The organism is Nocardiopsis sp. iso_237, assembly GCF_056173345.1.
The window spans coordinates 1,253,375-1,311,045 of sequence record NZ_CM149669.1 but is presented as its reverse complement, the minus strand read 5'-3'; the positions used below and the strand labels follow the sequence as shown (position 1 = coordinate 1,311,045).

The 57,671-nt window shown below is 71.4% G+C and carries 51 protein-coding genes (2 of these 51 running past the window's edge); 25 read left to right on the top strand and 26 right to left on the bottom strand.

Features of this window, described 5'->3' with window-relative positions; genetic code table 11:
* A protein-coding gene (locus AC0VYM_RS06075; protein ID WP_475459905.1) for a PucR family transcriptional regulator crosses the window boundary here: on the bottom strand, positions 1-848 show its 5' portion. 592 nt of this gene lie to the left of the window's left edge; only the first 848 of its 1,440 coding nucleotides appear in the window; its start codon is at positions 846-848; its stop codon lies off the left edge, out of view.
* A 137-nt stretch (positions 849-985) separates the two neighbouring features.
* Here AC0VYM_RS06075 and gabT point away from each other — a divergent pair, with 137 nt between their 5' ends.
* Positions 986-2,320: a 4-aminobutyrate--2-oxoglutarate transaminase gene (gene gabT, locus AC0VYM_RS06070; protein ID WP_475459902.1), complete on the top strand. Its 1,335-nt coding sequence runs from the start codon at positions 986-988 to the stop codon at positions 2,318-2,320.
* Positions 2,321-2,425: 105 nt separating this feature from the next.
* On the opposite strand, the gene AC0VYM_RS06065 is transcribed toward gabT, so the two are convergent.
* Entirely contained in the window at positions 2,426-2,914 is a 489-nt protein-coding gene (locus AC0VYM_RS06065) for an Lrp/AsnC family transcriptional regulator (protein WP_475459900.1), read from the bottom strand.
* A 106-nt stretch (positions 2,915-3,020) separates the two neighbouring features.
* Positions 3,021-4,625, bottom strand: coding sequence for a PucR family transcriptional regulator (locus AC0VYM_RS06060; protein WP_475459898.1), 1,605 nt, complete (start codon positions 4,623-4,625; stop codon positions 3,021-3,023).
* 184 nt (positions 4,626-4,809) lie between these two features.
* Between AC0VYM_RS06060 and AC0VYM_RS06055 the strand changes: the two genes are divergently transcribed.
* Both AC0VYM_RS06055 and AC0VYM_RS06050 read left to right on the top strand, forming a co-directional pair.
* The gene (locus AC0VYM_RS06055) at positions 4,810-6,096 is read left to right on the top strand and encodes an aspartate aminotransferase family protein (protein WP_475459896.1); all 1,287 of its coding nucleotides are present in this window, start codon (positions 4,810-4,812) and stop codon (positions 6,094-6,096) included.
* Positions 6,097-6,122: 26 nt separating this feature from the next.
* Complete coding sequence (locus AC0VYM_RS06050; protein WP_475459893.1) at positions 6,123-7,631, top strand: CoA-acylating methylmalonate-semialdehyde dehydrogenase; 1,509 nt, start codon at positions 6,123-6,125, stop codon at positions 7,629-7,631.
* Between the two features lie 252 nt (positions 7,632-7,883).
* Here AC0VYM_RS06050 and AC0VYM_RS06045 read toward each other — a convergent pair whose 3' ends face one another.
* From AC0VYM_RS06045 to AC0VYM_RS06035, 3 genes are all read right to left on the bottom strand, one after another.
* Positions 7,884-8,126, bottom strand: a complete 243-nt coding sequence (locus AC0VYM_RS06045; protein WP_475462953.1) for a hypothetical protein — start codon at positions 8,124-8,126, stop codon at positions 7,884-7,886.
* Between the two features lie 240 nt (positions 8,127-8,366).
* Positions 8,367-9,179 (bottom strand): carbon-nitrogen hydrolase family protein, encoded by an 813-nt coding sequence (locus AC0VYM_RS06040; RefSeq protein WP_475459890.1) that lies wholly within the window; start codon positions 9,177-9,179, stop codon positions 8,367-8,369.
* A gap of 313 nt (positions 9,180-9,492) precedes the next feature.
* Positions 9,493-9,879 carry a DUF4333 domain-containing protein gene (locus tag AC0VYM_RS06035; protein ID WP_475459887.1) on the bottom strand — a complete coding sequence of 129 codons (387 nt, stop codon included), beginning with the start codon at positions 9,877-9,879 and terminating at the stop codon, positions 9,493-9,495.
* A gap of 141 nt (positions 9,880-10,020) precedes the next feature.
* Here AC0VYM_RS06035 and AC0VYM_RS06030 point away from each other — a divergent pair, with 141 nt between their 5' ends.
* The 3 genes from AC0VYM_RS06030 to AC0VYM_RS06020 all read left to right on the top strand — a co-directional run bounded on the left by AC0VYM_RS06030 (position 10,021) and on the right by AC0VYM_RS06020 (position 12,923).
* Positions 10,021-10,839 carry an alpha/beta hydrolase gene (locus AC0VYM_RS06030; protein ID WP_475459886.1) on the top strand — a complete coding sequence of 273 codons (819 nt, stop codon included), beginning with the start codon at positions 10,021-10,023 and terminating at the stop codon, positions 10,837-10,839.
* A 92-nt stretch (positions 10,840-10,931) separates the two neighbouring features.
* Complete coding sequence (locus AC0VYM_RS06025) at positions 10,932-12,305, top strand: amidohydrolase family protein (protein WP_475459883.1); 1,374 nt, start codon at positions 10,932-10,934, stop codon at positions 12,303-12,305.
* A 3-nt stretch (positions 12,306-12,308) separates the two neighbouring features.
* Positions 12,309-12,923 (top strand): TetR/AcrR family transcriptional regulator, encoded by a 615-nt coding sequence (locus AC0VYM_RS06020; protein WP_475459880.1) that lies wholly within the window; start codon positions 12,309-12,311, stop codon positions 12,921-12,923.
* Between the two features lie 14 nt (positions 12,924-12,937).
* Here AC0VYM_RS06020 and AC0VYM_RS06015 read toward each other — a convergent pair whose 3' ends face one another.
* Together AC0VYM_RS06015 and rlmN are read right to left on the bottom strand one after the other, a co-directional pair.
* Positions 12,938-13,408, bottom strand: coding sequence for a hypothetical protein (locus AC0VYM_RS06015; protein WP_475459878.1), 471 nt, complete (start codon positions 13,406-13,408; stop codon positions 12,938-12,940).
* 6 nt (positions 13,409-13,414) lie between these two features.
* Positions 13,415-14,512, bottom strand: a complete 1,098-nt coding sequence (gene rlmN, locus AC0VYM_RS06010) for a dual-specificity RNA methyltransferase RlmN (protein ID WP_475459876.1) — start codon at positions 14,510-14,512, stop codon at positions 13,415-13,417.
* A gap of 213 nt (positions 14,513-14,725) precedes the next feature.
* On the opposite strand from rlmN, the gene AC0VYM_RS06005 reads away from it, so the two are divergent.
* Positions 14,726-15,814, top strand: coding sequence for a suppressor of fused domain protein (locus AC0VYM_RS06005; RefSeq protein ID WP_475459873.1), 1,089 nt, complete (start codon positions 14,726-14,728; stop codon positions 15,812-15,814).
* A 105-nt stretch (positions 15,815-15,919) separates the two neighbouring features.
* Positions 15,920-17,143, top strand: a complete 1,224-nt coding sequence (locus tag AC0VYM_RS06000) for an MFS transporter (RefSeq protein ID WP_475459871.1) — start codon at positions 15,920-15,922, stop codon at positions 17,141-17,143.
* Here AC0VYM_RS06000 and AC0VYM_RS05995 read toward each other — a convergent pair.
* Positions 17,129-17,524: a BlaI/MecI/CopY family transcriptional regulator gene (locus AC0VYM_RS05995; RefSeq protein ID WP_475459868.1), complete on the bottom strand. Its 396-nt coding sequence runs from the start codon at positions 17,522-17,524 to the stop codon at positions 17,129-17,131. The two genes, AC0VYM_RS06000 and AC0VYM_RS05995, sit on opposite strands and share 15 nt — an antisense overlap.
* A gap of 540 nt (positions 17,525-18,064) precedes the next feature.
* Between AC0VYM_RS05995 and AC0VYM_RS05990 the strand changes: the two genes are divergently transcribed.
* The 5 genes from AC0VYM_RS05990 (at position 18,065) to AC0VYM_RS05970 (ending at position 24,136) form a co-directional block, all read left to right on the top strand.
* Positions 18,065-21,694, top strand: coding sequence for a multifunctional oxoglutarate decarboxylase/oxoglutarate dehydrogenase thiamine pyrophosphate-binding subunit/dihydrolipoyllysine-residue succinyltransferase subunit (locus AC0VYM_RS05990; protein ID WP_475459866.1), 3,630 nt, complete (start codon positions 18,065-18,067; stop codon positions 21,692-21,694).
* Between the two features lie 10 nt (positions 21,695-21,704).
* Positions 21,705-21,884 (top strand): DUF6104 family protein, encoded by a 180-nt coding sequence (locus AC0VYM_RS05985; RefSeq protein WP_378743195.1) that lies wholly within the window; start codon positions 21,705-21,707, stop codon positions 21,882-21,884.
* Positions 21,885-22,076: 192 nt separating this feature from the next.
* Positions 22,077-22,934: a DUF4097 family beta strand repeat-containing protein gene (locus AC0VYM_RS05980; RefSeq protein ID WP_475459864.1), complete on the top strand. Its 858-nt coding sequence runs from the start codon at positions 22,077-22,079 to the stop codon at positions 22,932-22,934.
* Complete coding sequence (locus tag AC0VYM_RS05975) at positions 22,931-23,863, top strand: PadR family transcriptional regulator (RefSeq protein ID WP_475459862.1); 933 nt, start codon at positions 22,931-22,933, stop codon at positions 23,861-23,863. The genes AC0VYM_RS05980 and AC0VYM_RS05975 overlap by 4 nt, the downstream gene beginning before the upstream one ends.
* Before the next feature lie 93 nt (positions 23,864-23,956).
* Positions 23,957-24,136, top strand: coding sequence for a hypothetical protein (locus tag AC0VYM_RS05970; RefSeq protein ID WP_475459859.1), 180 nt, complete (start codon positions 23,957-23,959; stop codon positions 24,134-24,136).
* Between the two features lie 13 nt (positions 24,137-24,149).
* On the opposite strand, the gene AC0VYM_RS05965 is transcribed toward AC0VYM_RS05970, so the two are convergent.
* Both AC0VYM_RS05965 and AC0VYM_RS05960 read right to left on the bottom strand, forming a co-directional pair.
* Positions 24,150-24,305, bottom strand: a complete 156-nt coding sequence (locus AC0VYM_RS05965) for a hypothetical protein (RefSeq protein ID WP_475459857.1) — start codon at positions 24,303-24,305, stop codon at positions 24,150-24,152.
* A gap of 119 nt (positions 24,306-24,424) precedes the next feature.
* Entirely contained in the window at positions 24,425-25,618 is a 1,194-nt protein-coding gene (locus AC0VYM_RS05960) for an NAD(P)-dependent malic enzyme (RefSeq protein WP_475459855.1), read from the bottom strand.
* Between the two features lie 377 nt (positions 25,619-25,995).
* On the opposite strand from AC0VYM_RS05960, the gene AC0VYM_RS05955 reads away from it, so the two are divergent.
* The 6 genes from AC0VYM_RS05955 to AC0VYM_RS05930 all read left to right on the top strand — a co-directional run bounded on the left by AC0VYM_RS05955 (position 25,996) and on the right by AC0VYM_RS05930 (position 31,011).
* Positions 25,996-26,910 (top strand): ABC transporter substrate-binding protein, encoded by a 915-nt coding sequence (locus AC0VYM_RS05955; RefSeq protein ID WP_475459853.1) that lies wholly within the window; start codon positions 25,996-25,998, stop codon positions 26,908-26,910.
* Between the two features lie 30 nt (positions 26,911-26,940).
* Positions 26,941-27,900: an amino acid ABC transporter permease gene (locus AC0VYM_RS05950; RefSeq protein ID WP_475459851.1), complete on the top strand. Its 960-nt coding sequence runs from the start codon at positions 26,941-26,943 to the stop codon at positions 27,898-27,900.
* Positions 27,900-28,730: an amino acid ABC transporter ATP-binding protein gene (locus AC0VYM_RS05945; RefSeq protein ID WP_475459848.1), complete on the top strand. Its 831-nt coding sequence runs from the start codon at positions 27,900-27,902 to the stop codon at positions 28,728-28,730. Before AC0VYM_RS05950 ends, AC0VYM_RS05945 begins: the two co-directional genes overlap by 1 nt.
* Positions 28,731-28,952: 222 nt before the next feature.
* The gene (locus tag AC0VYM_RS05940; protein ID WP_475459846.1) at positions 28,953-29,543 is read left to right on the top strand and encodes a class I SAM-dependent methyltransferase; all 591 of its coding nucleotides are present in this window, start codon (positions 28,953-28,955) and stop codon (positions 29,541-29,543) included.
* A gap of 242 nt (positions 29,544-29,785) precedes the next feature.
* Complete coding sequence (locus tag AC0VYM_RS05935) at positions 29,786-30,211, top strand: ATP-binding protein (RefSeq protein WP_026128903.1); 426 nt, start codon at positions 29,786-29,788, stop codon at positions 30,209-30,211.
* Between the two features lie 41 nt (positions 30,212-30,252).
* Complete coding sequence (locus tag AC0VYM_RS05930; RefSeq protein WP_475462952.1) at positions 30,253-31,011, top strand: RNA polymerase sigma factor SigF; 759 nt, start codon at positions 30,253-30,255, stop codon at positions 31,009-31,011.
* A 30-nt stretch (positions 31,012-31,041) separates the two neighbouring features.
* Here the strand turns inward: AC0VYM_RS05930 and AC0VYM_RS05925 are convergent, their stop codons facing one another.
* Positions 31,042-31,437 (bottom strand): hypothetical protein, encoded by a 396-nt coding sequence (locus tag AC0VYM_RS05925; protein ID WP_475459844.1) that lies wholly within the window; start codon positions 31,435-31,437, stop codon positions 31,042-31,044.
* Between the two features lie 343 nt (positions 31,438-31,780).
* On the opposite strand from AC0VYM_RS05925, the gene AC0VYM_RS05920 reads away from it, so the two are divergent.
* Positions 31,781-32,713 (top strand): diacylglycerol/lipid kinase family protein, encoded by a 933-nt coding sequence (locus AC0VYM_RS05920; RefSeq protein WP_475459842.1) that lies wholly within the window; start codon positions 31,781-31,783, stop codon positions 32,711-32,713.
* A 287-nt stretch (positions 32,714-33,000) separates the two neighbouring features.
* Positions 33,001-33,255, top strand: a complete 255-nt coding sequence (locus tag AC0VYM_RS05915) for a WhiB family transcriptional regulator (RefSeq protein ID WP_475459840.1) — start codon at positions 33,001-33,003, stop codon at positions 33,253-33,255.
* 102 nt (positions 33,256-33,357) lie between these two features.
* Here the strand turns inward: AC0VYM_RS05915 and AC0VYM_RS05910 are convergent, their stop codons facing one another.
* Complete coding sequence (locus AC0VYM_RS05910; protein ID WP_475459837.1) at positions 33,358-34,902, bottom strand: sensor histidine kinase; 1,545 nt, start codon at positions 34,900-34,902, stop codon at positions 33,358-33,360.
* A gap of 133 nt (positions 34,903-35,035) precedes the next feature.
* On the opposite strand from AC0VYM_RS05910, the gene AC0VYM_RS05905 reads away from it, so the two are divergent.
* Positions 35,036-35,776, top strand: a complete 741-nt coding sequence (locus tag AC0VYM_RS05905; RefSeq protein WP_378743223.1) for a GntR family transcriptional regulator — start codon at positions 35,036-35,038, stop codon at positions 35,774-35,776.
* Between the two features lie 79 nt (positions 35,777-35,855).
* Here AC0VYM_RS05905 and AC0VYM_RS05900 read toward each other — a convergent pair whose 3' ends face one another.
* From AC0VYM_RS05900 to AC0VYM_RS05885, 4 genes are all read right to left on the bottom strand, one after another.
* Positions 35,856-37,187, bottom strand: coding sequence for an HD-GYP domain-containing protein (locus AC0VYM_RS05900; RefSeq protein WP_475459835.1), 1,332 nt, complete (start codon positions 37,185-37,187; stop codon positions 35,856-35,858).
* Positions 37,187-38,533, bottom strand: coding sequence for an HD-GYP domain-containing protein (locus AC0VYM_RS05895; RefSeq protein ID WP_475459832.1), 1,347 nt, complete (start codon positions 38,531-38,533; stop codon positions 37,187-37,189). Before AC0VYM_RS05895 ends, AC0VYM_RS05900 begins: the two co-directional genes overlap by 1 nt.
* Before the next feature lie 824 nt (positions 38,534-39,357).
* Entirely contained in the window at positions 39,358-39,669 is a 312-nt protein-coding gene (gene rsrA, locus AC0VYM_RS05890; protein WP_475459830.1) for a mycothiol system anti-sigma-R factor, read from the bottom strand.
* Positions 39,666-40,337: a sigma-70 family RNA polymerase sigma factor gene (locus AC0VYM_RS05885; protein WP_378743229.1), complete on the bottom strand. Its 672-nt coding sequence runs from the start codon at positions 40,335-40,337 to the stop codon at positions 39,666-39,668. Before AC0VYM_RS05885 ends, rsrA begins: the two co-directional genes overlap by 4 nt.
* Before the next feature lie 347 nt (positions 40,338-40,684).
* Here AC0VYM_RS05885 and AC0VYM_RS05880 point away from each other — a divergent pair, with 347 nt between their 5' ends.
* Positions 40,685-41,506 (top strand): class I SAM-dependent methyltransferase, encoded by an 822-nt coding sequence (locus AC0VYM_RS05880; RefSeq protein ID WP_475459827.1) that lies wholly within the window; start codon positions 40,685-40,687, stop codon positions 41,504-41,506.
* Between the two features lie 62 nt (positions 41,507-41,568).
* Here AC0VYM_RS05880 and thiC read toward each other — a convergent pair whose 3' ends face one another.
* The 8 genes from thiC to AC0VYM_RS05840 all read right to left on the bottom strand — a co-directional run bounded on the left by thiC (position 41,569) and on the right by AC0VYM_RS05840 (position 55,268).
* A complete protein-coding gene (gene thiC, locus AC0VYM_RS05875) occupies positions 41,569-43,236 on the bottom strand; it encodes a phosphomethylpyrimidine synthase ThiC (protein ID WP_475459824.1) in 1,668 nt (555 codons plus the stop codon).
* Between the two features lie 231 nt (positions 43,237-43,467).
* Positions 43,468-44,322: an SOS response-associated peptidase gene (locus AC0VYM_RS05870; protein WP_475459822.1), complete on the bottom strand. Its 855-nt coding sequence runs from the start codon at positions 44,320-44,322 to the stop codon at positions 43,468-43,470.
* Positions 44,323-44,365: 43 nt separating this feature from the next.
* Positions 44,366-45,355, bottom strand: coding sequence for a cell envelope lipid trafficking protein PgfA (pgfA, locus tag AC0VYM_RS05865; protein ID WP_475459820.1), 990 nt, complete (start codon positions 45,353-45,355; stop codon positions 44,366-44,368).
* Positions 45,352-49,800, bottom strand: a complete 4,449-nt coding sequence (locus AC0VYM_RS05860; protein WP_475459818.1) for an alpha-(1->3)-arabinofuranosyltransferase domain-containing protein — start codon at positions 49,798-49,800, stop codon at positions 45,352-45,354. The genes pgfA and AC0VYM_RS05860 overlap by 4 nt, the downstream gene beginning before the upstream one ends.
* Complete coding sequence (locus tag AC0VYM_RS05855) at positions 49,797-51,146, bottom strand: glycosyltransferase family 4 protein (RefSeq protein WP_475459816.1); 1,350 nt, start codon at positions 51,144-51,146, stop codon at positions 49,797-49,799. Before AC0VYM_RS05855 ends, AC0VYM_RS05860 begins: the two co-directional genes overlap by 4 nt.
* 227 nt (positions 51,147-51,373) lie before the next feature.
* Positions 51,374-51,514 carry a hypothetical protein gene (locus AC0VYM_RS05850; protein ID WP_017542507.1) on the bottom strand — a complete coding sequence of 47 codons (141 nt, stop codon included), beginning with the start codon at positions 51,512-51,514 and terminating at the stop codon, positions 51,374-51,376.
* Positions 51,511-53,412, bottom strand: a complete 1,902-nt coding sequence (locus AC0VYM_RS05845) for an MmpA family trehalose lipid delivery protein (protein WP_475459813.1) — start codon at positions 53,410-53,412, stop codon at positions 51,511-51,513. Before AC0VYM_RS05845 ends, AC0VYM_RS05850 begins: the two co-directional genes overlap by 4 nt.
* Positions 53,412-55,268, bottom strand: coding sequence for an SGNH/GDSL hydrolase family protein (locus AC0VYM_RS05840; RefSeq protein WP_475459811.1), 1,857 nt, complete (start codon positions 55,266-55,268; stop codon positions 53,412-53,414). The genes AC0VYM_RS05845 and AC0VYM_RS05840 overlap by 1 nt, the downstream gene beginning before the upstream one ends.
* A 183-nt stretch (positions 55,269-55,451) precedes the next feature.
* On the opposite strand from AC0VYM_RS05840, the gene AC0VYM_RS05835 reads away from it, so the two are divergent.
* On the top strand, positions 55,452-56,378 hold the full coding sequence (locus tag AC0VYM_RS05835) for a hypothetical protein (protein WP_475459808.1): 927 nt from the start codon (positions 55,452-55,454) through the stop codon (positions 56,376-56,378).
* A 24-nt stretch (positions 56,379-56,402) separates the two neighbouring features.
* Here the strand turns inward: AC0VYM_RS05835 and AC0VYM_RS05830 are convergent, their stop codons facing one another.
* Positions 56,403-56,918, bottom strand: a complete 516-nt coding sequence (locus AC0VYM_RS05830) for an NADPH-dependent FMN reductase (RefSeq protein WP_475459807.1) — start codon at positions 56,916-56,918, stop codon at positions 56,403-56,405.
* A gap of 626 nt (positions 56,919-57,544) precedes the next feature.
* Between AC0VYM_RS05830 and nagA the strand changes: the two genes are divergently transcribed.
* Positions 57,545-57,671, top strand: the 5' portion of a protein-coding gene (gene nagA, locus AC0VYM_RS05825; RefSeq protein ID WP_475459804.1) for an N-acetylglucosamine-6-phosphate deacetylase. The gene runs 1,022 nt beyond the window's last position; 127 of the gene's 1,149 nt are visible here — the first part of the coding sequence; its start codon is at positions 57,545-57,547; its stop codon lies off the right edge, out of view.

Here is a 57,671-nt window from a genome sequence, read left to right as displayed (position 1 = left end):
TGGACGGGGTCGAGGGCGCCGTCGAGCAGGGCCGTAAGCACGCCCGCCCCGGTCCCCGCGCCGGGCGAGGGGCGTTCGAGTTCGAGGGAGAGCAGGGACACCGCCGCGTTGACCAGGGTGCGGTCGTCGGAACCGGACACGCGGACCCCGCCGACGGCCAGGAAACCCCGTGCCCGGCCGCCCGTGGCCAGGGGCTGCACGGAGACGCGGTCACCCTCCGAGGCCACCGAGACGCTGGCCCGGGGTCCCGCGCCGCGCAGCCGGGCGAGCTCGTCGGCCAGGCCGGGGGCGCGCGCGGCGGCCGACGCGGGGGCCGCGTGCCGGACCGCGCCGTCCGGGGAGAGCAGCAGCACCCAGCCGCCGAGTTCGCGGGCGAGCCGTTCGACCACGGCGGGGGCACCGGTCAGCGCGGCCCGGGTGAGCGCGCGCTGGGCGGCGAAGGCGCGGTTCAGCCCCTCGTACTCCTCCTGGGCGAGCAGCCGGGAGACCTCCTTGCCGACCGCCATGAACGGGGTCAGGCGGTGGACCTCCAGGAGCGCCACCCCGAACTCCTCGGCGGCGGCGACCAGTTCGTCGGGGGTGTGCTCGAAGTTCACGGCGGCGCCGAAGCCGATCCCCGCGATGTCGCGTTCGGCCAGGCGGCGCACGTAGTCGCGCAGGTCGGGGAGCCGGTCCACCCACCGCACCCCGGTGGTGAGCACCAGTTCTCCCCCGGCGAGATAGGGAGTGGGGTCGGCCAGCTCGCTGACCGCGACCCACTCCACCTGGCGGTGCGTGCGGTCCTGACCGGTGAGCAGGCGCAGGCGCAGGCTCGGCGTGCGCAGCAGCGCTCCCAGTGTCGGCGGCATCCGGTCTCCCCCGTCGCTCCCTGACGCAATGGCACAGGACTCCCCACCGATTATCCACTGTGTCCATGGGTGTCCGGTTCGGCGCGATCTAGTGTCTTGCTCGTCCGCACCGTCGCACCGCACAAGGAGGCAGCCGCATGGCACAGACCGAGGTCGTCCAGTCCCGCCGGATCGTCACCGAGATCCCCGGCCCCAGGTCCCGCGAGATCCAGAAGCGCCGGTCGGCCGCCGTCGCCCAGGGCGTCGGCAGCGTGCTGCCGGTGTACGTGGAGCGCGCGGGCGGCGGCATCGTCGAGGACGTCGACGGCAACGCGCTGATCGACTTCGGCTCGGGGATCGCGGTGACCAACGTCGGGAACGCCGACGCGCGCGTGGTCGGGCGCGCCGCCGAGCAGCTCGGCCGCTTCACCCACACCTGTTTCATGGTCAACCCGTACGAGGCCTACGTGGAGGTGTGCGAGGCGCTCAACCGGGTCACCCCGGGCGACCACGAGAAGCGGTCCATCCTGCTGAACTCGGGCGCGGAGGCCGTGGAGAACGCCGTCAAGATCGCCCGCAGCGCCACCGGACGGCAGGCCGTCGTGGTGTTCGACCACGCCTACCACGGCCGCACCAACCTCACCATGGGTCTGACCGCGAAGAACATGCCCTACAAGCACAGCTTCGGGCCGTTCGCGGGAGAGATCCACCGCATGCCGATGGCCTACGCCTACCGTTGGCCGACCGGCCCGGAGAACTGCGGCCCCGAGGCGGCGGCCGCCGCGATCGACCAGATCGTCAAGCAGGTCGGTGCCGAGAACGTGGCCGCGATGGTCATCGAGCCCATCCAGGGCGAGGGCGGCTTCATCGAGCCCGCCCCCGGGTTCCTGCCCGCGCTGGTCGAGTTCTGCCGCGCCAACGGGATCGTCTTCGTCGCGGACGAGGTGCAGACCGGTTTCGCGCGCACCGGCGACATGTTCGCCTGCGACCACGAGGGGATCGTCCCGGACCTGATCGCCACGGCGAAGGGCATCGCGGGCGGCCTGCCGCTGGCGGCGGTGACCGGCCGGGCCGAGCTCATGGACGCCGTGCACGGCGGCGGTCTGGGTGGCACCTACGGCGGCAACCCGGCGGCCTGCGCCGCCGCGCTGGCCTCACTGGAGGTCATCGAGACCGAGGACCTCACCGGCCGTGCCCGCGAGATCGGTGCGCTCATGCTGGACCGCCTGCGTTCCTTCGCCGACCGCTTCGACGTCGTGGGCGACGTGCGCGGCCGGGGCGCGATGGTCGCCATCGAGCTGGTCAAGGACGGGAAGGAGCCCCACCCCGAGGCCGTGGCCCAGGTGCTCGGGCACTGCCACTCCCGGGGCCTGGTCCTGCTCAGCGCGGGCACCTACGGCAACGTGATCCGGATGCTGCCGCCGCTGGTCATCGGGGACGACCTGCTCCGCGAGGGCCTGGACATCCTGGAGGAGGCCCTCGCCGGGCTGTGACGACCGCCTCGGCCACGGGTCGGAAGGCCGACCGGGTACCCCTTCCGTGAGGAGGGGGTACCCGAACACGGGCCGAGGCGAAGCGTCAGGCCCGAAGGGGCACAGCTACCGGGTCCCCCACGCGTAGCTCTGTTTGCGGAGCTTGAGGTAGAGGAAGGTCTCGGTGCTCTCCACGGTCTCCACGGCGCGGATCGCGGCGAGGATGTCCAGCAGGCGGGCGTCGTCCTCCGCGACGACCTCCACCATGAGGTCGAAGGAGCCCGCCGTGATCACCACGTACTCGACTCCGGCCAGGTCGGAGACCGCGTCGGCGGCGGCGTTGAGGTCGCCGCTGGTGCGGACGCCGATCATCGCCTGACGCTCGAAGCCCAGGGTCATGGGGTCGGTGACGCCCACCACCTGGACCACCCCGGACTCCAGGAGGCGCTGCACACGCTGGCGGACGGCGGCCTCGGAGAGGCCCACCCTCTTGCCGATGGCGGCGTAGGAGAGGCGTCCGTCCTGTTGGAGGACCTCGATGATGCGCTTGGCCGTCTCGTCCAGCACCACCCCGTTGACCCGTCGCGCGGGTCCGGGGTCGGGGAGCTCGGTCACTGGCGCCTCCACGCTTGAAAATCAGGAATCCCTTGTCAGGCCCGGGATTCACAACGGAATCCAACGTACTGCACCCGGTGTGACGAGCCGGTCGACCCGAGGTCTCCTACTGCTGGTCCCGGAGCGAGTCCAGGGACAGCAGGGCCACGTGGAGGGACAGGCAGGTCTCCACCGACTCCAGGTCGGCGTCGAGCACGTTGCCGATCCGGCGCAGCCGTTCGTAGAAGGCGGGCCGGGACAGGTGTGCCCGGCTCGCGGCCAGCGCCTTGTTCCGCCCCGCGCCGAGGTAGTGGCGGAGCATGTCGGCCAGGTCTCCGCCGTGCCGGGCGTCGTGGTCCAGGAGCGGCCCGAGCTCGCGCTCCACGTAGGTCTGGAGGCGCTCGTCGTCGCGGAACAGGTGGAGCAGCCCGCGCAGGTGCAGGTCGGGCAGGCGGTAGAAGGGCCGCCGGTCGCTCTGCTTGATCGCCACGTCGCCCACCTGTCGGGCTTCGAGGAAGGAGCGGCGCACCTCGCGGACGTCGTCGGCGGTCGACCCCACGGCGAGCACCGCCGCGTCCCCCACCGCGCCCCGGACCCGGTCCGCGAGCAGGTGCAGTGTGGCGTCCAGGCGCCTGCGGTCGGGCAGCGCCAGCAGGATGCCCACACGTAGGTCGTCGAGGGAGCCCACCAGGGCGGGGAGCCGGAGTTCGCGGCAGGCGCGGGCGGCGCCCTCCGCGGTGTCGGACAGACGGGCCTGGGCGGCCAGGCCGGTCCCGCTCTCACGCAGGCGCAGGACCAGGCCCACCATCTCGCGGTTGTGCAGGGGCACCCCCACGGCGCGCGCCCGGACCAGCGCCTCCTCCGGGTCCGAGTAGGCGCGGTCGATGATGCCCGTGATGATCGTGCGGTGGGTCTGGCGCTCCAGGCTCTCCTGGTGGCGCTCCAGCAGGCGGCCCAGGGCCAGGGTGATGGCCGCGCGTTCGATGAGCATGGTCTGCCGGGCGGTGGGGGCGGCCCCGGTGATGAGGATCAGGCGCCCCCAGTCCTGTCCCCGGGCGCCGACCGTGGTGACCAGCCAGCCGGAGGCGGGCGCGTGGACGGTCCGTGTCCCGGTGCGGACCGCGCGCGAACGGCTCTCCCAGGCGGTCAGCAGGGTGCCGGGGTCCTCGCCGTTGAGGTCGCAGGCCAGGACCTGGTGGGTGAGGTTCTCCAGGACCACCGGGCAGCCGGAGAGCTGGGCCACCTCGTGCAGGATCTGCCCGACGTCGGCGCCCTCCACGGACAGCTGGGTGAAGACCGAGTGGAGCTTCTCGGACTCCCGGAGCTCCTCCAGCTGCTCGTTGACCACCCGGATGTGCACGGCCTCGGTGATCTCGACGAAGCGGGCCTCGCGGTCGAGCAGGATGACCGGGACGCGGGCGTCACGGGCGGCGTCGAGGAAGGCCTTGGGGAGTTCGGCGTGGTACTTGCGGCCGAGCTCGACGGCGATCCCGCTGACCCCGGCGTCCGCGATGTCCTCGATGTACCGGCGCAGGGCGTCGGGGTCGTCGGGCATGGCGATGCCGGTGCTGAGCACCAGCTCACCGCCGCGCAGCAGGTGGGCCAGGTCGGTGACCTCGGCGATGTGGACCCAGCGCACGGCCACGTCCAGGTACTCGGACCCGGCCACCACTCGGGGCCTGGCCTTCTGGAGAGCGGGCAGCTGGAGGACCTCGGCAAGGGTGGGAAGCACAGGCGACAGTCTAGGACGCTCTGTCAGATTCGAGGGCGTTTCGCTTTACACCGTGCTGAGCCGCCCCCACCCGTGAGCACCGGAGGGACGACCCGACGGATGCTTTACATGTTGTAAAGCCGACCAGCATGTTGTCAACATGGTGATTCTGGCCAAGCCCCCCGGCGCTGGGGAGACTGGGGGCATGTCGGAACTCCTTGCGCGCCACCGCGCGGTCATGCCCTCCTGGTTGCCCCTGTACTACGAGTCCCCGCTGGAGATCGTGAGCGGAAAGGGCGCCCGTGTCACGGACGCCGAAGGCCGCACCTACCTCGACTTCTTCACCGGCATCGTGACCAACATGCTCGGCTACGACGTCGCGGAGGTCCGCGAGGCCGTGGAACGCCAGCTCGCCAAGGGCGTCGTCCACACCTCCACCCTCTACCTCATCCGCTCCCAGGTGGAGCTGGCGGAGCGGATCGCCGGGCTCTCCGGCATCCCCGACGCCAAGGTCTTCTTCACCAACTCCGGCACCGAGGCCAACGAGACCGCCCTGCTGCTGGCCACGCACGCGCGCGGCAGCGACGAGGTCCTGGCCATGCGCGGCAGCTACCACGGGCGCTCCTTCGGCACCGTCGCGGTCACCGGGAACCGCGCCTGGAAGAACTCCTCGCTCTCCCCCCTCAACGTGCACTACCTGCACGGCACCGACCACGCCTCCCCCGCGTTCCGGAGCCTCGACGAGCAGGAGTACATCGACGTCTGCGTGGCCGACCTGCGCGAGGTCCTGGACACCGCCGCACCCAACGTGGCGTGCCTGATCGCGGAGCCGGTCCAGGGCGTGGGCGGGTTCGCGATGCCCCCGGACGGCCTGTACGCGGCCTACAAGGAGGTCCTCGACGAGCACGGCATCCTCTTCGTCTCCGACGAGGTGCAGACCGGGTGGGGCCGGACCGGGACCAGCTTCTTCGGGATCGGCAACCACGGGGTCACCCCGGACGCCATGACCTTCGCCAAGGGGCTCGGCAACGGCTTCGCGGTGGGCGGCGTGGTGGCGCGCGGCGACCTCATGGACGGCCTGACGGCGCTGGGCGTGGCCACCTTCGGCGGCAACCCGGTGTCCATGGCGGCGGCCGGGGCCACCCTCGACTACGTGCTGGAGAACGACCTCCAGGGCAACGCGCTCCGCCAGGGGGCCACCGTCGTCGAGGGCCTGCGCGCGCTGCGCGAGCTCGACTGCGTGCGGGACGTGCGCGGCAAGGGCCTGATGTTCGCGATCGAGATGGCCGACCCCGCCACCGGTGCTCCGTCCTCCCCGCTGGCCGGGAAGGTGCTGGAGGCCGCCCGTGAGCGCGGGCTGCTGGTGGGCAAGGGCGGCGTGCACGGCAACGTGCTGCGCATGGCGCCGCCGCTGACCCTGTCGACCGAGGAGGCCGCCGAGGGCCGCGACATCCTGCTGGACGCCGTCCGCGCCGTCGCGGACCAGGCCTGAAGCCCGCCCCACCAGGAAGAGGAAGCATGAGCAAGCACGTCACCCACTGGATCGGCGGCGGCGCCCACGAGGGGCCCGCCGCGCGGACCGGCGACATCTACAACCCGGCGTCCGGCGCGGTCACCGGAACGGTGGCCCTGGCCGGGGCCGAGGAGGTCGCCATCGCCGTGGCGGCGGCGAAGGCGGCCTTCCCCGGATGGCGGGACACCTCGCTGTCCAGGCGGGTCCAGGTCCTGTTCCGGTTCCGGGAGCTGCTGCGCGCCAACAGCGACCGGCTGGCGGCTGCCGTCAGCTCCGAGCACGGCAAGGTCTTCTCCGACGCCCAGGGGGAGGTGGCCCGGGGACTGGAGGTCGTGGACTTCGCCTGCGGCATCCCCCACCTGCTCAAGGGCGGGTACTCCGAGAACGTGTCCACCGGGGTGGACGCCTACTCGATCCTCCAGCCGCTGGGCGTGGTCAGCGGCATCACGCCGTTCAACTTCCCGGCGATGGTCCCGATGTGGATGTTCCCGGTGGCGATCGCCTGCGGCAACACGTTCGTGCTCAAGCCGAGCGAGAAGGACCCGTCCGCGTCCCTGATCCTGGCCGAGCTGTGGGCCGAGGCCGGACTGCCCGACGGCGTCTTCAACGTGGTGCACGGGGACAAGGTCGCCGTGGACGCGATCCTGGAGCACCCCGACGTGGCGGCGGTGAGCTTCGTGGGCTCCACCCCGATCGCCCGGTACGTGTACCGCAACGCCGCCGAGCACGGCAAGCGCGTCCAGGCCCTGGGCGGCGCCAAGAACCACATGGTGGTGCTGCCCGACGCGGACCTCGACCTGGCGGCGGACTCGGCGGTCTCGGCGGGCTTCGGTTCGGCGGGCGAGCGCTGCATGGCCATCTCGGCGGTGGCCGTGGTGGACTCGGTCGCGGACGACCTGCTGGAGCGTATCCGGGAGCGCGTCTCCCGGCTGCGGGTCGGCCCCGGGGACGACGACCGCAGTGAGATGGGTCCGCTGGTCACCCGGGAGCACCGCGACAAGGTGGCCTCCTACCTGGAGTCGGGGGTCCGTGAGGGGGCGACCCTGGCGGTCGACGGCCGGGTCCACCCGGTGCTGGGCGGGGAGGCGGACGGCTTCTGGCTGGGCCCCTCGGTCCTCGACCACGTCGACCCCGGGATGTCCTGCTACCGCGAGGAGATCTTCGGCCCGGTGCTGAGCGTGGTCCGCGTGCGCGACTACGACGAGGCGGTGCGGCTGGTCAACGGCAACCCGTACGGCAACGGGACGGCGATCTTCACCAACGACGGCGGGGCCGCGCGGCGGTTCCAGAACGAGATCGAGGTGGGGATGGTGGGCATCAACGTGCCCATCCCGGTGCCCATGGCGTACTACTCCTTCGGCGGCTGGAAGCAGTCCCTCTTCGGCGACTCGCACGCGCACGGCACCGAGGGAGTCCACTTCTACACCCGGACGAAGGCGGTCACGGCCCGGTGGACCGACCCGGGACAGCGCCCCGAGGGCGGCGTCGACCTGGGGTTCCCGACCAACGGCTAGCACGGGACCCGTCGAAATAGTGGACGGATGTCTCTCACTGACGGGCTACGGCGGGCCACACGGAGTATCGTGGTTCACCGGCGCCCTTCACCGGGCGCGACCGCGCGCCGAGCGCGCCACGAGAGACCATCCTGGATAGACGCGCTCAATTCCCCTCCTCCCCATGGAAGCGGGTGCGTCAACGGAAGCGCTCCGGGTCCTCAAGACTCCCCCTGGACCCGGAGCGCGACCGTGTTCACCGGCCTCCATCGCCTAGCGTGCCGCGATCAGCGACCCGCCCGCGGAGACCGGCTGGTGACCGATGATCCCCGCGCACTCGTCGCATCCGTACACGTGGCTGCCGTCCGGCAGTTCGCCCAGGACCCGGCGGGGCCGGGGCCACTTGACGTGGCAGACGACGCAGGCATCCCCCATGCACTGCGCTCCGCTGAGCCAGCTCGGGTCGTAGACGTGGATCTCGGATGCGGCGTCGGGCCTCGTGTCCCGTTCGCACATCGTGCTCATTCCGCGCAATGTCCTTGCTCCCCCCGTGGTTTAGGACAGTCTGGCGGGCCGATAGTTACCGGCTCTTAATTGAATCAGAAGCTCTCGGCACCTGGAAGGGTCCGGACCGATCTAAATCACTCCGTGCAGGGAGATCATAACCCTAAGTGACGAACCCTGGGAAGACCCCAGTTCATTGAGGATCTTTCCTACGAAGAACCGGATATGTCCCGTCCCGTGCGGGGCTGGGACTCAGTCCTGGTCGTGCGGAACCACCGAGAATCGGCGCAGGGACAGCGCCGGGTTCGTGACACGGACCGCTTCCACACGCGCGGCCGAAACCTCCGCCGAGGCCACCTCGAAGGTCTGCTCCCCCAGGGATGCCAGCGCGGTCCCCATCGGGTCGACCACCACGCTGTTGCCCGCGCCGGTCGGCGCGGACTGCCCGGAGGCGGCCACGTACACCGTGTTCTCGATGGCGCGGGCCCGGGCGAGGGTGCGCCAGTGGTCCTCCTTCAGCGGCCCCGGAACCCACTGCGCCGCCAGCAGCACCACGTCCGCCCCGGCGTCGGCGATCCGCCGGGTCACCTCCGGGAAGCGCAGGTCGTAACAGGTCTGGAGGCCGAAGACCACGTCGTCGACGGTGAAGGTCTCCGGGTCGTCGATCGGCCCGGGGGCGACCACGTCCGACTCGCTCGCGCCGAAGGCGTCGTAGAGGTGGACCTTGCGGTAGAGCGCGACCCGCTTCCCCTCGGGCGAGAGAGCGACGAGCGTGTTCGTGAAGTGGGTGGCACCCTCTCCCCCGGACTCGTTCACTCCCAGCACCAGGTACACGCCCTCCCGACGGGCGGTGTCGGCGGCGTCGTCCAGGAACGGCCCGTCCAGGGGTTCGGCGGCCTCCACGAACCGGTGGTCGGTGCGCGGAGCGGTGAACATCGTGTACTCGGGGAACAGGACCACGCGCGCGCCCCGGGCGGCGGCGCGAGCGGTCAGCTCCGCGACCGACCGCTGGTTCTCGGCCTTGTCCTGCCCCGGCGCGAACTGGGCGACCGCGACCTGCACCATCGAACTTCCCCCCTCGTGACCTGGGACCCGAACCCGCGAACGGCCCCCGAACGTGCCCCGAGTGTACGCCCGGGCCCCACAGGCCCCCTTGCCCCGTGACGAGCACGTGCACGGCGTGTGCCTTCGCGCTCCCGCCCCGTCCGCCGCCGGTCGGGTTCGACACCGCGGCGTTCCCCTCCACCTCGGGGCGGTGCCGCCCGCCGGGGGCTGGGGCCGCTGGGGTTCCGCGACCTCGCGAGCGTCTGAGCCCCGGCCCGGAGGCCGCCCGGTGCGCCGCTCGGCGTCTCGGGCGGCCCTCCCGGGCCCTGTGGTGCTACTCGTCGACCAGGACGTCCCAGTTGACGTCACCGCCGTCGACCGAGGTCACGGTGAGGGTCACACCGAGCGTCTGTCCCCCGTGGGTGAGTTCGCAACGCATCTCCGCGCCCTCCTCGGCCGGGAGGTCCCCGGGGCAACTGAAGTCGTCCGGCGCCTGGCCGACCTGCTCCGCCAGACGATCGCTCGACTGGCGCTCGACCTCCGCGACGTCCACGGCGGCGGCGGTGTCGCCCCCGGTGCTCTCCTCGCCGTTCGCGGCGTCCGAGGCGTCGCCGCCCAGAGGCTCGGTGTCCCCGATGCTCCACTCGAAGGAACATCCGGTGGCCAGGAGCAACGCTCCCAGCGCCGTTCCGACGACGATCCCACTGCGTCCGGCCCGCATGGCGGCCTCCCTGCTGTTCGGTGATCAGGCACAGGAACAGACGCCGACCACCGCGCTCCGGTTCCACGGCGGACCGTCCGGTATCAGCCACGGTGAACGGGTACTCCACGCGACAGGGCACCAACCCCGGGAGGAACCTTGGTGAGACCGGTCCTGATCGTGACGGCCGTGACGGCACTGGTGCTGGTGGTGCTATTGGGATTTCTGTGGGCCATGCAGCGATCCGTGATCTACCTCCCCTCCCACGACGAACCCCCCGCCGCCGGGTCCGTGATCGAGGGGGCCGAGGACGTCCGGCTGCGCACCGGGGACGGGCTCGACCTGGGCGGCTGGTTCGTACCCCCGACCGCCGGGGACCGGGAGGCGGCCGTACTGGTGACCAACGGCAACGCGGGCGACCGACGGTCCCGTGCACCGCTGGCACGCGCGTTGGCCGCCGAGGGGTTCTCCGTGCTGCTCTTCGACTACCGGGGGTACGGGGGCAACCCGGGCTCCCCCAGCGAGAAGGGGCTCGCCGCCGACGCGCGTGCCGCCGCCGACCACCTCTCCCAGCGCGGCTTCGACGCGGACCGCACCGTATACTTCGGGGAGAGCCTGGGCGCGGCCGTGGCCGCCGACCTGGCCGAACAGCGCCCACCGGCGGCGCTCCTCCTGCGCTCGCCCTTCAGCTCCCTGGCCGACCTGGGCCGTCACCACTACCCGTTGGTACCGGTGCGGGCGCTGTTGCGGGACGAGTTCCCGGTCGCGGAACGGGTCGCGGGGGTCGAACGGCCCACCACCGTGGTCGTCGGTGACGCCGACGCCGTCGTGCCGCCCGAACAGAGCCACGAGGTGGCCGAGGCCAGCGCGGACCTGTTCGAGGAGGTCGTCCTGCCGGGAGCGGGCCACAACGACCCGAGGACGATCCACGGTCCCGAGGTCGTCTCGGCCGTCACCCGCCTCGCCGACCACGCCCTCTGAGCGGATCCGGCCCCGCCCTCTCTTCGGTCCCGCACGATCGCTAGCATAAACAGATCAGTCGGTCTATTAATGTACGAGACTCGGGACGGTCGATGGGCGAAGAAGCGGACGGAACGGCGGAGCGGGGTTCGACCGGCGGCGGGAGGAGCACGAGGCGAAGGGTCCTGCGCGGACTGCTGGTCCTGGGCGGCCTGGGCCTCCTCGCCGGGACCGGGGGTGTGGGCCACTACCTCGCCACCATGTACCGCCCCCGGGCGGAACCACAGCGAGGTCACCTCGCGCTGACCGGGGCCACGGTCCTCACCGGAGTAGAACTGGAACCGCGTGAGAGCACGACGGTACTGGTCTCCGACGGCGTCATCGCCGGGATCGCGGACGACGGCGACCTCGAGCTCCCGGCGGGCACCGAGATCGTGGACCTCGGCGGGCACACGTTGTTGCCCGGCCTGATCGACCTCCACGTGCACCTCGGCTTTCCGCAGCAGGATCCCGGGGAGGAGCTGGGGACGGCCGACATGCCGGGGGTGGTCTACGAGATGGCGCGCTACGCCCCGTCCGCCCGGCGCGCCCTGATCGACCACGGTGTGACGACGGTGCGCGGGCTGGGTGACGACCACGTCTGGATCACGGAGATGCGCCGGATGCTCCGCAGGGGCGAACTGGAGGGCCCTCGGCTCTTCACCTCGGGTCCCCTGTTCACCACCCCGGGCGGCCACCCGGTGGTGACCTTCGGTGTGGAGCCGGACTCCGGCACGGTCCGCCTCCCGGCCACCCCGGAGGAGGCCCGGAGCGCCGTACGCGAGCTCGCCTCCGGCGCGGACCCCGTGGACCTCATCAAGGTCGTGCAGGAGAGCGGGGAACCCGGGCGCCGGGAGTTGGACCCGATCCCCTTCGAGATCCTCGAAGCCGTCGTCACCGAGGCCCACGAACACGGCCTGCCCGTGACCGCGCACTGGGGCGCCGAAGCCGACCTGGCCGACGCCCTGGCCGCCGGGGTGGACGGGCTCGAACACCTGGAGGCCCGCGGTGTCCTCGACGGCTGGCCCGAGGAGCTGCTGGCCGAGCTGGTCGAGCGCGACATCCCCGTCACGCCGACCCTGGCCGTGACCGAGGTGGGCGGTGACCACGAGGTGCACCGTCGGCTCAGGGAGCGCGCGGGCGAGCTGCACGCCGCGGGCGGCCGGATCGTGGCCGGAAGCGACGCGGCCGTGCCCGGTGTCGGCTTCGGTGACGGTCTGCACCGTGAACTGGAACTGCTGTCGGAGAGCGGTATGGGCCCGCACGCGGCGCTCAGGGCAGCGACCAGCGAGGCCGCGCGGGTGCTGCGCACCGACGAGGTCGGCGCCGTCGAGGTGGGCCGCGCGGCCGACCTGCTCGCTGTGGCCGGTGACCCGCTGGCCGACATCTCGGCGATCCGCGACGTGGCCGCGGTCTACCGTGACGGCCGCCGAGTGGTAGGGAGATAGGTCATGCGCAAGGTCGATCCCGCCCAGTACCGGGCCAAACGCCGTCACATCATGCACGCCGCCGCTCCGCTGTTCGCCACCCAGGGCCTGGACGGTACCTCCACCGCCCAGATCCGTGCGGCCGCCGGGATCAGCTCGGGCACGCTGTTCCACTACTTCCCCAGCAAACGCGCGATCCTGATCGCCCTCCTGACCGACGAGGGAGGCGACGACGCCGAACGGATCGCCGTCGCTCGCGACCACGAGGACCCCGGATCCGCTCTCCTCGACCTGGTGGAACACCTCGCGGCTCCGGCGGCGAACCCCGTGGCCGCCGGGCTGGTGTTGGAGGCGCTGCGCCAGGCCCCGCGCGTTCCCGAGCTGGCCGAGGCGCTGGAGGCCGACAACAGCGCCGAGTTCGACGCCCTGACCCGCCTGGTGTCCCGGGCGACCCGGGAGGGCGGGGCCGATCCCGCCCTGGACGCGGAGGCCACCGCGGGCTGGATCCAGACGCTGGTCGGCGCGCTGTTCCTGCGCGCGGCCACCGAGACCGGGTTCGACGCTGACACGCACCTGCGTGACCTGCGGCTGATGCTGGCCCGGTTGGTGGGTCTCACCGATCCCCGAGCCGGGGGCTGAGGTCCCGCCGGGGTTCAGGGCAGGAAGGACATTGCCCAGGCCGGGGCCAGGACCAGGATCAGGAAGCGCGCGAAGCGGGTGGCGAAGGTGACCGCGCAGAACAGCACGACGTTCATGCGCAGCACCCCGGCGAGGACCGAGACCACCATGAACGGCGGGACGCTGGCGAAGGAGCTCAGGGCGAGCAGGCCCGCCCCCCAGACGGGGCGTTCCTCCGCCCGGGCCCGCCAGCGGGACACCCGCTCCGTCCACCGGCCGGGGGTGGCGGCGCGGCGCCGCAGCCACGGCGTGGAAATCGTCCCGTACCCCACGTAGTAGTACGGGATCTTGCCGAGGGTCTGGCCCAGCGCGGCGGCCAGGGCCATCGGCACGAGGGCGCCGTCGTCCACGAGGGCGACGGCGCCCAGCAGGTACAGCTCGATGTTGATGAGCGGGACCAGCCCGGCCGCGGTGGCCACCGCGAAGGCCAGGGCGGTCTCGACCACGTCGGTCTACTTCTCGGCGGCGGCGAGCTGCCCGCAGGCCCCGTCGATCTCCTGGCCGCGGGTGTCGCGGACGGTCACCGAGACTCCGTGGGACTGGAGGCGCCGGACGAACTCGCGCTCGTCCTCGGGGCGCGAGGCGGTCCACTTCGACCCCGGGGTGGGGTTGAGCGGGATGAGGTTGACGTGCACCAGGTGGCCCTTGAGGAGCTTGCCGAGGAGGTCGGCCCGCCAGGCCTGGTCGTTGATGTCCTTGATCAGCGCGTACTCGATGGACACGCGGCGGCCGGTGGTCCCGGCGTAGCGCCAGGCGGCGTCGAGGACCTCGTCGACCTTCCAGCGGGTGTTGATCGGCACCAGCTCGTCGCGGAGCTCGTCGTCGGGGGCGTGCAGGGAGATCGCCAGGCGGACCTGCATCCTCTCGTCGATGAGCTTGTTGATCGCCGGGACCAGGCCCACCGTCGAGACGGTGACGCCGCGCTGGGAGATGCCCATCCCGTTGGGGACCGGGTCGGTGATCTGGCGGACGGTCTGGAGCACCCGCTTGTAGTTGGCCATGGGCTCGCCCATGCCCATGAACACGATGTTGCTGATCCGTCCCGGGCCGCCCGCGACCTCGCCGCGCGCCAGGTCGCGGGCGCTCGCCACGACCTGGTCGACGATCTCGCCGGTGGACAGGTTACGGGTGAGACCCGCCTGGCCGGTGGCGCAGAAGGGGCAGTTCATGCCGCACCCGGCCTGGGAGGAGATGCACAGGGTGACGCGGTCCGGGTAGCGCATGAGCACCGACTCGAACATCACCCCGTCGAAGGCCTTCCACAGGGTCTTGCGGGTCATCCCGTTGTCACAGGTGATGTGCCGGACGGGGGTGAGCAGGGTGGGCAGCAGCGCCTCACCGAGCCGTTCCCGGGAGGACTCGGGGAGGTCGGTCATCTTCGCGGTGTCCGACTCCAGCCCGCCGTAGTAGTGCTTGGCGATCTGCTTGGCCCGGAAGGGCTTCTCGCCCAGCTCCCTGACGACCTCCAGCCGCTCTTCGGGGCTGAGGTCGGCCAGGTGCCGGGGCGGCTTGGCGCGGCGGGGTGCGACGAATGTGAGCTCGGCGGGCATAAGGATCCGTAAGGAGTGGAGTCGGTGGTCTGCGCCCGGTGCGGGAGGGAGGTGGCGGCACGGGTCGTTATACGACCTATACGCGACTGCGGTGCTGCTCCGACTGTCAGGGCACTACCGTCGATTCTACTTAGCTCGTGGACAGGCCGGGCGGCTCCGCCCGCTTCCGGCGGACACGACGACATGACAGCCCGTCGGCGCGTGGGAGGGCCGGTGACCGAGATCGACGTCCTGCTGGACGAGATCAGTCCCTACCAGAGCCGCCGCGTCGTCGTCGAGTGCGACTCCCACACCACGGCCGCGTACCTGCTCGACGCCCGTGAGCGGATCCGGGTACCGGTGTGGCTGGCCAACCACGAGGCGGCCCCCCGCGAGAGCGCGTCGGGCGGCCTCCACCGGGGTCAGGCGCCGCTCATGCCGGAGGCCCACACCAAGCACCCGCAGGGGCGTCCGCGCTTCGACCCGGCCACGCTGCGCGCGGTGTGGTTCGAGGAGGGCGACGGGGTGGCCCTGGTGGACGAGGAGGGTCTGCTCGCGGTGATCCCGGGCTGGGCGGAGGCCGACAGCGGCCTGCCCGGCTACGCGCGCGAGGCGATCGGGCGCAGCGCCTACGCCTGGGAACTGGACTCGGTGCGCGACCAGCTGTGGCCGCGCGTGGTGCACGCCGAGGCCTACTGGGACTGGCGGCGCGCCTCCGGGGCGTGGCGCAGCGTGCAGCGGACCGTCCTGAGCCACCTGAACCGCAGGGTGGGCGAGCCCGGCCACTACTGGGACGTGTCCGACGGGCACCCGCCGCTGCTGCGGGTCTCGGAGCGGCCGCCCTCGCACGACCGGCCCTTCACGGTGCTCTCCACGGTGGGGATGTGCGGGCAGCGGATGCCCACCCTGGACCGGTACATGGCCGACACCTCGAACCACGCCCGGGTGGAGCTGGCCCTGGCCACGACCCTGCCCGCGCACCACGCGGCCCGGATCTTCCGGTGGATCGGGGCCTTCCCCTGGCGTGCGGTCACGTGGTTCGGGACCGGGCACACCATCAAGTGGCTGGACAACCCCGAGGACCGCTCCATGCGCGGCGGCGCGGGCGCGGTCCTGCTCCTGGAGGACCCGACCCCGTTGGTGACCGATCCCACCCGGGTCCCGCCGGACACCTCCGGGCTGTCCTTCCAGGGCGACCCCGTGCGGTGGCTGTGGATCGTGCCGATCACCCGCCCCGAACACCTCTTCGCGAAGGAGCACGACAGCGCCACCCTGGTGGAGAAGCTGGCGGCCGAGGGCCGGAGCTGGGTCCTCGGCCGCTGAGCGGTCGGCCGTCGGAAAACCGGTTGACCCGCGTCCGGCCTTCGGGGAGGGTGCCCCGGTCGACACGGTGACCGGAGGGTGGGCTCTGATGGAGCGGGGGCACGGATGACCGCGCCGAGGGGATCGGGGCCCGGAGTCACGGCACCGCTGGCCCACGCGCCCTTCCGCGTCCTGGTGACCGGCCGGGTGCTGATGCTCTTCGGCAACGGCATGGCGCACGTGGCCCTGGCCTTCGCCGTCCTCGACGTGACCGGCTCCCTGGCCCAGGTGGGGCTCGTGGTGGGCGCCCGGTCCGTGGCCAACGTGGCACTCCTGCTGTTCGGCGGGGTCCTCGCGGACCGGCTGCCGCGCACCCTGGTGATCCAGGGCGCCTGCCTCCTGGCGGCGCTCTCCCAGGCGGTCCTGGCGCTGTCCCTGCTCAGCGGTGCGGCCACCCTCTGGCTGATGGTCGCGCTGGGCGTGCTCAACGGGGCCGCTGCCGCCGCCAACCTGCCCGCGATCGCGGCGCTGACCCCGCAGACCGTCCCGGCGTCGCTGCTGCGCCAGGCCAACGCGGTGGCCGGCGTCGCCAAGCAGCTGGGCATGTTCGCCGGGATGTCGGCGGGCGGGGTCCTGGTGGGCCTGGTCGGTCCGGGTTGGGCGATCGGTGTGGACGCGCTGCTGTTCGCCACCGCCGGGGTGGTCTTCCTGTTCCTGCGGGTGCCGTCCACGTCGGCGCGGAGCCGCGGGGTGCTGCGCGACCTGCTGGACGGGTGGAGCGAGTTCGTGGCGCGGCCGTGGGTGTGGATCATCGTGCTGCAGTTCATGGTGGTCAACGCCGGGTGGTCGTCGGTCACGGCGGTGTTGGGGCCGGGGATCGCGGACGACACGTTCGGACGGACCACGTGGGGCCTGCTCATGGCGGCCAACAGTCTGGGGCTGCTGGTCGGCGGGGTGCTCGCGGCGCGCTGGCAGCCGCGGCGGGCGCTGTTCTACGGCACGGCGCTGGTCACGCTCCAGACGCTGCCGTTCCTCGTCCTGGCCGGGCCCTCTCCGCTGGTCCCGCTGCTGTTCGCCGCGATGTTCGCGGGCGGGGTGGCGGTGGAGCAGTTCACCGTGGCCTGGGAGGTGTCGTTGCAGGAGAACGTCCCGCCCGAGCGGCTCTCCCGCGTGTACTCCTACGACGCCCTGGGGTCGTTCGTGGCGATGCCCGTGGGGCAGATCGCCATCGGGCCGGTGGCGGAGGCCATCGGCCCGGAACGGTCCCTGCTGATCGTGGCGGGGCTGACGCTGGCGGCGACGTTCGCGGCGGTCGCCACCCCGAGCGTGCGTTCCCTACGCCGTCGGTGAGGCGCGGGTGCGGCCCGGTCCGCGCCGGTCGCGCACCTGCCGGAAGACGTGGTGCAGCCGGGCCATCTCCTCGTCACTGAAGCGCTCCACGAAGCGCAGCAGGGTCGCACCGGGGTCGGGCCCGGTCTCCAGGACCTCCCCCATCACGCGGGCCGTGTACTCGGCGTGGGTCTCCCGGGCCCAGTAGACCCAGGCCCGGCCGTCCTTCTCACGGTCCACCAGCCCCTTGTGGAAGAGGATGTTGGCGACCGTCATGACGGTCGTGTAGGCGACCTCGCGGTCGTAGACCATGTGTTCCCGGACCCCGCGCACGGAGAGCGGGCCCTCCGAGCTCCACAGGGCTCCCATGATGGCCGCCTCCAGTTCTCCGAGTCCCTTCACGGTCCTCCCCACCCGACATGTCGCGTTCGTAGGCCGATCGTAGGCACGGGCGGCTCCGCCATGGGGGAGAACGGGGAAGAGCGCGCAGATCCGAACACCCCCGCCGCCGGTCACCGGCGTTTCACCGTCGGACGCGGTCCGGTGGCCGTCGGTTGCTGTCCGGTGGCCCTGCTCACGGCCACCGGCGGGAAACGTGGTGCGCACCACAGGGCGCCTGGCCGGAGACGGTCACAGGAATGCGCACCGAAAACCCCGACAAACAGGAGCAAACGCTCCATGTTGACCACGCAACGCAAAGTGACCGGCACGTAGCGACAAGGTTCGTGTGAAAGATTGTTAGGTATCTCCCAGTTTCAACTACACCGATGTTCCCGTCAGGGAGGTCGGTACAAGTAGCCTTGTACCCGACGAGTGCTGGCCAGGACAGATTCTTCCCTGCGAAGGGGAGCGACTCCGTGCTTCTTCGAGCCCGCCTTGCCAGCAGCCACCCGTCTTTCCTAATCATTCACAAGCGAGCTGCGGAAGTGGGCGATCTCCGCCGTGTCGTCTGAGGCGTCTCAACCCCTGACAGATTTCGGCCCGAACGAGTGGCTGGTCGAGGAGCTTTACCAGAAGTACCTCACCGACCCGAATTCGGTTGACAAGGCTTGGTGGAACTTCTTCGCGGACTACAAGCCCGCGGACTCGGCCAACGGGAAGGGTGGGGGCACTGCGACCGCAAAGGCGCAGACCGAGAAGGCCCCCTCCGCACCCGCGCCGAAGAAGAAGGCCACTGCGGCCCCTGCACCCAAGAACACCAACGATGCTCTCCAGGTCAACGAGGAGCGGCTGCGTGGCGCACCCGCCCGCACCGCGACCAACATGGAGTCGAGCCTGACCCTGCCCACCGCGACGAGCGTGCGCGCGGTGCCGGTCAAGCTGCTGTTCGACAACCGCATCGTCATCAACAACCATCTCCGGCGCGGCCGCGGTGGGAAGGTCTCCTTCACCCACCTCATCGGCTACGCCATGGTCAAGGCCCTCAAGGCCCTGCCCGAGATGAACCACTCCTACACGGAGATCGACGGCAAGCCCGGCGTCGCCAAGCCCGAACACGTGAACTTCGGCCTGGCGATCGACCTGCAGAAGCCCGACGGCTCCCGTCAGCTGGTCGTGCCCTCCATCAAGAAGTCCGACGAGATGGACTTCAACGAGTTCTGGAGCGGCTACGAGGACCTGGTCCGCAAGGCCCGCAACAACAAGCTGGGCGTTCCGGACTTCCAGGGCACCACGATCAGCCTGACCAACCCGGGCGGCATCGGCACCGTGCACTCCGTGCCGCGCCTGATGCCCGGGCAGGGCACCATCCTCGGTGTCGGGGCCATGGAGTACCCGGCCGAGTTCCAGGGCGCCTCCCAGGACACCCTGAGCGAGCTCGGCATCAGCAAGGTCATGACGCTCACCTCGACGTATGACCACCGGATCATCCAGGGCGCCCAGTCGGGCGAGTTCCTGCGGCGCATCCACCAGCTGCTGCTGGGCGAGGACGGTTTCTACGACGAGATCTTCAACTCGCTGCGGATCCCGTACGAGCCGGTCCGCTGGGTCCAGGACATCCACGTCAACAAGGCGACCCAGCTCGACAAGACCACCCGGGTCCAGGAGCTGATCCACGCCTACCGCGTGCGCGGCCACCTCATGGCCGACACCAACCCGCTCGACCACGAGCAGCGCAAGCACCCGGACCTGGACGTGCTGGAGCACGGCCTGACCCTCTGGGACCTGGACCGCGAGTTCCCCACCGGGGGCTTCGGCGGCAAGCAGGTCATGAAGCTGCGCGACGTGCTGGGCGTGCTGCGCGACACCTACTGCCGCACGGTGGGTATCGAGTACATGCACATCCAGAGCCCGGAGGAGCGGGAGTGGATCCAGTCGCACATCGAGCGCGAGCACGAGAAGCTCGACCGTGACGAGCAGCTGCACATCCTGCACCGGCTCAACAGCGCCGAGGCGTTCGAGACCTTCCTCCAGACCAAGTACGTCGGTCAGAAGCGCTTCTCCCTGGAGGGCGGCGAGTCGCTGATCCCGCTGCTGGACGGCGTGATCTCCAAGGCCGCCAAGGCCGAGCTGGACGAGGCCGTCATCGGCATGGCCCACCGCGGCCGTCTGAACGTCCTCGCCAACATCTGCGGCAAGTCCTACGGGCAGATCTTCGGTGAGTTCGAGGGCAACCTCGACCCGCGCAGCGCGCACGGCTCCGGTGACGTGAAGTACCACCTGGGCACCGCGGGCACCTTCCAGACCCGCGAGGGCGAGTCGATCCAGATCTCGCTGGCCGCCAACCCGTCCCACCTGGAGACGGTCAACCCGGTCGCCGAGGGCATCGTCCGCGCCAAGCAGGACGTGCTGGACAAGGGCCCGCACGGCTTCACCGTGCTGCCGATCCTCATCCACGGTGACGCGGCCTTCGCCGGTCAGGGCGTGGTGGCCGAGACGCTGAACCTGTCCCAGCTGCGGGGTTACCGCACCGGTGGCACGGTCCACGTCATCGTCAACAACCAGGTCGGCTTCACCACCTCGCCGACCGACAGCCGCTCCAGCGTGTACGCCACCGACGTCGCGCGGATGGTCCAGGCGCCGATCTTCCACGTCAACGGGGACGACCCCGAGGCCGTGGTCCGGGTCGCGCACCTGGCCTTCGCCTACCGTCAGGCGTTCAACAAGGACGTCGTCATCGACCTCGTCTGCTACCGCCGCCGCGGTCACAACGAGACCGACAACCCCGCGTTCACGCAGCCGCTGATGTACGACGTCATCGACGCCAAGCGCTCCACCCGCAAGCTGTTCACCGAGTCCCTCATCGGGCGCGGCGACATCACGGTGGAGGAGGCCGAGCAGGCCCTGCGCGACTACCAGTCCGAGCTGGAGCGGGCCTTCACCGAGACCCGCGAGGTCGAGAAGAAGCCGATCGAGCCGGGCGCCGTGGTCAAGCCCGAGGTGTTCACCGAGGCGCGTCTGGACCACTCCAAGGTCGAGACCGCCATCAGCACCGAGACGGTCAAGCGGGTCATCGACACCCAGGTGTCGATGCCCGAGGGCTTCACGCCGCACCCGCGGCTGGCGCCCCAGCTGACCCGTCGCGCCACGATGGTCGAGACCGACACCATCGACTGGGCCACCGGTGAGCTGCTGGCCTTCGGCTCGCTGCTGCTGGACGACCACCCGGTCCGCCTGATCGGCCAGGACAGCCGTCGCGGCACCTTCGGTCAGCGCCACGCCTCGCTCATGAACCGCGACACCGGCGAGACCTACACGCCGCTGAAGCAGTTCGACAACGGCACCACGAAGTTCCTCGTGCACGACTCGCTGCTCAGCGAGTACGCGGCGCTGGGCTTCGAGTACGGCTACTCCCTGACCCGGCCGGACGCGCTGGTCATGTGGGAGGCGCAGTTCGGTGACTTCGTCAACGGCGCGCAGACCGTCATCGACGAGTACATCAGCGCGGGCGAGCAGAAGTGGGGCCAGCGCTCCAGCGTCACCATGCTGCTGCCGCACGGCTACGAGGGCCAGGGCCCGGACCACTCCTCGGCCCGCATCGAGCGGTTCCTGCAGCAGTGCGCGCAGGAGAACATGACCGTCGCGATGCCGAGCACCCCGGCGAGCTACTTCCACCTGCTGCGCTGGCAGGCGAAGTCGCCGTTCGAGCGTCCGCTCGTGGTGTTCACGCCCAAGTCGCTGCTGCGCCTGAAGGCCGCGACCTCGGCCGCCGACGACTTCACGTCGGGCCACTTCCAGCCGCTGATCGGGGACGACTCGATCTCGGCGGACAAGGTCCGTCGCGTGGTCATCTGCTCGGGCAAGATCTACTACGACCTGGACGCGGCCCGCCGCAAGAGCGGTGACAAGCACACCGCCATCATCCGGGCGGAGCGGCTCTACCCGCTGCCGATCGAGGAGATCCGCGAGCAGCTCAAGGCCTACCCGAACGCGGGCGAGGTCCTGTGGGTCCAGGAGGAGCCCGCGAACATGGGTCCGTGGCCCTTCGTCGCGCTGGTCTTCTCCGAGCAGCTCGACCGCCCGTTCACCCGGATCTCGCGTCCGGCCTCCTCCGCGCCCGCGGCCGGTTCGGCCAAGCGCCACGAGGCCGAGCAGCGTGCCCTGGTGGACACGGTGTTCCCGCCCGCGGAATAGGACCGGTTCCATGTACTACACCGATCGCGGGATCGAGGAGTTGGAGAACCGCCGCGGCGAGGAGGAGGTCAGCTTCGCCTGGCTCGCCGAGCAGCTGCGGGTGTTCACCGACGTCAACCCCGAGTTCGAGACCCCCGTCGAACGACTGGCCACCTGGTTGGCCCGGTTGGACGACGAGGACGAGGAGTAGTCACGCGGAGCCGCCGTGAGCGGCGTCATCCGGCCGAGGGGCCCGGGTCTTCACCGACCCGGGCCCCTCGGCCGTTCCCGTACCCGACCCCGAGCCGTCCCTGACACGACCCTGAAATCCGCGACATATCTTGAGTTCGGCCGACTCGCGACATATCGTGAAGTCATCGAGAGCGAGCGGAAGGGATCCACGATGGCACGTTGGTCCATCGACAGTCCGACGACCCACACCCTGGACGGCATCGTCGCCCTCAAGGTGCGGATCGTCAGCGGACAGGTCAACATCATCCCGACGGACGACCCGGTCACCTTCGAGATCTCCGAGATCGAGGGCGAGCCCCTGGAGGTCACCCAGGAGGCGGGCATCCTCACCATCCACTACCAGGACCTCACCGGTCAGGGGCTGCTGGACCGGCTCAAGCCCATCCAGCTGGGCCGCTACCGCAACATCGCCTCCCGGCGCGCCACGGTCGACCTCCGGGTCCCCCGTGACTGCCCGGTCGAGGTCACCACGGCCGGGGCCCCGGTGGTCGTGGCCGGACTGACCTCCCGCACCCGCGTGCGCACCGCCACGGGCGAGGTCACCCTGGACAACGTCTCCGGGGAGACCGAGGTCAACACGGCCTCCGCGAACGCCTCCGTGCGCGCGCCCGGCGGCACCCTCTCCTTCAACAGCGCCAGCGGACAGCTCGCCGTGGCCGGCGGCCGCCTGGCCGAGCTGCGCGCCAAGACCGCCTCGGGCCACGTGCTCGTGGACACGGACCTGGCGGCCTCCGCCCGGGTCCGGGTGACCACGGTCTCCGGCGAGGTGGCCCTGCGGGTGCCCTCGGAGAGCTCGGCCTCGGTGGAGCTGCGCGCCGTCACCGGCAAGGTGGACTCGGACTTCGGTCTGGACCGGCGCAGCGCCCCGGCCCGCACCGCCCTGACCGGCAAGATCGGCGTGGGCGTCGACCCCGCCTCCATCAGTGTCAACACCGTGTCCGGGCGGACCGCGCTGCTGCGGCGCGCGCCCGAGGCCCCGGCCGCGATCCCCGAGGGGGCCTCCGAATGAGCACCGTCTTCGGCCACGGCAGACTCCGGCTCTACCTGCTCAAGCTGCTGGACGAGAGCCCGCGCCACGGCTACGAGATCATCAGCCTGCTCCGGGACCGCTTCCTGGGCGTGTACTCGCCCTCGCCCGGCACCATCTACCCCCGGCTCGCGAGGCTGGAGGAGGAGGGGCTGGTCACGCACACCGAGGAGGGCGGCCGCAAGGTCTACAGCCTCACCGACAAGGGCCGCGAGGAGCTGCGGGCGCGCGAGAGCGACCTGGACGACCTGGAGAAGGAGATCACCGACTCGGTCCGCGACATCGCCCGCGCCGTGAAGCAGGACGTCCGCGAGACCATCAGCTCGCTGCGCGACGAACTCAAGTTCGCCTCGGGTGAGGGACGCCGTGAGGGGTCCGGTGCCGGGGACCCCGAGGGGTCCGGGGACCGGGACCGCGACTGCGGCGACAACGGTATGTGGGCCCGCGAGTGGGAGCGGTTCGCCCAGGGGTTCGGCGCCTTCGGCGCGGCCTGGGGCGGTCGCGGCGACTCCGAGGGCTCGGACCGCGCGGAGCGCTCGGAGCGCTCCGACTCCGGCGACGGTCCGGGACCCGGTGGGGAGGACCGCTCCGAGTTCGAGCACGCCCTGCGCGACTTCTCGGTGAAGGTCCGCGACATGGTGCGCGGCGCTGGCCAGGTGGGCGAGTCCGCCAGCAACGACCTGCGCCGCATCCTCGACGACACCGTCGAGGTGATCCGCCGCGACATGGGCCGCTGGGGGCCGCCCGACCGCGAGGAGGGCCCCGCGTCCTCCGATGACTCCGGGACCGCTGAGCGCCCCGAGCCCCGGGCCGAACCCGAACCGGAGGCCCCGGACGCCCGACCGATGCCGCCGTCCGGCGGGGACCCCTGGTCCACCGCCACCGGCGAGGACGACCAGAAGAAGGACTGACCGAGGACCGGCCCGGGCACGGGGCCCGGAGGACCGCGCGGGGGCGTGGTCCTCCGGGCCCCTCCGTGCACGCGGTCGGCGGAGGAGGGGACCGTGTGGGTTCCGTACACGATCGAGCAGGACGAGGACGGGGTCTGGTGCGCGCGCGCCGTGCTCCGCGCGGGGGTCACCGCCCACGGCGAGGGGGACACCCCGGACGCCGCGCTCGCTGACCTGCGCGCGGCCTTCAGCCTGCTCACCGAGGAGTTCGGCTCCCCCGCCGAGCTGCTGTGAGGACCCCTGGCGCTCACACGAGGGCCAGGGCCACCAGCAGGACGAGCCCGGCCAGGGCGGGCGGGACCGTGAGCAGCCACGCCAGGACAGGGAGCAGGGTCACCAACACCGAGGCGGCCGTGTACACCCGCTCCCCCGCCGCGTTGTCGGGGCAGGCGCGACCCTCCACGGTGGCCCCGAGAGGGATCCTCAGAGATGGCGACACGACCGTCGAGAAACTTCGGGGACTCGTGTGAACGACAGGGGCCCGGAGACCGTGCTCGGTCTCCGGGCCCCGTCGTGTGGTGCCTAGCGGCGGGCGACGCCGTCCTCGCGGGCTTGGGCGGCGACGGCGGCGGAGACCGCCGGGACCACCCGGTCGTCGAACGGGCTGGGGATCACGTAGTCGGCGCTCAGGTCGTCACCGACCAGCCCGGCCAGCGCCTTGGCGGCGGCCAGCTTCATGTTCTCGGTGATGTCGGTGGCCTGGACGTCGAAGGCGCCTCGGAAGACGCCCGGGAAGGCCAGCACGTTGTTGATCTGGTTCGGGAAGTCGCTGCGCCCGGTGGCGACGACGCTCGCGTACTTGCGGGCGACGTCCGGGTGCACCTCCGGGTTGGGGTTGGCCATCGCGAAGATGACGGCGTTCTCGGCCATCGTGGCCACGACCGACTCGGGGACCTCGCCGGCGGACAGGCCCACGAACACGTCGGCGCCCTTCAGCGCGCTCTCGATGGAGCCCTGGAGCCCGGCCCGGTTACTGATCTCGGCCAGCTCCTGCTTGACCGGGGTCAGGCCCTCGCGGCCCTGGTGGATGATGCCCTTGGAGTCGGCCACGGCGATGTCACCGATCCCGCCGTCGATGAGCATCTTGGTGACGGCGACCCCCGCGGCGCCCGCGCCGGAGACGACCACGCGCAGGTCGGCCAGGGTGCGGCCGGTGAGGCGGGCGGCGTTGTGCATCGCCGCGACGGTCACGATGGCCGTGCCGTGCTGGTCGTCGTGGAAGACCGGGATGTCCAGGCGCTCGCGCAGCTTGGCCTCGATCTCGAAGCAGCGCGGCGCGGAGATGTCCTCCAGGTTGACGCCGCCGAAGGACGGCGACATGCGCACGACGGTCTCGACGATCTCGTCGGCGTCGGTGCAGTTGAGCGCGATCGGCACGGAGTCGACGTCCGCGAACTGCTTGAACAGCAGCGACTTGCCCTCCATGACCGGCAGGGAGGCCTCCGGGCCGATGTTGCCCAGGCCGAGCACGGCGGTGCCGTCGGTGACGACGGCGACCAGGTTGCTCTTCCAGGTGTAGGTCTCGACCAGTTCGGCGTTCTCGGCGATGGCGTCACAGACGCGGGCGACGCCGGGGGTGTAGGCGAGGGACAGGCCCTCCTGGTCGCTCACGTCCACGGAGGAGGTCACGTGCAGCTTGCCGCCACGGTGCATGGCGAAGGCCGGGTCCTCGTCCAGGGGGGACGTGTTCTGGGTACGCGAAGAAAAGGTGGTCACTACTCAAACCCCTCGGTCTGCTGTACGTCCGCGTCGGCCATGACGTGGACGGTGGGCCACGGAGCGCGCGCGAAGACGTCAGGGTGCCAGGGGGCCCTCGTCGGCACCGGTCGGCCATGACCGGGGTGTACGCCGGGAGGGGTGGTCTTCGCCGGACTCTTATACGAGTACTGCGCGTCCGCATCTCACGGGGATGACCCGTTACGCAATTCTCTCACAACGGTGACCGGAGGAAAATCGCGGGTCGAGAGAATAGAACGTTACTGACGTGTCGCCCCACGACACCGCATCCACCCCACGTCCCCACTGGTCGGTCCCGCGAGGACGCGGACCCACCCCTCGACCAGGCACTCCGTGCTCCCCGAAGGAGACCCACCATGGCCCTGCGCAAGCCCTTGTCCGAGCCCCGGACCTACCTCACCGCCCTGGCGACGGCCGGGGTCCTGGCCCTGGCTGCCTGCGGCAACGGAGAGGCCTCCGACGACGCGGACGCCCCCCAGGCCCCCGACGTCGCCGTCGACGAGGAGCTGGCCGCGCTGCTGCCCGACGCGGTGGCCGAGGCCGGTGCCGTCACCATCGGTGTCGAGGCCTCCTACCCGCCCGGCGAGTACCTGGACGAGGACGGCGAGACCGTGCTCGGCTTCAACATCGACCTCATCGAGGCGGCGCTGGGCAAGCTCGGCCTGGAGGCCAACTGGGAGCCCACCACCTTCGACTCGATCATCATCGGCGTCGACACCGGCACCTACGACCTCGGCGCCTCCTCCTTCACCGTCACGGAGGAGCGCATGGAGGCCGTGAACATGGTCAGCTACTTCTCCTCCGGCACCCAGTGGTTCGCCCCGGCGGGCAACCCCGAGGGCATCGACCCCGACAACGCCTGCGGCCTGCGCATCGCCGTGCAGACGGGCACCACGCACGACCACGACATCGAGGCCCGCAGCGAGGCCTGTGTCGAGGCGGGCGAGGATGCCATCACCATCGAGAAGTTCCCGACCCAGCCCCAGGCCACCGAGACCATCATCTCCGGGCTGAACGACGCCTCCCTGGCCGACCTGCCGACCTCGCTCTACGCGCTCCAGCAGACCGGCGAGCAGCTGGAGTTCATCGGTGAGCAGTACGACGCCGCCCCCTACGGTGTCGTCGTCAACCAGGAGCAGGAGGAGCTCTCCGAGGCCGTCGCCGCCGCCTTCAACGCCATCATCGAGGACGGCTCCTACGAGGAGGTCCTCGCGGAGTGGGGCATCGAGGGCGGCGCCCTGGAGGCGGCCGAGGTCAACCCCGCCGTCTAGTACGCCCGAACACCAAGCGAAAGTCTGACTGTGACCTCACCGAGCGAACCGGTGGGCGGCCCGGGGTCGAAGGAACCGACCCCGGGCCGTTCGGCCGCACCGATCACCGCCGTCCCCGTCCGGTACCCCGAACGGTGGGTGGCCGCCGGGATCATCCTGGTCCTCGCCGCGATGTTCGTGCACATGCTGTTCACGAACCCCGCGTTCAACTGGCCGTTCATGTTCGACAACATGTTCTCCGACCCCGTGCTGCGGGGCGTGTGGGTCACGCTGAGCGCGGCCGTGCTGTCGATGGTCATCGGTGTCATCCTCGGCATCGTCCTCGCGGTGATGCGCCTGTCCGGGAACCCCGTGCTCGTCACGGTCTCCTGGCTGTACACGTGGTTCTTCCGCGGTGTGCCTCGGCTCGTGCTGGCGGTGCTCTTCGGCAACATCGCCATCCTGTACTCGACCATCCACATCGGGCTGCCGTTCGACAACTACTGGATGCCGTGGCTGGGCCTGGAGGGCGACGCCCGCTTCTTCGAGATCGACGCGCGCACCCTCCTGACCGGCTACACGGCGGGCCTCCTCGCCCTGTCCCTGTCCGAGGGCGCCTACATGGCGGAGATCATCCGGGCGGGCCTGCAGTCCGTGGACAAGGGTCAGACCGAGGCCGCGCAGGCGCTCGGGATGAGCCGGAGCAAGATCATGCGGCGGATCACCCTGCCGCAGGCGATGCGGGTGGTCATCCCGCCGACCGGCAACGAGACCATCGCCATGCTCAAGGACACGGCGCTGCTCGCCTACGTACCGGTGACCATCGAGCTCTTCTACCAGCTCCAGGCGATCGGTACCCGGAGCTACCAGATCTTCCCGATGCTGGTGGCCGCGTGCCTGTGGTACCTGGCCATCACCAGCGTCCTGATGGTGGGCCAGTACTTCATCGAACGCAGGTTCAACCGGAGCGGGCGCGGCGTGCGGAACAGCATCGTGGGAGGGGCGCACTGATGGCCGACCAGACCAAGGACCAGGGGCCGGAGAGCGTCGTGGAGACCGCCGAGGGCACCGAGCTGCCCGCGGACGCCCTCGTGGTGGCCGAGAACGTCCACAAGAGCTTCGGGCGCCTGGAGGTCCTCAAGGGCATCGACCTCCAGGTGATGCGCGGCGAGGTCATGTGCGTGGTCGGCCCCTCGGGGTCGGGCAAGTCCACGTTCCTGCGCTGCGTCAACCACCTGGAGAAACTCACCGCGGGCCGCCTGTGGGTCAACGGCGAGCTCATGGGCTACCGGCAGAAGCGCGGCCGCCTGTACGAGCTGCGCGACACCGAGATCGCCGCGCAGCGCAGCGACATCGGGATGGTCTTCCAGCGTTTCAACCTGTTCCCGCACCTGACCGTGCTGGGCAACGTCATCGAGGCCCCGGTACAGGTCAAGAAGGTGCCCCGGGCCGAGGCCACCGAACGCGCCAGGGAGCTGCTGGAGCGGGTCGGGCTCCCGGACAAGGCGGACGCCTACCCGGAGCAGCTGTCCGGCGGCCAGCAGCAGCGCGTGGCGATCGCCCGCGCCCTGGCCATGGAGCCGTCGCTGATGCTGTTCGACGAGCCCACCAGCGCCCTGGACCCCGAGCTGGTGGGTGAGGTCCTGGACGTCATGCGCGACCTCGCCCGGGGCGGCATGACCATGGTCGTGGTCACCCACGAGATGGGCTTCGCCCGCGAGGTCGGTGACTCCCTGGTCTTCATGGACGACGGCGTCGTCGTGGAGTCCGGCACCCCCACCGAGGTGCTGACCAACCCCCGGCACGAGCGCACCCAGGCCTTCCTCTCGAAGGTGCTGTAGCCGCACCCCGGCGCCCGTGACCCGGTCCTCCGGGCCACGGGCGCCGGTCTGTGCCGACCCGACCACCGCCCCCCCCGGAGAGCACCGTCGCCTCCGACGCACCGTCTCCCTGGTCCGCCGCGGCCCCGGAGTTCACCGGGACGTGCCTCCGATGCCCTTGACCCAGGGGGCTCCCGCCTCCAGAGTCGTCACGTGACATCCACCTGCCGCCCGGGGAGAGGCATGGACGCGCGTACGGACAAGGTCCGCGAGCTGTGGGAGAAGAGGGCGGGAGGTTACGACGCCGGATCGCGGCTGGAACCGGCGAGCATCCGGCGCACGCGTCGGCTGCTGTGCGGCGGCGCCCGGGGGCGCACCCTCGAAGTGGCCGTGGGTACCGGGATCAACCTGGAGTACTACCCGCCGCAGGTGGTCCTCACCGGGGTGGACCTGAGCCCCGCCATGCTCGCGCGGGCCAGGGAGAGGGCCGAGGAGCAGGGGCGCCCGGTGCACCTGGTGGAGGGCGACGCGCAGCGACTCGCCTTCGCGGACCAGTCCTTCGACACCGTCCTGTGCGCGCTCGCGCTGTGCACGATCCCCGACCAGGAGCGCGCGCTGGCGGAGATGCACCGGGTCCTGGTCCCCGGCGGGCGGCTGCTGCTGGTCGACCACATCGAGTACACGCGGTTCCCGTTCCGGCTGCGCGAACGCCTGCGCAAGCACCCGCGCAGGCTGCCCCGCGCCGTCGCGGAGGAGGTCGGGTTCGAGGTGGGACACCACGACCGGCTGATGATGGGCATGGTGGAACGCCTGGTCGCGCACCGGCCCCGCTGAGTCGGGCGGCGCCCCGCCGACGCGGCGCGTACCCTGGGATCGCCCCCCAACGATGTGTTGACGGTCCGTCGCCCGGACGGCGACGCGCTGACCGCACTGGCTCCCGCGAGGGGCCCGGGCGGACCATTCGTCTCGTGTTCGCCCCCCGAGGGCTGGACACGATCCCTTCGCCCTGCGTCAGTGGCAGGGTGAAACGAGATACATTGCTCTCAAGCGGCAACCTCGCCCCCCGAAGGAGGGACGTGACCGAAGAAACCGCTGTGCCCACGGCCGACGCCACCGGTGTACGCGACGCTGTCACCGTCAACATGCCCGCCGACAGCGCTTATCTGTCTGTCCTGCGCACGGCGACGGCAGGGCTGGCCGCCCGACTCGACTTCACCCTCGACGAGATCGAGGACCTGAGGATCGGGGTTGACGAGGCCTGCGCGATGCTCCTCTCCCAGGCGCTTCCCGGCACAGAACTGACCACGGAATTCGAACTCACCCCCGACGGGATGCGCATCTCGGTCTCGGTGATGACGGCGGACGGACGCCTGCCCGCACGTGACACCTTCGCCTGGACCGTGCTTTCCGCTCTCGCCGGGGATGTCGACGCGGGGGTCGGACCGGACGACCGCGTCTACATCGTCCTGTACAAACGCCGTGGCGCCCTGGAGCCGGCGTGAGCGAAAGGGGGCCCGCTCTGACAGCGAAGACCGAGCACGCGGTGCCCGACCGGGCGCGCGCGAGAGAGTTGTTCGAGCGCCTTAACGACCTCGACGCGGAAGCGCCCGAGCGCAGGGCGATCCGCGACGAACTGGTCGAGCTCCACCTGCCCTTGGTGGAGTACCTGGCCCGCAGGTTCCGCAACAGGGGCGAGTGGCTGGACGACCTCACACAGGTGGCCACGATCGGGCTGATCAAGTCCATCGACCGGTTCGATCTGGAGCGCGGGGTGGAGTTCTCCACCTACGCGACCCCCACGATCGTCGGTGAGATCAAGCGCCACTTCCGGGACAAGGGCTGGGCGGTGCGGGTGCCGCGCCGTCTCCAGGAGCTGAAGCTCTCGCTGACCAAGGCGGTCAGCGACCTGTCCCAGCGTGAGGGGCGCTCCCCCACCGTCGCGGAGCTGGCCGCGCACCTCCAGATGACCGAGGAGGAGGTGCTGGAGGGCCTGGAGTCCGCCAACGCCTACTCGACGGTGTCGTTGGACGCCCCCGACAGCGGGGACGAGGACGCCCCTGCGGTGGCCGACTCCCTGGGGATCGTCGACGAGTCCCTGGAGGGCGTGGAGTACCGGGAGTCACTGAAGCCGCTCCTGGAGCAGCTGCCGCCCCGGGAGAAGCGCATCCTGCTGTTGCGCTTCTTCGGGAACATGACGCAGTCGCAGATCGCCCAGGAGCTCGGGATCTCCCAGATGCACGTGTCGCGCCTGCTGGCGCGCACCCTGGCACAACTGCGTCAGGCGCTCACCACGGACGACTGACCGGTGCGCGGCCGACGGCCGCGGTGACCGTTACCGGCGCCCCTCGGTGTCGGAGAACAGCACCGCGGTCGTCGGCGGCGCCAGGACGGCGGCCGCCGCGGCCACCGCGACGGCGAGCATGACGGCGCAGATCGCGTACTGCTCCCCCGTGTACATGTAGTACGCCACCACGGCCATGAAGAGCTGGGTGACGACCACCGGGGTACGGGCCCAGTCGCGCAGGTTCCAGAGCCCGTACGCGACGAAGACGAGCAGCACGCCGACCCCGACGCCGATGACGGTGAGCGGGAGCGCCGAGGAGACCGGATCGGTGGCCCGGCCGGTGATCGCTGTGTACAGGCTGTAGATTCCGGCGACCGCCGCGACCAGCCCGATCAGGGCCTCCAGCACGGCGGCGATGACGATGGTGAAGGGACGCGAAGACACCCGACGAGCCTATACGCGCTCCCGGTGTCCCCCTCTCCGCCCCGCCCCTCGGTACGCCCCGACGCCCGGCCACCCCCTTCACCACGTGACGCGTGCCCCTCCGGGGTGACTCCTGTCCGCTCCTCCCCGAGGGCACCGCACCGCCTTGGGCGTGTTTTTGTGGATGCTTTCGCTGGTGGCGGCGGAGCCGCCATCGATGTGAGCGGCCTCCAGGCAATCTCTCGCAAGCCGTGGAGCGAGAGGCAGCCCGGGGTTGGCTGTCCGAGCTTCATCGGCGCAGTGAGAGGCAGCCTGGTGGTCACGAGCGCGGAATGATCCAAAAAACACGCCCTAGACTGGCCGGGTGCGAGCCCTATTCATCGTGAACCCCCAGGCGACCACGACCACCTCCCGCACGCGCGAGGTGATCCTGGGCGCGCTGGCCTCCGAGCTGGACGTCACCCCCGTCGAGACCGCCTACCGCGACCACGCTCGCGAGCTGGCGCGGGGCGCGGCGGCCGACGGGTACGAACTCGTGTTGAGCCTGGGTGGTGACGGCACCGTCAACGAGGTCGTCAACGGGCTCCTCGCCACCCCCGAGGGCCTGCCCCGCCCCCGTTACGCCGTGATCCCGGGCGGGAGCGCGAACGTGTTCATCCGCGCGCTGGGGGTCCCCGGCGACCCGGTCGAGGCGACCGGCGCGGTCCTGGAGGCCATCCGGGCCGGGCGGGAGCGCGAGATCGGGCTGGGCCGGATCACCGGCGACCAGGACGACCGCTACTTCACTTTCTGCGCTGGTTTCGGGTGGGACGCCGATGTGGTGCAGCAGGTGGAGCAGGAACGCGGCAACGGCCGCAAGGCCACTCCGGCGCTGTACGCGGAGACCGCGGTAAAGCTGTTCTTCCAAGGGGATATCCGCGATCCGTCACTCAGCGTGTCCAACGACGGAAGGTCCCTGGAGGACGTCTATTTCGCGCTGGTCACGAACACGACTCCCTGGACCTACGCGGGTGCGCTGCCACTTCAGCCGACCCCGGCCTCACGATTCGAGCTGGGCCTGGACGCATTCGCGCTGACGCAGTCCTCGCACGCGCTGACTGGCTGGGTTCTTTCCCAAATGTTCTTCCCCAAGGGCCTTCCCGCACGTGGGGACGGGTACGTGACCTGGCATGACCAGGCCTCGCTGCGCATCTCGTCGTCCCATCCCCGGGCCTTCCAAATCGACGGTGAATACCTGGGCGAGCGGGAAGAGGTCAACTTCCACTCGGTACCGAAGGCATTACGAATCTTCTGTTAATAACGTCGAAAGCAGCCATTCCCAGCGACTGTGACGCACCCGACACGCCGAACAGGACCTTTGGCCTCGGGGACTCTTGCGTGCCCCCCGCGTTCCTGTCACGCTCAAGATATCGCCGCGAGTTACGGGCGAGTTAATTTGGGCGCTTCCCACGTGGCCGTGGGGTGAAACCTCACTTACCTCGGCCTTGACGACACCCTCCGGTGGACCCCCTCCGCCGGGCGCCCTTGCACATTCCGATCGTGAAAAGCTTCACAAATGATCGCCTCACTGTGAGGAGTGACCGCATGGACTGGCGCCATGACGCAGCCTGCCGTGACGAAGACCCCGAACTCTTCTTCCCCATCGGCGACTTCGGCCCCGCACTGAACCAGATCGAGGAGGCCAAGGCGGTCTGTCAGCGCTGCCCGGTCAGCTCCGCGTGTCTGAAGTGGGCGCTGGAGAGCGGCCAGGACGGTGGCGTCTGGGGAGGCACCTCGGAAGAGGAACGACGCCGTATCAAGCGCCGCGGCACCGCGCTTCGCCCCATGGTCCGCAGCTGACCACCCACCCCGGCTGACCGACGACCCCCGCTGGCGCGGCGGGGGACCGCGCACCCGCGCGAGGCGCCGGGCCGGGAGCGGCGCCCCCGGCCCCTCGGGCCCTCAGGGGACCTCCCGCTCCTCGTGCTCCAGGGGCAGGCTGATCGCCACCTCGGTCCCGCCGGAATCCTTCGGCTTGATCGCCAGGGTCCCCCCGAGCTCGCCCACGATCAGGGTCCGCACGATCTGCAGGCCCAGGCTCGTGGTCCCCTCCAGGTCGAAGTCCTCCGGCAGTCCGCCGCCGTCGTCGGAGACGGCCAGCTCCAGACTGCTCGGCCCGGGATGGCCCGGACCGGTGTCGAACCGGCGCACCCGCACCTCGATCAGCCCCGGCCCCTGGCCCAGGCCGTGCTCCACCGCGTTCTGCACCAGTTCGGCCAGCACCATCGACAACGGCGTGGCCACCAGCGCGTTCAGCAGCCCGAAGTGGCCGTCGCGCCTCGGCACCACCGCCTGGCCCGTGGAGGACACCTCCGCCGCCATCTGCATGACCCGGTCCGCGATGTCGTCGAAGTCCACCACCTCGTCCGGGGTGTGCGAGAGCATCTCGTGCACGATCGCGATGGACCCCACCCGGCCGACCGCCTCGTCCAGGGCGGCCCGCGCCTCGGGGATGTCCAGGCGTCGCGACTGGAGCCGCAGCAGCGCCGCCACCGTCTGGAGGTTGTTCTTCACCCGGTGGTGGATCTCCCGGATGGTGGCGTCCTTGGTCATCAGCTCGCGCTCGCGCCGCCGCAGCTCGGTGACGTCGCGGACCATCACCAGCGCGCCGATCCGCACCCCGTCGATCACCAGCGGTATGGCCCGCAGCTGCACGGTGACCCCGCGCGCCTCGACCTCGGCCTCCTGCGGAGCGCGTCCGCTCGCCGTGTAGGTGAGGTTCTCGTCGCGGGCCTCCCCCTGCGCGGCCAGTTCCAGCGTGGTGCGGTCCAGGCGGGCGCCCACGAGGTCGGCGGTCAGGCCCAGGCGGCGGTAGGCCGAGAGCGCGTTCGGGCTCGCGTAGACCACCTCGCCGTTCTGGTCCAGGCGCAGCAGGCCGTCACCCACCCTCGGTGAGCGGACCATGAGCGGCCCCTGGTCGCTGAACGGGAAGGCGCCCTCCGCGATCATCTGGGCGAGGTCGCCCGCGCTCTGGAGGTAGGTGAGCTCCAGGCGGCTGGGCGTGCGCGCCGAGCTGAGGTTGGTGCTGCGCTGGATGACGGCGATGAGGTTGCCCTCGCGGCGGACCGGGATGGTCTCCTCGCGCACCGGGACCCCGCCGGACCAGTCCGGGTCGCCGTCACGGCAGATCCGGCCCTCGCTCCAGGCGCGGTCGATCAGGGCCCGGCGTCCGACCACCCGGGGCGCCGAACGGGACGTGACATCGGTCATGTCGTCCCGGAGCACCGCCTCCACCAGGTCGTCCTGGAAGGCGGTCGGGCCGGTGGTGGGTCGCATCTGCGCGATGGCGATCCATCCGTCGTCCTCCCGTAGGCGCACCCACAGCACGAGGTCCGCGAAGGAGAGGTCGGCCAGGAGCTGCCAGTCGGAGACCAGCGAGTGGATCCACTCCAGGTCCGCCTGCTTGAGTGACGTGTGGCGGCGAATGAGGTCGCTGAGGTGAGGCACTCACAAATCATCCCATGAAGCCGTGCATACTCAAGGGACACGCACTCGACCAGTGGTCCACACCAATCGACGGCCGGAAGGCGGCCGCACCGACCACGTCCTGGCGGGGCGCGGAACGCGGCGGAGGAGACTGATGACTGGTCAGCACACACTGGACGGCAACCCCAGAGTGCCCAAGTACTACCAGGTCAAGAAGCAGCTGCTGGAGCTGATCGAGGCGATGCCGGCGGGGAACCCGGTCCCGCCCGAGCGCGCCCTGGCCACCCAGTTCGGCACCTCGCGCACCACGGTGCGCCAGGCCCTGACCGAGATGGTCGTCGAGGGCCGGCTGCTGCGCATCCAGGGCAAGGGCACGTTCGTGGCCAAGCCGAAGGTCGCGCAGATCCTCCAGCTGACCAGCTACACGCAGGAGATGCGGGCGCACGGCCTGCACCCGGCGACCCGCATCCTGGACGTCAGCTACATCAACGCGGACGACCAGCTCGCGGAGCTCCTCGCCATCCGTTCCGGCGGCCGCGTGCTGCGCATCGAACGGCTCCGGCTTGCCAACGGCGAGCCCATGGCCGTCGAGACGGCCCACCTGGCCGCGCGGCGCTTCCCCGGACTCCGGAGGCAGCTGGACCGCTACGCGTCGCTCTACGAGGCTCTCGCGAGCGCCTACGACGTCTCCCTCGCGGAGGCGGAGGCCTCCATCGAGACCGTCCTCGCCACTCCCAACGAGGCCCGCCTGCTCGGCGTGGACGTGGGCCTGCCCCTGGTCCTGCACTGCCAGCACAGCTTCGACGGCGACGGGCACCCCGTGGAGTGGGTCCGCTCGCTGTACCGGGGCGACCGCTACAAGTTCGTCACCCGGTTGCGCCCGCCCCGGGACTGACCCCCTGCCGCCTCCGTGGCCCGGACGGGACCCGCCGTGACGGGCCCGGACCGGGACGCGCGTCGGGACCCCGGCCCGATCACCCGCGCGCGAGCACGCAGGCGAGGGCGTCGACCACCTGGGGGTCGTACTCGCTGCCGGTGTCCATCCGCAGCCGCTCCACGACGGCGGCCCGGCGCTCGGCGTCGCCGTTCTCCCCGACCAGGTCGTCGAAGGCGTTGGCGACCTTGATGACGCGGCTGCCCAGCGGGGGCACGCCCTCGTCGCCGTCTCCGGCCAGCGGCTCGCACTGGCGGCGGACCATCTCCGCGACGTTGTCCAGCACCCCGGTCTCCCGGATGATGGCCGACCCCAGCTCCGCTATCCGGCGCTGCTCCCTCGGTGAGGACAGCACGGTGGCGCCGCCCGCGATGGGCTCGCGCAGGGAGAGCTGGCCGATGTCGTGCATCAGCGCCGCGTACTCCAGCTCCAGCAGCTCCGCCTCGGCCAGTCCCAGTTCGCAGGCGATGCCGTGGGAGAGCTGGCTGACCCGCCGCGAGTGGCCGTTCTCCACGTAGCCGCCCACCTCGGTGACCCGGGACAGCGCCCGTACCGTCTCCAGGTACGTGCGGCGCACCTCGGCGTGCCTGCGGAAGGCCACCTGCGAGACCAGCAGCGGGGCGAGGAAGACCAGCAGCCCGACCAGGCCGGTGACCGTACAGGCCAGCGCGATCAGCACACCGCTGGAGGCGATCGCGCCACCGGTGGCCACCTGCGCCCGGGCCTCGTCGCGCATGGCCACGACCAGCCGGGTGCGGAGCCGTTCGGCGCGCAGCAGGGCGGAGACCGCCACGTCCAGCGACCACGCCAGGGCGACCAGGACGGTCATCATCAGGGCGACCACGACCGAGGGCCCGGTCAGGGACAGGGCCTCCACCAGGGGCCGGAAGGCGACGGCGAGCAGCAGCGCGGTGAGCACCCTGCGCGCGACGTCCTCCAGCCGGGGGCCGTGGCCCACCGCCACGTGCGGGAGTTCGCCCAGGGCCACGCCCAGGGCGACCACGGCCACCACCTGCCAGGCGGTGTGGTGTATCGCCTCGCCGCCGAGGCTGAGCAGGAACGCGTACGCGATCGCACCGGCCAGGGCGATCGGCGCGGACTCCCGGTGCCCGGGCAGCGTGATCCGGGCCAGTTCGCCGCCGGCGATGACCAGGCAGAAGGCCAGGGCGACGTAGGGCTGGTGGAACCCGGTCGCGGCGGTCCACACCAGGGCGGCGAGGGAGGCGGCGCCCACCCCGCCCACGAGCAGGGCCCGGAAGGGTCTCGCGGTGCGCCAGACCGGCCCCCCGGAGCGCTGGTGGCCCAGGGCCCCGCCCTCGGGGCCGCCGGGGTGCGGCCCGGGGAGCGCCCCGTCCGACTGCCTCTGCGTCATCACCGGTCCTGGCCCCCCGTCACCGCGGCCGCCGACGTGGACTCGGCCACCGTCGCCGTCCCGCTCCGCTGCGGTGCGGACGGTACCGTCGCGCCCGTGTCGCCCGACTCCGGAATGCCGGAGGCGCCGTAGCAACCGCCCGGCGGCTCCGCGATGTCCGGGGTCTCCCATCCCTCACGGGTGACGGCCCGGACGAGGGCCTCCACCATCCGGGGGTCGAACTGACTGCCCGCGCACCGCCGGAGCTCCGCGATGGCGTCCTCCACGGACCACGCCTTGCGGTAGGAGCGCGTGGAGGTGAGGCAGTCGAAGACGTCGGCCACGCTGATGATCCGGGCGGACTCGGGGATCTCCATCCCCACCAGCCCCATCGGGTAGCCGCGCCCGTCCAGGCGCTCGTGGTGGTGCCTGATGCCCGCGAGCGCCTCGTCCAGGAAGCTGATCTCGCGGACGATCTCGTACCCGCGCGTGGGGTGCAGCTTGATCGCGGCGTACTCGTCGTCGGTGAGCTTGCCGTTCTTCTGGAGGACCTTGGTGGGCACGCCGAGCTTGCCGATGTCGTGCAGCATGCCCGCGTACCGGATCTTCTGCACCCGCTCGGCGGGCATACCCAGCTCGGCGGCGATCATCGCCGACCCCTCGGCCACGCGCATGCAGTGGCCCCGGGTGTAGTAGTCCTTCGTCTCCACGGCCTGGCACAGGGTGGCCAGGGTGGCCTCGTGCGCCCGCGCCTCCTCGGTCTGCTGTCCGAACACCCACCGCGCGATGAACAGCGGCAGCAGGACCAGGAGCGGGGCGATGATCCCCACCGCGCCCCAGATGGCCGCGATCGCCAGCCCCAGCATCTGGTAGCCCACGGAGGCGACCTCCAGGGCGGCCAGCGGGCGCCAGCGCAGCGGCCCCGCACCGGCGGGCCGGGTGACGCCCAGGCACCACATGAGGGCGCCGATGAGCACCGAGTTGAGCAGCGTGTGCGTCAGGACCGCGACGACGTACGGCAGGACGATGCCGGGGAAGTCGGACTGACCCGGCACCCCCACCGTGCCTCCGAGCAGGAGGTAGACGTGTCCGGCCGCGTAGGCCGCCAGCGCGAACTGGGCGCCGTTGAAGGCCCGCTTGACCGGGCCCTGTCGGCGGATCGCCAGGCAGGACGCGAATCCGACCACGGCCGCGCCAGCCGGCCCCACCAGCACGACGGCGGCCAGGGCCACGGCCGAGCTGGGTGAGATTCCGGCTTCCTTGACGTCGACGACGACGTGTGTGCTTATCGACTCCGCGACGACGAAGAGGACCGCGATGAGTACCAGGGTCCCCAGGTCGATCCCCGCGTAGGGACCGACGAGCATGATGGCGACAGCACTGACAACGATGATCCCGACGTAGACACGCGCGCCCCAAGGAAGAGCCCGCACCCCCGTTCACCCCCCACCGACGACGACCGGACTGTCATGGTTTCACCGGTTCTGTTCTACCACCAAGACCATCCGGTAAAAGTGGAAGCCACAAAAACGGCGGTCATCATCGGACCGAACATGGTGACGAGCATCGTCGTCCCCCTTCTCCCTGTGGCGACTGCCCCCTCATCCCCCGGGCACGCCGCGCAAATTACCTTATTCGTTGGATAAGGCCTCCAGTTTAACGGGCCACGACACCATCCTGATTACCCCCAACCCGAACCGGGGCCGCACTCGACTCCACAGAGGGCACGAAGTTCCGGAGCGTGGAATTACTAATTCAATTAGTCATTCCAGATGGCTACACAGAGTGACAATAGGTCACAGGCGCGACACTGGGGACCGCCGACGCCCCGGGCGATCCTGCACCCAGGGCCAGCCAACCCCATCAGGCATGACTACCCATCGTGAGCAATCGAAACGGACTCTCACAAGTTCAAGGAAATTCATTCCGACTCGGTCACGACCGAAAACCGATTCGCGGCATCGGGCGTGTCGAACCCCTCAAGAACCACCAACTCGGCACCCGCGTGACCAAAACCCCCCGGACTCACGGGGATGCGTCGCACTCTATTCTGCAAATGCAGACAAATGGCACAGAACGCAACAGAGCACTACAAGCACCCCTGAATACACAAAAGTGGCGAAAGCTGGAATGCCAGCTTTCGCCACCCGCGTCCCGGACGGCCCGCGGCCGCCGACGGCCCGGACCGGTGTCAGGCGGGCGCCCCCGGGGAGTCGGCCCTGGCCTCACGGGCCAGCTGCTCGTTGCGCGCCTCGGCGAGCCGCCCGAGGACCTTGTCCCGCAGGTCCAGCGGGACGGGATCGCAACCGCAGTGCTTGGCGACGAGCTTCTTCACGGCCTCTTCCAGGCCGTACTCGTCCAGGCAGGGGCTGCACCCGTCGAGGTGCGCCCTGACCTCGGGGCAGTCGCTCTCCTCGAGCTCACCGTCAAGGTAGGTGTAGAGCTTCTCCAGCACCTCGCTGCACGGGGTGTCCGTCTCCGACTTGTCGTGGCCGCCGCTCATTGCCGATCTCCTCGATCCGACCCGCTCACCTGTGCTCGGCCCCCCGCCGCCGACCCCGACGCGACGGCCGAGGCCTCCGCCGCCCTGGTCGCGGCGAGGAAGCCGCGGTCCACCGCGTACTCCTCAAGGTGCGAACGCAGCTGGCGCCGCCCTCTGTGCAGCCGGGACATGACCGTCCCGATGGGGGTGCCCATGATCTCGGCGACCTCCTTGTACGCGAAGCCCTCGACGTCCGCGAGGTACACCGCGATCCGGAAGTCCTCGGGAAGCTCCTGGAGGGCGCGCTTGACGTCGCTGTCGGGGAGGTGTTCGAGCGCCTCGGCCTCGGCGGACTTCAGCCCCGCCGCCGTGTGCGAGGCGGCCTGGGCGAGCTGCCAGTCCTCGACGTCCTCGGTCCCGGCCTGCTTCGGCTCCCGCTGCTTCTTGCGGTAGGAGTTGATGAAGGTGTTCGTGAGGATGCGGTACAGCCACGCCTTGAGGTTGGTCCCCTCCTTGAACTGGTGGAAGGAACCGAACGCCTTGGCGAAGGTCTCCTGCACCAGGTCCTCGGCGTCCGAGGGGTTGCGTGTCATGCGCAGCGCCGCCGAGTAGAGCTGGTCGAGGAAGGGAAGCACGTCCCTCTCGAACCGCTCGTCCCGTTCCCCGGCTGTCTCCTGGCTCTGGTCCAAGCCCTTCGGCCTCCTCGCGCTGGTCCCTGGTGGGGTGTCCGTATCCCAACGATACGTTCCCACACCCCCGACCTGCGCGTCGACGCCGCGTGGCGCCAACGCCGTTTCCCTGCGCTCCAGGCACGCACCAGCGGTCGGCATGCTCGTGACCCAACCCCTTCCCTGCTCCCGGGTCCCGTGTCCGGAACCTCGCCTCGGACGGTGCTGGTGACAACAACGGCCTCCACGAGCTGATTCCGTCCTGGGAGCGGGACGGGGTCCCGGATCCGAACTTTGTCGTTTGACCGCGTCGGTGAAGGTGAGGCATGGCAGAGTGCGGGTAGGACTCACTGAAGGATGGGAGAGGAGTGCACGTGCGACCGTCCTCGACTCCAGCCTCCGACCGCCCCCGATCGCCCGCCGCCCAGTTCGCCACCACGGACCGGCTCTCGGACTACTGGCGTTTCTACTGGGCCGTCGCGGAGGCGCAGATCAGCCGGTGGCTGCCCGAGCGGCCCGCCCGGCTCCTCGACCTGTCCAGCCCCGACTTCCAGGGCACACCGCGCGCCGTCGCGGCCGGGCACGACGTCGTCACCCTGCTGCCCTCGGTGGACATGGCCATGCGCCGCCCGCTCACCCTGGTCAACGGACGGGCCGTGGTTCCGCCCCCCACGCCGCGCGGGCGGCTCCGGCACGTGGTCGGTGACTCCGCCTTCCTGCGCGCCTTCAGCCCCGGGTCCTTCGACGGGGTCATCGCGGACAACCGGGTGTTCTCCCGGCAGCTGGCCACCGAGTCGTCGATGTCCGAGGTGGCCCGGGTGCTGCGCCCGGGCGGCCGGGTACTGGTCTGCGTGGACTCCGTGGTCCTGGGCATGGCGCTGCTGGCCGAACAGGACGCCTGGCCGGAGCTGAGCCACGCGCCCAGCGCGGACGTCCTCCTGGTGCCGTGGCCGGACGGTTCGATCACCCGTTGTTTCACCGCCGAGCAGCTGACGGAGATGGTCACCGAGGCCGGGCTCGAACTGGAGTGGATCAAGCCGCGCACGGTGCTGTCGGCGTCCACGGTGGAGATGATGCTGGCCCGCGACCCCCGCTCCATGGGGCGGCTGGTGGAGATGGAGCTGCGCGCCGCCGACTCCGACGACTACGTCGGCGTCCACCTGGTCGCCAGCGCCCACAAGCCCGCCTAGCCAGGGCTGACGCGGCGGGCCCGCCACCCACGGCGGGGTGACGGGCCCGGGGCGAGCGGTTCCTAGTCCGCGAGCGGCAGGTAGACGCGGTTGCCCCCCTCGGCGAACTCGGCGGACTTGTCGGCCATGCCCTTCTCGATCGCCTCGACGGTGTCCAGGCCGTTCTCCTCGGCGTACCTGCGCACGTCCTGGGAGATCTTCATCGAGCAGAACTTGGGCCCGCACATGGAGCAGAAGTGCGCGGTCTTGGCGGGTTCGGCGGGCAGGGTCTCGTCGTGGAAGGCCTGCGCCGTCTCCGGGTCCAGGGACAGGTGGAACTGGTCCTGCCACCGGAACTCGAAGCGCGCCTTGGACAGCTCGTCGTCCCACTCCTGGGCGCGGGGGTGGCCCTTGGCGACGTCGGCGGCGTGGGCGGCGAGCTTGTAGGTGATGACGCCGGTCTTGACGTCGTCGCGGTTGGGCAGCCCCAGGTGCTCCTTGGGGGTCACGTAGCAGAGCATGGCGGTGCCGTGCCAGCCGATCTGCGCGGCGCCGATCGCGGAGGTGATGTGGTCGTAGCCGGGGGCGACGTCCGTGGCCAGGGGGCCGAGCGTGTAGAACGGTGCCTCGCCGCACAGCTCCTCCTCCAGGCGCACGTTCTCCTTGATCTTGTCCATCGGCACGTGGCCGGGCCCCTCGATCATCACCTGCACGTCGTGCGAGCGGGCGATGTGGGTGAGCTCCCCCAGGGTGCGCAGTTCGGCGAACTGGGCGTCGTCGTTGGCGTCCGCGATGGAGCCGGGGCGCAGGCCGTCACCCAGGGAGAAGGTGACGTCGTACCGGCGGAAGATCTCGCAGAGCTCCTCGTAGTGGGTGTAGAGGAAGCTCTCCCTGTGGTGGGCCAGGCACCAGGCGGCCATGATGGAGCCGCCGCGCGAGACGATGCCGGTGACGCGGCGGGCTGCCAGCGGGACGTACCGGAGCAGGACGCCCGCGTGGACGGTCATGTAGTCCACGCCCTGCTCGGCCTGCTCGATGATGGTCTCCCGGTAGATCTCCCAGCTCAGCTTGGTGGGGTCGCCGTTGACCTTCTCCAGGGCCTGGTAGATCGGGACGGTGCCGATGGGCACCGGGGAGTTGCGGACGATGCGTTCGCGGGTCTCGTGGATGCGCCTGCCGGTGGACAGGTCCATCACGGTGTCGGCGCCCCAGCGGGTGGCCCACACCATCTTCTCGACCTCCTCGGGCACCGAGGAGGTGACGGCGGAGTTGCCGATGTTGGCGTTGATCTTCACCAGGAAGTTCTTGCCGATGATGGTGGGTTCGGACTCGGGGTGGTTGCGGTTGACCGGGATGACCGCGCGGCCGATCGCGACCTCGTCGCGGACGAACTCGGGGTCGGCCCCCTCGCGGGCGGCCACGAAGCGCATCTCGGGGGTGATGGTCCCGGCCCTGGCGTGCGCCAGCTGGGTGACGGCGCCGTTGACGGGGTCCGGTGCCCAGGACTCGCGGGTGCGAGGAAGCCCCTGGTGGACGTCGATGTGTGCGGAGTCGTCGGTGTACGGGCCGGAGGTGTCGTACAGATCGAAGTGGCTGCCGTTGCTGAGATCCACCCGGCGGCGCGGGACACGGAGGGTCGTGCCCTCGGGGGTGGTGATCTCCTCGTGGACCTTGCGAGATCCCATGATGGGACCTGTGGTCACCCGGTGCTCGTCGGTGGTGGAAACGTCACGACCGTCGATAGCCGTCATGGCATGCCTCCCTACGTCGGAATTACCCGAACAGGTTCTGCGGTCGGCGACACCCTTGAGTCGCCCTCTCAGCCCGCCATGGCGCGAGCTCCCGCGTTGCGTATTCACATGTGCGCACGTGGAACGTGCCGGAACACCTCGATCACGGTGTCCCGGGCCGGGGGAAGCACTCCCCCGTGGCCTCGCACACCATACACAGGCCGTCCCCGGGCCTGTCCAGCCTCGCCGGGGTCAGAAAAGTGTCTCCGGTTCGCCGCGACCGGAGTCCTCGGCCGGTTCCAGCAGGTGGGGGCCGTTGTTCTTGACGCTGTTGACGTCGGTGGAGACCTCGTCCACCGAGAACCGGTCCACCGGGGAGTCGTCCAGCACGTGGGCCAGCTCCTCGGCGCCGGTGGCGGGGTCGAGCCAGACGGCCCAGTCCTCGCGCGGCACCACGACGGGCATGCGTTCGTGGATGTGGGCGAGTTCGGGGGCGGCCTCGGTGGTGATGACCGCGCAGGTCCACAGCCAGGCGTCGGGGTCGCTCGGGTCGTCGACCTCGGGGTCGCGCCAGCGCTCGAAGATCCCGGCCAGGGCGAGCGGTTCGTCTCCGGAGTAGTGGACGGAGAAGGGCTTCTTGGCGGCCTTGGCCTTGCGCCTCTTGTGCTGGGGGTCAGTGGCGGGAGAGGTGCTGGCCTCGGTGGTGCCGTCCTTGTTGAGCAGCTGCCACTCGTAGTAGGCGTCAGCGGGGAGGAGGCAGCGGCGGTTCCGGTAGGCGGTGCGGAAGGCGGGCCTGTCCGCGACCGTCTCGCTGCGCGCGTTGATCATGCGGTAGCCGACGTTGCGATCCCTGGCGCCGCCCGGCACGAGACCCCAGCGCATCGTGTGCAGGGAGCGCGGTCCCGGTCGTCCGTGGGCGCCCCCCTGGGGAGGCGGGCCGAGCACGGCGTACACCGGGCTGCCCGGCGCGATGTTGTAGTCCGGGTCGAGCTCCTCCAGCGGCGGCCAGGCGCGCGGGTCTCCCGCCGGGCCCAGCGCCTCCTCGGGGAGGGAGAAGGCCATCTGGAGTTGGTGCACGTTCCGGGACTGGGCATAGCGACCGCACATGGGCGAGATCCTATGCGATCCGGCCGCTGGCCCCCGGGGGCGGTCAGCCGGTCCCGGCCTCCTCGGGCGCACGCTCCCCGGGTTCCTCGGCGGTCCGGGACCGCCAGGCGCCGAGCAGCCCGGCCAGGACCGCGACCGCGCCGACCGGGCCCAGGGTCCAGGGCGCCCAGCGGTCGAGCCCCCGCAGCAGCAGCGACCGCACCCGGGCCTGTTCGGCGTATCCGAGGACCTGTCTCTCCACCAGGGTCAGCTCGGCGTCGAGCAGCTCCACCTCGCCGGAGCCGTTCTGCGGCCGCAGGGTCTCCGACCTGCGCTCCTCCAGGTTCACCACGATGCCGGTGACCGGCTCGACCCAGAAGGTCCGTTCCGCCGTGAGCCAGCGGTTCACGCTGACCGTGCCCTCGGCGTCCGGGTCGAACAGCGCCGCCGGGACCTCCCGCGCGGAGTCGGGGACCTGGGTGGCCTCCACGGTCTGGGCGTAGCGGCGCACCGCCACCCCGGCGACCTCGTCGTCCTCCTCGAACTCGACCGAGGGGGCCGCGCGCACCTCGGCGTCGTAGAAGGAGTGGTCGCCCTCGGGGACCCCGGGCGGCCAGTGGAGGACCAGCCCGGCCTGGCGCACCGCGCGGTCGCCGTTGACGTGCTCGCCGCAGCAGTTGACCGCCCGGCCGGTCTCGCGGTCCACGATCACCCGGCGGCTCCAGTGGTCGAGCACGCGGTCCGAGGAGGACGTGTTCACCGTCATCTCCCAGGCCGACCAGTCGGCGCCGTGCGCGGAGGCCTCCACCCGGGTGTCCCGTTCGAGGTCGACGCCCTCCACACGGGTCCAGGTGGCGGTGTCCAGGAAACTGGCGTCGTCGTCCACCAGGAGCAGTCCGAGGGTGGCGTCGGCCGGGTGCGGGGCGACCCGGTCGTGCACGTACAGCGGCAGCAGCAGGGCCAGGGTCAGCAGGAACGCCCCGGCCGCCACCAGGACGGTGCCCTGGGGAAGGCTCCGCCCGGGATCCGCGCCCGTCCGCGTGGAGGTCCTCACCCGCGTACCTCCTCGACGTCGTGACCGGCCTCGGGCAGGCGCGCGGTCCCGTGTTCCGGCCCTGACCCGTTCTCGGGCGGGCCGGTCCGCCGGTGCCCGCCGTCGGAGCCTTCGGCGGCGCCCCCGGCCGAGCCCTCCGGGGGCCCTTCGGGGGGATCGTGTTCGACCCCGCGCTGTCCCAGGGCGAGGACGAGTCGGGCCATCGCGGGCAGGCACAGCGCCTGCGGGACCCAGCCGCGCAGCGCCGTGCCCAGGGTCTCGGTGATGTCGTGGAAGGGCAGGTTCACCACGAGGTGGGTCCCCGAGGCCATGGCCAGTCCGGCCAGGGCCAGCGACACCGTGACCACCCACGGACCGGCCAGGTACGGCAGTGCCCGTCCGCCCAGGGACGGCCTGCCGGGTTTGGCGTGGCGCAGGCGCTTCGGGGCCCGGCGGGCCAGCCACCACAGGGACAGCAGGAGGACGCCGACCACGGCCGCACCCGCCCAGCCCGCGACCCACACCCCGTAGGCCAGGCCCACCGGCAGCACCACCCAGCGGGGCAGCCATCCCGGACCGGCCCCGGGCAGGGCGCGCGCGCCGCGCGGGGGCGCGGCCGTCAGCCGCCTCCCGCCCGGAAGCCAGCGTCGCGGCCACAGCGCCAGCACGACGAGGAGGGCGGCCAGGGCCCCGCCCACCGCCAGCACGCGGTGGTACACGGCGTCGGGGGTGTAGGTGAGGGTGACGGTGCCCGCGCTCCCCTCGGGAAGCGCCCAGGCCTGTTTCCAGCCCTCCAGCCGTACCGGTTCCAGCAGTCCGTCGCCGCCGTCGATCCGGGCCTCCCAACCCTCGTTGAAGTTCTCGTTGACCACCAGGAGGCTGTCCTCGTCGACGTCCACGTCGAAGCGGCGTTCGCCCGGACCCCAGGCGTGCACGGTGTCGACCTCGGCCATGCTGACCTCCGGGGCCCCTCCCGCGGCGCCGGGTCGGTCGCCGGTCTCCACGAGCGCCGAACGCACCTGGTAGCGGTTGCCCGGGTCGACCACGATCCGGTTCTCGCCCTCGGTGAGGTCCAGGTCGGTGCAGGTCTCGTACCGCAACGGGCGCCCGGTGAGCTGGTCCGCGAGCGTGCCGTCGCTGATCCTGGTCTCCACGCGCCGGTCGTTGACGCGCAGGGTCGGGCCCAGTCCGCAGGTGGTGGACGCGTCCCCTTCGGGGAGCGGGTCCACCGCGGGCACGCCGGGGAGGTCGACCGTGCCGATCTCCAGGGCCTGCCCCTCGGGGCGCTCGAAGGCCACGCGCAGGGACGAGGCGGTCAGCTCCGCGAAGTCGACCCGGCCGCTGCCGTCCAGCCACCCCTCGCGGACGGTTCCGCCGCCCTCGACGGTGACCCGGATCGGCCGCATCACGCTGTCGGCCCGGGGGAACTCGACCCTCATGTGGTCGATCGCGGTCGGCTCGCCCAGCTCGACGTCGAGCCAGGGGGCCTTCTCCTCCGGGTCGGGGTACCAGACGGTGGCCTCGTCGTCGTCGAGCGCGCCCCGGCCCATGGCGGCGGGGTGGCTGACGGCGGTGGAGGAGCCGGTCACCCGGGGGTACCCCCCGGCGCGGTTGGCGGCGTTCTCCGCCTCCCGGGGGTCGGTGAGGACCACCTCGCCGGAGATGGCGTGGGATCCGGCCGCCGCCCCCTCGGAGACCTCGAAGGTGCGGTCGAGCCTGCTGGAGTCCTCACCGCTCACCTCCAGCCGGGGGTTGCACACCCACACGTGAGAGCCCTCCATGCAGCCGGGGGCGGTGCCGGTCGACCCGGTGAAGAGGAGGGAGCCGGCGTCGGTGGGTCCGGGCACCCGCAGGGTCCGGGTGGCCTCCAGGCCGGGCAGGGAGATCATGGAGATCCCGACCCGGGTGCCGAAGCGGTACTCCGGTTCCCACGCCAGTTCGTCGATCCGTACCCGGAGTGTGGTGGTGAGCCCCGGCGGCGCGGCCAGTTCCTGGGGCTCGTCGGTGGCGGCCACGGCCACCTCGGTGCGGCCCTCGTCGGTGACGAGGGTGACACGCGAGGGCGGCGGCTCTCCGGACAGCTGCTCGAAGGCCACGCTCAGACCGCTGAGGTCGCGGGGCTCCTCGAACTCGACCTCGATCCACTGGCCGATGGCGCCCGCGAAGGCGCTGGAGCGCCAGGCGGTGCCGAGGTCGGAGTCCAGGGCGGCGTGGGGGGCGTGGCCCGGGTCGCGGTCGCTGGCCCGGGACTCCACCCCGGCCTCGGAGCTGGACGCGGTCACCCCGGCCACCCCCAGGTCCTCGGCGTGGGAGACGTACTCCTCCCAGGCGGGGTCCATGATGTCGGGCGCGGGGACGTCGCGTTCCAGCTCCTGGTCCTCGGTCATGGTGGCCGAGACGTTGCGGCGCACGTCGGAGTAGACGACCTCGCGGCGCCGGACGGTGTCGGTGACGATCGTGTCCTCGGCGGCGACGGCGTCCGCGCCGGGGTCGTCCCCGATCAGGATCGGGCGGTCGTCGTTGACCATGCCCTGTTCGGCCAGGTGGAGGACGGACTCCGGGCCGCCGGTGACCCTGAGCGCGTCGCCGGAGGGCACGGTGCCGACCGTGGGCGCGGCGCCCTCCACCTCGTAGACGGTCAGGGACGGGTACGGCTGGTCGAACCACTGGGAGGCGGACGAGTGGTCGATCGAGCCGATCACCGGTCCGAACTCGGCGGCCTCGCTGATGCCCGGGGAGTTCCGGAGCGACTGGTGGACGCGGGCGGGCCAGCCGCCGTTGTTGCCCACCCGCTGGAGGTCGTTGCGGACGATCAGGTGGGTGACGCCCAGGCGGGCGAAGGTGTCCGCGAGCCCCTCGGAGCCGCGCCCCGAGGAGACCCGCTGGTCGATCTCGTGGTTGATCCGCGAGATGCCGGAGGAGCCCCACGGGATGATCTGGTGGTTGGTCCAGGCACCGGAGAGCAGTGGCTGCATGGGTTCGTCGAGGGGGCGGCCCCACTCGTACTCGCCGCGCGCCGACCCGGGCAGCGCCATGGTCATGCCGCGGTCGTCCCCCTGGTCCTCCAGCCACTCCACGGCCTCGTACCAGTGGTCCGGGATCTCCTCGAACCCGCCCTTGGGGGCGATGCCGACGGTCGCGATGGGGGCGAGCGTGACCAGGAAGACGGCGGCGCTGGCCCCGGCCACGGTACGGCGGACCCGGGCGACGGCGCCGGGGTCGCGGCCGCCGCCACGACGGTCCGCCCAGTCGCGGGCGACCACGACCGGCAGGTGGGCGAGGCCCAGGACGATCGGGAGGCGGATGAGCGCGTCGAACTTGTGGACGTTGCGGAAGGGCGCGAGGGCGCCGTCGAAGAGCTCGCGCATGAGCGGCGCGAAGGGGCCGGTGAGGGCGCCGGTGTGGCCCGCGACGACGATCGCGGTGCCCACCAGCAGGCAGCTGATGAGGAAGAGGCGTTCGGGGGTGCGCCGGTTGATCAGCCCGGCCAGGCCCAGCCCGGCGACCAGCGCGGTGACCGCGACCAGCCAGGGGGTCAGGGAGAGCTCCGCGCCGGAGGGCAGTGCGGTGTTGCCCATGTCGGGCAGGAAGCCCATCCAGTTGGAGGTGCCGCGCAGGGAGTTGAACAGGGACGTGATCCCCGTGGTGACGGCGGCGTCCTCCGTGTAGGGCATGAACGAGTACACGTACCGCGACATGATGAGCAGCGGGACGATGTACCAGAACGACGCCAGGGCGAGCGCGCCCGACCACCACAGGATGAGCCGCCACTTGCGCGGACCGCCCGCCCTGGTCAGCAGGTAGAGGCCGGGGACGACCAGGACGGCCAGCTCGGAGGCGGCGTTGGTGCCGCCGCACATGAGGAAGGCCAGCCCCGAGAGCAGCGCCATGCGCGCGGGCGGATACCCGTGCCGGGCGCCCAGGACGAGCGGCAGCAGGATCCACGGCATGAGCAGCATGGGCTGGAGCTCGGCCGAGTTGTACGAGAGCAGGGTGAGCACGCGCGGGGCGAGCGCGTAGGCCACACCGGCGATGATGCGGGTGTTGACGGTGCCCAGGCCCAGGGCCTCCGCGACCTTGTACACCCCCACGAACGCGGCGATGAGGAGCACGGCCATCCACAGGCGCTGGATGAGCCACTCGGGCATCCCGAGCACCTCGAACAGCAGGTGGAAGGGGCCGTTGGGGAAGAAGTACCCGTAGGCCTGGTTCTGGAGCTGGCCGAAGTACGAGGCGTCCCACAGGTGCAGGGCGCGCTCCATGAACCCCAGGGGGTTGACCGTCAGGTCGATCTTGGTGTCGCTGACGATCCTGCCGGGGTCGATGCTGGCTGCCAGTGCTCCCAGGAGCAGACACACCGCGAGGACCTTGAGCCGCGCCAGCAGCCTCTCGTCCACTCCGCCGGGGGCGGTCGGTGTTCTGGAATCCTCCGGTTCGCGCCTGGCGGTGGATTCCGCCGAAGTCACATCTTCGCTTTCTTGCCTGCTGTGGGGTCGGGGGTGCCGGGGGCGGTGCGGGCGGGGGCGTCCAGACCGAGTTCGGCGGCGACCAGGCGGGTCATACGGGCGCCGCTGGCCTCCCAGGTGAACCGGGACGCCCAGGCGCGGCAGGCCCGCCGGACCTCCTCGGAGCGCCGGGGGTCGGACAGTTCCGCGAGGGCACGGGAGACGACGTCCTCAAGGGTCTGGCCCTCGCGGACGAGCCATCCGGTCTCGCCGTCGCGGACCGAATCGCGAAGTCCGTCCACATCGTAGGCCACGGTGGGCACGCCGAGCCGTGCGGCCTCGATGACGGTGAGGCCCCACCCCTCGAACTCGGAGGCGGTCACGTGCAGGTGGCAAGAGGAGAGCACGGCGTCCTTGTCCTCCTCGGAGAGGAAGCCGTGCAGGTCCACGCGTTCCTGGAGGCCGTCCCGCGCCACCTGTGTCGCGAGGTGTTCGCCCTCGGGGCCGCGGCCGATGATGTGGACGCGCAGGCCGGGGTGGGCGCCGTCGAGCGCGCGCACGAGGTCGACGACGCGGGAGACCCGTTTCTGCACCACGAGGCGGCCGAGGCTGACCAGCGCGGGGGCGCCGTCGGCGGGCGCGGGCGCGGGGACCGCGCCGGTCGGGGCGGCGGGGAGGCCGCCGTTGTGGACGATCTCGATGGGCGCCCGCCAGCCGAGTTTGTCGCGCATGGCGGCGCGCGAGGACTCGGAGACGGTGACGGTGGTGCAGTTCCGGTAGACGCGGGAGGCCACGGCCGACTCCAGGAAGCGCCCCAGCCAGGCCAGCGGTGCCGGGAAGTAGGCGTTGAACTGGAGGTCGTGGACGTGGTGCACGACGCTGACCACCCTGGTGCGGCGGCGCAGGACCAGCCGGGAGAAGAAGGGGATGCCGTTCATGCAGTCGAAGGCGAGGTGGTACTCGCGTCTCCACAGGGCGAGCCAGGCCATGACGCGCGGGTAGACGGTGAACCGGCCTCCCATGCGGCGGATGACGATGCCGTCCTTGGTCTCGACCCGGGCCTGGTGGGGCTCGCGGCTGGTCAGGAAGGTGACGATGGCGCCGCGTTCGGCCAGGTGGCGGCTGATCCGCCAGGCGTACTCCTCGGCGCCGCCCGCGGTGGACTGCCAGGGGTCGCGCCAGTTGATCATGACGATGCGGACGCCGTCGAGGCGGGGGCCGGGGCCGGTCCCGGGGCCGGCGGGTTCGACCGGTGCGGAGGCCGTGGCGGTTTCGGGGGCGACGGCCGGGGAGGGAACGGTGGCCTGGGCGGGGGTGACCGTGGGGCGGCCGGGCTCCACCCGGGCTGGGACCTTCTGGAAGACCACACGCTCTCCTTCCGCGCGGTGCCCGGCGCGGACCCTGGGCGCGCACGCGGAGAACACGCGTGAGCACGCTGAGCGAGCGCTCGGGGGAAGCGTCGAGCGCACGCCGAACGGGCCCGTCGACCGGACGTCATTGGGGATGGGCGGTCACGAGGGGTGCGACCGTGAGGGGGCGGGGCGGGCGCCCCGCTGGCGGCGGGGCGCCCGCCTACCTCGGCAAGAACGGCCGCCTAGCGGTCGCCGTAGTTGTAGAGGGTTTCGTTCACCGGTTCCGCGGTCGCGGTGGACTCGGTGGCGAGGTTGGTGGCCACCACGGTGGCACCCCCCGCCAGAGCCGCGCCGATCACGCAGGCGGCGATTACCTTGATCACTTGGGGATCTCCTTCCGCGCGCCCCGCTCCGTTCTTGGTTGGGGACGCTGGAACCCGAGACTAGAACCTGATCTAGCCATAGACCAGATGATTGCCCCAACTGTAACTAACCCGCTGGTAACTTCCAACCCCGACAAAGGGTCTTTGTCTGCCCTGATGTGCTGGTCATCCACTTCCAGAAGGGTCAGATCGGCACCCTCGACCACCGGGGAAAGGGACTCCGCCCCAGACCAGAACCGGTTATCGACCGGTGCCGACACGACCACGAAGCGGACCCCGAGACCACCCAGGAGCTCCGCCAGGGCGTCGGGGTCGGACAGCCACCGCTCCCCCGGCAGGCCGGTCGCGGGATCGGGGTCGAGCAGCCGCGCGGCCTCCCGGGCGCGGGCGTCCTCGCCGGTCACCACGACCCGACCGCCGCCGGCCGTGCCCACGCTGAGGTCGTCGTTCCAGATCGTGCGCCGGTCGAAGAGCTTCGTCGCCGGGTCGAGCACGACCACGGGTCCGCCGGACCACTCCGGTCCCCGGTAGGCGCTCCAGGGCAGGACCAGCACCGCACCCGGCCGGTCGTCGGCGGCCACCGCCTCCCGGGCCGCCAGCCACTCCCGTGGGTACTCGACCGGCGTCAGCCGTCCTCCCGCGCCCCACAGCAGTCCCGGCAACACCGCCACGGGCGCCAGTACCACCAGCACCGCACCCACCACCCGCCACAGCGGGATCTCGGAACCCCCCGAGGGTTCCCCCGTCCCGGAGGCTCCCGCGCGATCCGCGCGCCCTCCTCCGCCGTCGGGTAGGGCCCGCAGCAGCCACAGCACCACGGCGCCCGCCCCCAGCGCCTGCACGAGCGAGAGCGGCGCCAGGTACAGCTGGCCGTCACGGAGCGGACCGAACCCGGGCCACAGGTCGATCAGCGCGGCCAGGAACTCCCGCCCCGGAGCGGAGACCCCGAGGAGCGCGACTCCGAAACCCACCGCCGCCGACACCGACAGTCCGACGCCCACCGCCGGACGGGCCCGCCGCAGCCACCAGACCCAGCCCGCCAGGGACACCGCGCACACCAGCGCCCGGGCCGTGGCGGTCACCGGTTCCCCGTAGCCGGGCGGCACCGCCCCCGAGTTCCACACCCCGCCCAGCAGGAGCAGCGACCCCAGCGCGCCGAAGGGGGTGTCCGAGCGCGCCGCGAAGGCCTCCACCCCGGCCGGGTCCGTGACGGCGCCGCTGGTCAGGGACGGCAGCAGCCACGGCAGCGACACCAGGACCAGCGCCAGCGCGAACAGGGCCGCGTTCCGCCAGCGGCGGGGCCCGGCCAGCACCTGCGGTCCGGCGGTGAGCGCGCTCAGCACCACCGAGGAGAACCCGCCGATCGCCGCCGGGACCAGCGCGCGGACCACCCCGGCCAGCCCCGCGCCCGGACGGTCCGACGCCAGCCGCGTCACCGCCCACAGCACCCACGGCAGGCCCGCGTAGCCCAACAGCATCGCCCACTGCCCCAGCAGCAGGCGCTCCGCCACGAAGGGGTTCCACACGTAGAGGACCCCGGCGGCGGCCCCGGCCGCCAGCACGCGGCCGTCACCCGGCGACGCTCCGGGCACCAGGCGGACCAGGAGCCGGAAGGCGCCCGCGCCGCCCACCGTGAACACCGCCAGCAGGGCGAGCGCCTGCACCGTGTCCCCGGGGAGCACGAGGGACAGGGCCGCCACCACCGCGTCGCTCGGGATCGCCCTCGGGAAGCCGTCCGCGCCCGCCAGCACCGTGGGCAGCGAGAGCCCGGGGACGAAGAGCATGTCGTACCGCAGCACGTACCCCGGGCCGAGGGCGGGGCCCAGCGCGAGCACCCCGGCGATCAGGCCCACCAGCCAGGGCAGGAGCCCGGCCGTCACCCGCGCGGCGGTCCGCATCAGCGTTCCGAGAGGACGACGCTGTCGGAGTAGCCGCCCTCCACGTAGTCCCGGTGGGCACGGATCGCGATCTCGTAGGGACCGGACACCGACGCCGCCCAGCGCGGCTGCTCACCGACGGAGCCCAGGGTGCGCCAACCGTCACCGGTACCGGGACCCCGCCCGTCCGGGGGCGCGCAGGACTCGCGCGGCTCGGGGGCCGCCGGGACGGACGGTTCGGGGTCGGGGGCGGGTTCGGGTTCGACGCGGGGCGGTTCCGGACGCTGTGTCGGGGTCGGCCCCGGCTCCTCGACCCCCGGCTCGGTGCCTCCGGGGACCTCCTGGTCGTCGGTGGACGGGTTCCCCGGACGGGGCCCGACCAGGTCGCGCGGGGTGGTGGACACACGGCGGGCACGGGAGAGGGACCGCTGGTCCGGGACGCACTCCAGCTGCCGGAGCCACACCTCATAGTGCCCGGCCTCCGCCACGTCCTCCCACGTCACCAGGGTGCCGCCGTCGTGCACCCGGACCCAGGACGGCGCGGGCGGGGGCTCGTCGTCCCACACCAGTTGGAGGGGTTCGGACTCGGTGCCCTCGTCGCGCCCCTTGAACGGGCGCACGACGAACTCGTAGCGGGCACCGCTGAAGAGCGACCCGACCACCACGAACCGGTCGTCCTCGTCGCTCTCGACGTCGGCGGGGATCACCCCGGCGTCGTCGGGGTCCGGTTCCACCCGGCGCTGCACCACGCGGTAGTCGGTGGCCCCCGGCACGTTCTTCCAACTCAGCAGCAGGCCGTCGTCGGTCTCCTCGTACTCCGGCTCCGGCGCGGTCAGCGGACCGGCGGAGAGCTCGGGCAGGGGTCGCGGGAACCCCTCCCCCACCCCCAGCGGCGCGGCCAGCGCGTCCGCGAACGCGGCGGCGATCTTGAGCTCCCCGCGCACGTTGGGGTGGGTGGCGTCCCAGTTGTCGAAGGCGGGCGCGTACTCACGGGCGACCTGCGCGACGACCACGGGCGAGGTGGCGGAGGTGAGCTGACCGGCGAGGTCGACCAGCCCCATGTTGAAGCGGGCGATCTCGTCGTTGACCCGGCGGTCGTCGTCGGTGCCGTCCACCTCGGGGAGCTCGCCCACCACGAAGCGGGCGTCGTCCAGCACGACCCGCACCGTGGAGACGGTCTCGGCCACGCCGTCGAGCGCCTGGTCCGCCCCGCCCCCGGCGAGGATGTCCTCGGTCCCGGCGAGCATCAGCAGGTACTGGGGGTCGTGCTCGACGGCGACCTGCGCGATGTCGGAGGACAGCTCCTGCGCGGTGGCGCCCCAGCGCGCCGCGTGGTCGGTGTCGAAGTCGGGCTCGGCGTAGCTGAGGTCCCCGGGTTCCTCGGAGTCGAGGGAGTACATGTCGTCGCTGGGCCCGACGAAGTCGAACTCCACGTCCTGCCGGGACAGGTGGGACCACAGGTGGTAGCGCCAGGTGTGGTCACCGCTGCTGCCCTGGGTCGCGGCGTCGCCCACCATCATGATGCGCAGTTCGCCGTCGGGCGGGCCGGGCACCGGGACGGGGGCGCCGTCGCCGGTGTCCTGGCCCCCGTCGAGCCCGCCGGACCCGGTCTGGAGGAGCAGCATGGTGACCGCCATGGCCGAGAGCATGACGCCGAGCAGGCCGAGCGGGCCCGGTTCGAACCGGGAGCCGGGGCGGCGCCACACCACGAGGTCGCGCCAGTCGCGGTCACGCCAGTGGTCGGCGGTCAGCCAGTACGGGGCGCGCGGCGACCACCGGTTCCGGCCCGTCTCGGCCGGGACGTGGTGGTCGGCGCCGGGTTCCCGCTCGTCGGGGTCGCGCTGCTCGGGGGTGGCGTCCTCGCCCGGGTCCTGCACCGTGCCCCATCTCTCGCCGCCGCGATAGCTACAGGTTCCTGTTCAGCACCGGAGCAACAATCCCGCTAGTCAGGCAACCAGGGGGCAGTCGCTCGCCAGACAAGACTAGAACTGGTTATATGGATGCCGTCAACCTTCTGGCCCAGCCGGGTCCAGCGGCACCGAGCCGAAAGGCCCCCCACCGTGATCGGACTCCTGGTCGCGCTGCTCTCCGCGCTGGTCTACACGATCGGCCTGACCGTGGAACAGCGCGCGCTGCACGGCTCCGAGTCGATCTCGATCAACCGGCCCCTCCACCTGGCCAGGGTACTGCTGGGTAACCCGAGGTGGGTGTTCGGCTGCGCCTTCGCCGCCCTGGGCAGCGTGGGCCTGATCGTCTCCCTGGGCCTGGCCCCCGTGTCCGTGGCCCAGCCCGCCTTCGCCGCCGGTGTGGCCACCACCCTGCTGATCGTCACGCTGGTGCGGGGCGAGCGGATCACCCGGGGCGAGTACGTGGCGCTCGGGGTCATGCCGGTCGCCCTCGGGCTGCTCAGCCTGTCCACCGTGGACGGCACCGAGACCGGGACCACCGCGAACACCCCGCTGCTGGTGGCCGTCAGCGTGGTCACCGTCGTGGCGTGCGTGGCCGTGATGAGGTTCGTGGGCGGCCGGGGCAGGTACGTGTCGGCGGCCGCCATGGGCGCGGCGGCCGGGCTCGCGCAGGGCAGCGCCGGACTCCAGGGCAAGGGGCTGGGCGGCCTGCTGGCCGACAACGGGTTCCTGGCCGCGATCGTGCCCGCCCTGCTCTCGCCCTTCCCCTACCTGTACGCGTTGGGCTGGGCGGTGGGGATCGTGCTCTTCCAGACCTCGCTCCAGCGCTCCCGGGCCTCCATCACGGCACCGGTGTCGAACGTGGTCGGCAACGTCTTCGTGGTGGTGGTCGGCACGCTGCTCTTCGGTGAGCAGCTGCCCGAGGACCCGCTCACGCTGGCGCTGCGGGTCGGCGGGTTCGCGCTGACCCTGGTCGTGGTGGTCCTGGTGCGCGGCAACGTGGCCCAGGCGGAGGCCGACACCAGCAGGCTGCGCGGGGAGCCGACCCCCAACGGAACGGAAAGGCCCGGACGGAGCTGACCCCGCCCGGACCACCGGCGTTCCCTAGGCGGCGACGGAGACGGCCTGGCGCAGACCCGGGGCGGCCACGTCGGCCCAGGCGCGCACGACGCTCTCGGGGCTGTGGGTCTCGTCCGAGGCCAGGATGAGGCCCGGCTCGGCCACCCAGGCGCCCAGGTCGGCCAGGAGGATGCGCAGGTCCTCCTCGATGCCGTGGCTGTTGCGCAGGTCGTCGACGACGGCCAGCGGCACCGCGACGGTGTGGCCCAGGCCGAGTTCGGGCAGCCGGTCCAGGAAGACCTTGAGCAGCCCCGTGTAGGTGCCGTGGACCTGGGGGGAGGCCACCAGGAGCACGTCGCTCCGGCTCACCCGCTCCAGGGCCTCGGTCACCGAGTCGGCGGACTCGGCCAGCAGGTCCTGGCCGATCGCGGCCAGGTCGATGATCTCGGGCGTCGAGGTGACCCCGGCGCGGGTGGCGACCTCGGCGGCGGCGCGCAGCGCGGCGGTGTGCACGGAGGAGTGGGTCTGGGGGGCGGCGACGAGCACAGTGAAGCGAGTCATGGCGGAGAACTCCTGGGTTCGGTCAGAGCGAGCCGGGATCGACCGGAAGGAACGCGGGGGGCGGTGATCGGAAGACACCGGAGGGGAACCGCTGTTCCTCGTGGACCTCGACCGAGCGGGACCTCGTCGTCCGGGACTCGTGTGCGGTGGTCCAGTCGGGGGTGCTCACACGGACCGGGAGAGATGGTCCGGGACCCAGGTGGGAGTCATGAGCGTCCGGTGTCTGCGTAAGGCACGGGGGCACGGTCAGAACCGTGGCGGGGCGGGGCCCCGCAAGGCGCTAGCTACGACAGAGCGCGCTCGCCTGCTGTCTCAAGTCGACATGCAGGCGCTGGACAAGCAGCTCACCGGCGGACATGTCTCCATCATGAGGCGCGTCGGCCGCTATCGTCAATGCGTGCCGCCACCCCTCCTTCGGGGGTGTCGGGCTCCGCGTGGGCCGGTCCACCTCGCGGACAACCGTCCCAGGGAGCGGGATCACCCTGCTCCGCTGGGGATACGCGACGGCCCGGAGGGTGCGCACGACCCCCGGCGAACCGCCCGTTCACGGAAATGTAATTTACGACACACGACGCCCGACTCCCCGCCCCACGGCGGTACCCCCCAGACACAGGGAAGGCCCAGACATGGCCCAGACACCCCTCACCCTCACCGGCGCGCGCGCCATCACGGCCGACGGCACCCACGAAGGCTGGATCCGGATCGAGAACGGCCGGGTCAGCGAGCTCGGCACGGGCGACCCCGGCCCCGGAG

Bases quoted from the DNA above. Each gene is read 5' to 3' on its own strand.
- AC0VYM_RS05915 (WP_475459840.1), top strand. From the start codon at position 33,001: ATGGACTGGCGCCATGACGCAGCCTGCCGTGACGAAGACCCCGAACTC.
- AC0VYM_RS05985 (WP_378743195.1), top strand. From the start codon at position 21,705: ATGTACTACACCGATCGCGGGATCGAGGAGTTGGAGAACCGCCGCGGC.
- rlmN (WP_475459876.1), bottom strand. From the start codon at position 14,512: ATGCCCGCCGAGCTCACATTCGTCGCACCCCGCCGCGCCAAGCCGCCC.
- AC0VYM_RS06025 (WP_475459883.1), top strand. From the start codon at position 10,932: ATGGGCGAAGAAGCGGACGGAACGGCGGAGCGGGGTTCGACCGGCGGC.
- AC0VYM_RS05895 (WP_475459832.1), bottom strand. From the start codon at position 38,533: ATGCTCGTCGGTCCCTACGCGGGGATCGACCTGGGGACCCTGGTACTC.
- AC0VYM_RS06035 (WP_475459887.1), bottom strand. From the start codon at position 9,879: ATGCGGGCCGGACGCAGTGGGATCGTCGTCGGAACGGCGCTGGGAGCG.
- AC0VYM_RS06045 (WP_475462953.1), bottom strand. From the start codon at position 8,126: ATGTGCGAACGGGACACGAGGCCCGACGCCGCATCCGAGATCCACGTC.
- AC0VYM_RS05945 (WP_475459848.1), top strand. From the start codon at position 27,900: ATGGCCGACCAGACCAAGGACCAGGGGCCGGAGAGCGTCGTGGAGACC.
- AC0VYM_RS06000 (WP_475459871.1), top strand. From the start codon at position 15,920: ATGACCGCGCCGAGGGGATCGGGGCCCGGAGTCACGGCACCGCTGGCC.
- AC0VYM_RS06020 (WP_475459880.1), top strand. From the start codon at position 12,309: ATGCGCAAGGTCGATCCCGCCCAGTACCGGGCCAAACGCCGTCACATC.
- rsrA (WP_475459830.1), bottom strand. From the start codon at position 39,669: ATGAGCGGCGGCCACGACAAGTCGGAGACGGACACCCCGTGCAGCGAG.
- AC0VYM_RS05940 (WP_475459846.1), top strand. From the start codon at position 28,953: ATGGACGCGCGTACGGACAAGGTCCGCGAGCTGTGGGAGAAGAGGGCG.
- AC0VYM_RS06050 (WP_475459893.1), top strand. From the start codon at position 6,123: ATGAGCAAGCACGTCACCCACTGGATCGGCGGCGGCGCCCACGAGGGG.
- AC0VYM_RS06040 (WP_475459890.1), bottom strand. From the start codon at position 9,179: ATGGTGCAGGTCGCGGTCGCCCAGTTCGCGCCGGGGCAGGACAAGGCC.
- AC0VYM_RS05955 (WP_475459853.1), top strand. From the start codon at position 25,996: ATGGCCCTGCGCAAGCCCTTGTCCGAGCCCCGGACCTACCTCACCGCC.
- AC0VYM_RS05870 (WP_475459822.1), bottom strand. From the start codon at position 44,322: ATGTGCGGTCGCTATGCCCAGTCCCGGAACGTGCACCAACTCCAGATG.
- thiC (WP_475459824.1), bottom strand. From the start codon at position 43,236: ATGACGGCTATCGACGGTCGTGACGTTTCCACCACCGACGAGCACCGG.
- AC0VYM_RS05830 (WP_475459807.1), bottom strand. From the start codon at position 56,918: ATGACTCGCTTCACTGTGCTCGTCGCCGCCCCCCAGACCCACTCCTCC.
- AC0VYM_RS05980 (WP_475459864.1), top strand. From the start codon at position 22,077: ATGGCACGTTGGTCCATCGACAGTCCGACGACCCACACCCTGGACGGC.
- gabT (WP_475459902.1), top strand. From the start codon at position 986: ATGGCACAGACCGAGGTCGTCCAGTCCCGCCGGATCGTCACCGAGATC.
- AC0VYM_RS05845 (WP_475459813.1), bottom strand. From the start codon at position 53,412: ATGCGGACCGCCGCGCGGGTGACGGCCGGGCTCCTGCCCTGGCTGGTG.
- AC0VYM_RS05905 (WP_378743223.1), top strand. From the start codon at position 35,036: ATGACTGGTCAGCACACACTGGACGGCAACCCCAGAGTGCCCAAGTAC.
- AC0VYM_RS06055 (WP_475459896.1), top strand. From the start codon at position 4,810: ATGTCGGAACTCCTTGCGCGCCACCGCGCGGTCATGCCCTCCTGGTTG.
- AC0VYM_RS05900 (WP_475459835.1), bottom strand. From the start codon at position 37,187: ATGACGCAGAGGCAGTCGGACGGGGCGCTCCCCGGGCCGCACCCCGGC.
- AC0VYM_RS05975 (WP_475459862.1), top strand. From the start codon at position 22,931: ATGAGCACCGTCTTCGGCCACGGCAGACTCCGGCTCTACCTGCTCAAG.